Here is a 55,444-nt window from a genome sequence, read left to right as displayed (position 1 = left end):
CGCGCGATCCCGCCTTCTACGAAGAGGCCATCGCGCAGCGCGCGCTCGGCGCCCACCAGAATGGTATCGAGACCTTTCCGTTCTTCGCCTTCGCGGTGCTGCTGGCCGAATTCCGGGACTCGCCGCAGCGGATGATCGACGAGCTCGCGGTGCTGTTCCTGATCGTACGGATCGCCTATGTGCTGACCTATCTCGGGAACCGCCCGACGCTGCGCTCCATCCTCTGGAGCATCGGCTTTGCGATCAATCTCGGGATCTTCTTCATGCCGGCGTTGAAGCAGTTCTTGCCGGTGTGACTCTCCCTTTGTGGGAGAAGGTGGCGCGAAGCGCCGGATGAGGGGTTCTATCGGCGAACGCAGCTGCAAGAGGATCGCTCGCGGAGACAACCCCTCACCCGTCTCGCCGCTACGCGGCGAGCCACCCTCGCCCACAAGGGGAGAGGGAAAAACTCAGAAACACGTCGTCCGTTCGGCCGCGATGTAACCCAACAACAGGCCTGCACCGAACAGCAGCACGAGGCCGGCGGCGGCGAATTCGATGCCGCGCATGAACAGCGCGCCGTTGCCGTCGCGTCCGGCGCTCAGGCGGGCGGCGATGTCCTTGGCGGAGACGGCGACCACGGCAATGACCGCGACGGTGATCGCGGTGCCGAGCCCCATCAGCAGAGTTGCGGCGATGCCGGCCCAGAACAGGCCTTGGGCCAACGCGAACACCAGCACCAGGATCGCGCCCGAACAGGGACGGATGCCGACGGTCAGGATCGCGGTAAAGCCGCGTCCCCAGCCTCCGAGGCCGGCGAGCTCGCTCGGCATGGGGCCGTGGGAATGGCCGCAATGCTCGTCATGGACGTGGTGATGCGCGTGGTGATGATGGGCGTGCGCATGATCGTGACGATGATGATCATGCGCATCATGATGGTGGTGACCGTGATCATGATGGTCATGCGGCACGCCCGCGATCGCCGACACCGGCTGAACCGCCTGCAGCGCACGGATGAAGGTGCGGCCCTTGACCCAGACCAGGCGCAGGCCGAAAAGCGCGATCAGGGCGTAGCTTGCGATCTCGATCGCGCCTTCCGCCTTGCACATGGTCCTGGCGGTCGCATTCAGCACCCAGGCCGAGATACCGACGATCAGGATCGCCACCAGCGACTGCATCAACGCGGATGCAAACGACAGCACGATGCCGCGCCTGACAGTCTCGCGATTGGCGACGAGATAGGAGGCGATCACCGCCTTGCCGTGGCCGGGCCCTGCGGCGTGGAAGATGCCGTAGGCAAAGGAGATGACGAGCAGCGTCCACACCGCCGAGCCGTCGGACTTGGCGGCGCGAATGGTCGCCGACATCTGGCGATAAAATTCCGATTGTTTTGCCAAGAGCCAGCCGATGAGGCCACTGGCCTCAGGCTCAGCCGCCCGCGCGGGTCTTGGTGCGCCAAACGGGTTCTGCGCGACGAGTTCGTGGAGGGCCGCGTCGGCCACGCCCGCAACCAGCAGAACGGCGGCACAGGTGAGCAGCCCACGTGCGAGCGGGGAGAGTTTCGACTTCAAGGGCAATCCACCGTGATCTTGTTGGCGAACATCATGCCGAAATTGGAGTTCTCGCCGTTCATGAAGGTCTGCTCGTTGAGCTTCTGCGCACTCGCGGTGCCGTCGCTCGGCCGCTCAAGTTTCATCTGGCAGCCGGCGGGCGCGCCGACCAGCTTGATCGGGTTGTCCTTGGCCATCTGGAAGTCAATGAAGAAGGAGCGGTCGAACACTTCGAGCATCAATTGCTTGGACCTGACCGGATTCTTCAGCGGCAGCGTGAAGTGCAGGGTCAGGACCGTATCCTTGTAGTCGAGGAAGTAGTCGACCGGCTCCTGGAATCGCTCCTTCTTGCCGTCGGCTCGCGCGAAGGTGAAGTAGGCATATTCCTTCAGCGACTCGACATTGGTCTGCGCCAGCGGTCCGAGCTCCTCGCGGGTATAGACGCCCTTGGTCTTGCTCTCGAGCCCCTGCACGGCATAGGCCGAGAACATGTCGTCAAACGTCCAGGCGTGGCGCACGCCGGTGATGGTGCCGTCCGCGGCATAGAGCAACTCGCTGGTCGCGGTGATCCAGACATGCGGGTGCGCCTGCGCCGCCCCGGCCACAAAGGTGAGGCCAGCGGCGAGCAGCAGCCCGAGCAGGGCGCGCACGCCCATCAGGCCGCCTTCGGGGCGTCAAGCAGACCTCGGCGACGCAGCAGCGCATCGGGCTCCGGCGGGCGGCCGCGGAAGGCCTCATAGGCGGCTTCCGGATCGACCGATCCGCCGCTCGAGTAGATGTCGTCGTGCAGGCGTTTTGCGACGGCGGGATCGAAGATGTCGCCGGCTTCCTCGAATGCGCCGAAGGCGTCGGCGTCCATCACCTCCGACCACATGTAGCTGTAATAGCCGGCGGCATAATGATCGCCGGTGAAGATGTGACCGAATTGCGTCGGACGGTGACGCAGCGAGATCTCCTCGGGCATGCCGATCTTCTCCAGCTCGCGTCTCTCGAAGGCGCGGACGTCCTGCGCGGCGGAGGCCGGCTGGGTGTGGAATTCGAGATCGATCAGCGCCGAGGAGACGAACTCGACCGTGGCGAAACCCTGGTTGAATTTTCGCGCGGCCAGGAACCGTTGCAGCAGATCGTCCGGCAGCGGCTCGCCGGTCTGGTAGTGGCGGGCAAACTTTTGCAGCACCTCGGGCCGCTCCTGCCAATGCTCGTACAGCTGGGAGGGCAATTCGACGAAGTCGGTGAACACGGAGGTGCCCGACAGCGACGGATAGGTCACGTTGGAGAGCATGCCGTGCAGGCCATGGCCGAACTCGTGGAACAGGGTGCGGGCATCGTCGGGCGACAGCAGCGAGGGTTCCCCGTCCGCGCCCTTGGAGAAGTTGCAGATGTTGAGGATCAGCGGCGCGACCTCGCCGTCGAGCTTCTGCTGGTCGCGCAGCGAGGTCATCCAGGCGCCGGAGCGCTTCGACGGCCGGGCGAAGTAATCGCCATAGAACAGCGCCTTGTGCTTGCCGTCCCGCCCCTTCATCTCCCAGACCCGGACGTCCGGATGCCAGACCGGCACGTTCTTGCGCTCCTCGAAAGTGACGCCGAACAGGCGCGTGGCACAGTCGAAGGCGGCGGCGATCATGTGATCGAGCGCGAGATACGGCTTGATCGCGGCGTCGTCGAAATTGGCGCGCTGAAGGCGCAGCTTTTCGGCATAGAAGCGCCAGTCCCAGGGGGCGAGCTTGAAATTGCCGCCCTCCTCCGTGATCAGCGCCTGCATGTCGTCGCGGTCGGCGAGCGCCCGCGCCCGGGCCGGCTTCCAGACCCGCTCCAGAAGGCCGCGCACCGCTTCCGGCGTCTTGGCCATGGAATCCTCGAGCCGGTAGGCCGCGAAGGTCGGATAACCCAGGAGATTGGCGCTCTCCTCGCGCAGCTTCAGGACCTCGACGATGGTCGCGTTGTTGTCGTTGGCATTGCCGTTGTCGCCCCGCGCGGTGAAGGCCTTGTAGACCTTCTCGCGCAGGTCACGCCGGGCCGAGCTCTTCAGGAACTGTTCGACCGAGGAGCGCGACAGGGTGACGATGGCCTTGCCGGCCATGCCGCGTTCTTCCGCCGCAGCCTTGGCGCTGGCGACAAAACTCTCCGGCAGGCCCTGGCGGTCGGCTTCGCCGAGCTCCATGAACCATTCCTGCTCGTCGCCGAGCAGATGATGACTGAAGCTGGTGCCGAGCTGGGCGAGTCTCTCGTTGATCTCCGCCATCCGCGTCTTGGCCTCTTCGGAGAGGCCGGCGCCGGAGCGGTGGAAGCGGGTGTAGGTGCGCTCGAGCAGGCGGAGCTGTTCCGGTGTCAGACCGAGATTGGCGCGGTTCTCGTGTAGCTGGGCAATGCGGCCAAACAGCACGGCGTTCATCATGATCGGATTCCAGTGCCGCGCCATCCGCAAGGAAACCTCCTTGTCGATCTCCAGAATGGCCGGGTTGGAATGCGCCGAGACGAGGTCGTAGAAGACCGACGCGACCTTGCTGAGCAGCTTGCCCGAGCGCTCCAGCGCCGTGATGGTGTTGGCGAAGTCGGGCGCGGTCGGGTCGTTGGTGATCGCTGCGATCTCGGCGGAGTGGTCGGCGAAGGCCTGCTCGAAGGCCGGGAGGAAGTGCTCCGGCTTGATTTCGTCGAAGGGCGGGGTCGCAAACGGCGTCACCCACGCCTTCAGCAGCGGGTTGGTCTCGGAGTCCGTAGTTTGGCGGGGTTCTGACATTACAAGTCCCGATTTGTGGCTCGATTGTTGCGGCCAGCTATAGCACGCGATAGGGCTTTTTTGGGCCGTTTGCCCTTGCTCCCGGCTGCCTTTTCGGTGAGATTGCGGCCCTCCAAGCCTAGGACCCCTGAGCTCATGAACGCGACCTCCTCGTCTTCCCGTCGGATCGTCTGGCCGAGCGTCATCACCGTCGTCAGCGCCGCCATCCTGATCGGCGCCGAGGTGTTCGGCGCGGCGTTTGCCGGCGGCTGGGCGCTCGCGATCCTGTTCGGGCTGGGCGAGCAAGGCACGCACATCCTTCAGGCCACGCTGTTTGCGCTCGGCGTGCTCGTGATGACGGCCTTCATCCGCGCCGCTCAACGCGTCGAGCCGTTCACGAAGCGCGGCTGAAGCGCGGACGCTCGCGAGTGACGCGCGCCGCGCAGAAAACTTAACGCGCGTTCATCTTTCGCGTCGCGCGCGCAACACTGCGCAAGCAGATGTTAGGCAATTCTGTTCGCAGCCTAAAAAATCTCTTGCGAAGCAGAGTCAAAACACTTATGTGCGGATTGCCCAATTTCGCACGTGCCTGTGGTCGTGTGTCAGTCGGTAGGTATCCGGACAAGAGGCCGGACAGCCGCCAAGGGGTGAAGAAGCCGAGGGGCTCTTCGGAAGTGTGGAAGTCGGAAGGCTCATCGCCGGAAGACGAAAGCAAACCCGGAGCGTCCAGCATCTCTCTCAAAGAGATGCCTTGTCGAAGGTGACTTTGCTCTTTGCAACCGTGACTGGCAGCCGGAGGCGAACCGGCGCACCCCGCTCTCAACGGGGGACGCGACTTAAAGCAACGACGGATCGGGCTTTTTTGGTCTCTACCGGCAGTCCAACGCCGGCGCGGGCTACTGAAAAGGCTTGTCCTTCATTGCCAGGTGTGCGGGCGGGAACATTCCCAACCAATCCACGGCAGCACAGTCTGATGTGAGTCTTTGGCTCGTCGCGCCTCCATCGCGCGATCTGGCCGGAGCGCTCTTATCCGACGTCATTTTTTGAACGGATCCCCGTCGCTGGGCCGTTTGGGAGAGTGCTATGACCGACCGTATCCAGGAATTCCTGCGCAACCGCCGCAGCGAGGGCCTCGACACCGAGCCGTGCCTCGTCGTCGACCTCGAAGTCGTGCGCGACAATTACCAGACCTTTGCCAAGGCGCTGCCCGACAGCCGCGTGTTCTATGCCGTCAAGGCGAACCCGGCGCCGGAAGTGCTGGCTTTGCTCGCCTCCATGGGCTCCTGCTTCGACACCGCGACGGTCGCCGAGATCGAGATGGCGCTGGCCGCCGGTGCGACGCCCGACCGCATCTCCTTCGGCAACACGATCAAGAAGGAGCGCGACATCGCGCGCGCCTTCGCGCTCGGCATTCGGCTGTTCGCGGTCGATTGCGCCGCCGAAGTCGAGAAGGTCGCCCGTGCCGCGCCCGGCGCAAAGGTGTTCTGCCGCATCCTCTATGACTGCGCCGGCGCCGAATGGCCGCTGTCGCGCAAGTTCGGCTGCGACCCGGAGATGGCCGTCGACGTGCTCGACGTTGCCAAGCGTCTGGGCCTGGAGCCGTGCGGCATCTCCTTCCATGTCGGCTCGCAGCAGCGCAAGGTGAAGGCGTGGGACCGTGCGCTGGCAATGGCCTCGCAGGTGTTCCGCGACTGCGCCGAGCGCGGCATCAACCTGACCATGGTCAACATGGGCGGCGGTTTCCCGACCAAGTACCTGAAGGACGTACCGCCGGTGGTGACCTACGGGCGCTCGATCTTCCGCGCGCTGCGCAAGCACTTCGGCAACCAGATTCCGGAGACCATCATCGAGCCGGGCCGCGGCATGGTGGGCAACGCCGGCATCATCGAGTCCGAAGTCGTGCTCATCTCGAAGAAGAGCGACGAGGACGAGGTGCGCTGGGTCTATCTGGACATCGGCAAGTTCGGCGGTCTCGCCGAGACCATGGACGAGTCGATCCGTTACGCCATCCGCACCCCGCATGACGGCGCGGACATGACGCCGTGCGTGCTCGCGGGCCCGACCTGTGACAGCGCCGACGTGCTGTACGAGAAGAACCCGTATCCGCTTCCGGTGACGCTCGAGATCGGCGACAAGCTGCTGATCGAAGGCACCGGGGCCTATACGTCGACCTACTCGGCGGTGGCTTTCAACGGCATCCCGCCGCTGAAAACCTACCACATCTGATCCGCCTCGCGTCTGAGGCCTGACGAACCCGGGAACCGGCTTGCCGGCTCCCTCCCTGACATTTCGATTTCTGACGACGCCTTGAACCGGCGTGCTTTGCGCACGTCAGTTTCAAGCGGGGACTGACGCGCCATGACTGCTCTTCGGAAGACACAAATTGACCCCACTTCGAAAGCCGCTCCGTTCGCGATCCGTGCGGAGCGTGCTGTCGACGTTGCGATGCGTGAAGCGCTGCTCGATGCGTCCTTTGGCGAGAACCGCCATGGCCGTACCTGTCAGCGCCTGCGTGACGGACGCGCCCCCGCTGCCGGCCTTGCGCTGGCCGCGATGCGCGAGGGGAAGCTCGTGGGAACCGTGCGGCTGTGGCACGTCAGCGCCGGAGGCAGGCCCGCTCTGGTCCTCGGACCGCTGGCGGTGGACCCTGCCTGCCGCGAGCTCGGGATCGGCGCCGCGCTGATGCAACAAGCGCTGGCTGCCGCCCGGGCGCGCGGGCATGCCGCCGTGATCCTGCTCGGCGATGCCCCCTATTACGCCCGCTTCGGCTTCTCGGCCGCCAACACCGGCGAGCTGTCGCTGCCCGGTCCGTTCGAGCGCGACCGCCTGCTGGCGATCGAATTCACGACAGGCGCGCTGGACGGCGCCGCCGGGATGATCGTCCCGACTGGTGCGGCCCTGCCCAAACGGAGGGTAGTTCGCGCCCTCCAGGCGCGCGCGGCTTAAGGGATCGCCATGATGGCGACGACCTAGCCGCGTTAAGCGGCAACGCCCGGCTGTGCCTGCGTTAAGCTCCATTCCTTTGGGGTTGCGCAGGCCGGCAAATTGCGTAAACCCCACGAAATTCCTCTTCAGTCGAGGCCTACGACCATGTCCCGCCGCCTGATTTCCACCGGCTCCCCGTTCGAGAAGACCGCCGGCTACAGCCGCGCCGTGATCGACGGCGAGTTCGCCTTCGTCGCGGGTACCACCGGCTACGACTACACCACCATGACGATGCCGGCCGATGTCACGAGCCAGTCACGCAACTGCTTCAAGACCATCGAAGCTGCCCTGAAGGAGGGCGGCTTCGAGATGGCCGACATTGTCCGCGTCACCTATTACCTCACCGACGCCAAGAACGCAGACGCGCATTTCGCGGTCTGCGGCGAAGTCCTCGGCGAGATCCGCCCGGCCGCCACGCTTCTCGTCGTCTCGGCGCTCTACAAGCCCGAGATGAAAGTCGAGATCGAAGCCACTGCCAAGCGCCGCAGCACCTGAGCCATCCCTCACCATTTGCTCGCCAGCACGTTCCGGAGAAACCATCCTATGAGCCCCGCCTCGCAGATCTACGCGAAGATCACTGGCCCCATCGTCATGGTCGGCTTCGGCTCCATCGGCAAAGGCACGCTGCCGCTGATCGAGCGGCATCTCGATTACGACAAATCGCGCATCACCGTGATCGATCCCAAGGACGAGGGTCGCAAGGCGCATTGCGAGAAGCACAATGTGCGCTTCATCCAGAAGGGTGTGACCAAGGACAATTACCGCGAGTTGCTGACCCCGCTGCTCACCGAAGGCGGCGGCCAGGGCTTTTGCGTCAATCTCTCGGTCGACACCGGCTCCACCGACATCATGGAGCTCTGCAACGAGCTCGGCGCTCTCTATATCGACACCGTCAACGAGCCCTGGCTCGGCTTCTATTTCGATTCGTCGAAGGGCCCGGAGGCGCGCTCCAACTACGCCCTTCGCGAAGCGACGCTGGCCGCCAAGAAGGCGCGCCCCGCGGGGTCGACGACGGCCGTCTCCTGCTGTGGCGCCAATCCCGGCATGGTCTCGTTTTTCGTCAAGCAGGCGTTGCTCAACGTCGCCGCCGATCTGAAGCTCAATGCCCCCAAGCCGAAGACCAAAGCCGAATGGGCGGACTTGATGCGACAGGCCGGTATCAAGGGCATCCATATCGCCGAACGCGACACCCAGCGCTCCAAGAAGCCGAAAGAGCCCGATGTCTTCGTCAACACCTGGTCGGTGGAAGGTTTCCTGTCGGAAGGCGTGCAGCCCTCCGAGCTCGGCTGGGGCACCCACGAAAAATGGATGCCCGAGAATGCGCGGACTCACGAAGCCGGCTGCGGCGCTGCCATCTATCTGATGCAGCCCGGCGCCAACACGCGCGTGCGCACCTGGTGCCCGACCCGCGGCGCGCAATATGGCTTCCTCGTCACCCACAACGAGTCGATCTCGATTGCCGACTATTTCACCGTGCGCGACGCATCGGGCACGGCGGTCTATCGGCCGACCTGCCACTACGCCTATCATCCGGCTGACGATGCCGTGCTGTCGCTGCATGAAATGTTCGGCCGCGCCGCGAAGATGCAGGAAAAGCACCACATCCTCGACGAGAACGAAATCGTCGACGGCATCGACGAACTCGGCGTGCTGCTGTTCGGCCATGACAACAATGCCTACTGGTACGGCTCGCAGCTCTCGATCGAAGAGACCCGCAAGCTCGCGCCCTATCAGAACGCCACCGGTCTGCAAGTGACCTCCGCCGTGCTCGGCGGCATGGTGTGGGCGCTAGAAAACCCGAACGAGGGCATCGTCGAAGCCGACGAGATGGATTTCGATCGTCTGCTGGAAATTCAGCTGCCGTATCTCGGCCCGGTGAAGGGTTTTTATACCGACTGGACGCCGCTGACGGATCGTCCGGGACTGTTCCCGGAGGACATCGACACGAGCGATCCCTGGCAGTTCCGGAATGTTCTGGTGCGGTGAGGCGGCGTCGCGCCACGGCCACTGCTGTCATGCCCCGCGACCCGGCTACGCCAAGGCTTAGCCGAGGTTGAGGTCCAGGCGCGCCGAAGCTTTAGCGTAAGCGGCAGGCGGGGCATCCAGTACGCCGCAGCATCTCCGTATCCACGCACAGCCTCTGGAATACTGGATCGTCCGCCTTCGCGGACGATGACAGCACCCGCGTAGATGCAGAACCTACTTCCTCTCGATCGGCGGCGCGATCTTCTCGGCTGGGGCTGGCGGCAATGCTGGTTTCGCCGCGCCGGCAGCGCCCTGCGTCTGCGGTTCGGGCCGCGCGGGCTCTGGGGCGGGCGTGGTCGGCCGGTCGCCGCCGGGCTTGGCTTCCGCGGGCTTATTCTGATCGTCGGACGGCGTGCCCTGAAGGGGTTGCGTCGCTTGGGCTGTCTGCATCCGGGTCTCGGCGCGGATTTGCGCCAGCGACATGCCTGACACCACGACGCCTGCCGCGAACAGCGAGCAGGCGACCATCAAGTCGAGCTTCAGTCTGCGCTTGTCATATTGGCCGGGCATGTCGATCACCGCCTTTGTCTGCGGGATCAACGAAATTGCCGCTCTGCGGTTCCCGCCCGTGGCGGCCGGAACTCGACGGCTGCGCGCCACATGGCCCCATCCACGGTCGGAACGATGACAGATTAAAGCTCGAGCAGGCCGCCATCACCATTTTCGTCGGCGAACGCCAACAGCGTCCCCTTCGCGTTCCAGGCGAGCGCGGCGACTGCGGGCGTGCCGTTGCGGCGGACGAGGATCTCGGCGCCGTCCTCCAGACGGACCATCAGCACGGTGCCGTCGCTGTAGCCGGCGGCGAAGATGTCGTTCCTGGGGTGGCAGGCGACGACCGACACGCGCGCCTGCAGCGGCGCGAGCATCGCTGGCTCCTTGCCCATCGGGCCATCCTTGCTAGCGAACGGCCACAGGATCACCGTGTCGGCGCCCGAGGTCGCCAGCGCCTTGCCGCCCGCGCTCCACGACATCGAGCGGACGCGGCTGGGATAGCCGGTCATGCGCATGTGCCTGTTGTCGGCAAGCCGCCAGCCGTGCAGCGCCGATTCGTGCATCGTGGTGACCAGGAATTTGTTGTCCGGGCTGAAGGTGACGCCGAGATGCGAGCCGGCCCAAGGCAGGAATTCGGCCGACCCCGCCATGTTGGGAAACCACAGCGTCGCGCCGTTGTAATGGGCGATCGCGAGACGCTGGCCCTTCGGCGCAAACGCGAGGCCGCCGACGGTCGAGGGCACCTCGAGCGACTTCTCCTCGCTCTTGCCGCTCTTGAAGAAAGCAGTCTTGCCAGCCGACCAGGCGTAGGCACCGTCCGGATGCAGCGCCACCGCATCGATCCAGCGCCGTTTCGGGTCGGTCGCAAGCAGCGTCACTTCGCCTTTGGCCTCGAGCGACACGACTTTTCCATCGTCGCCGCCCATCACGAGGCGCTTGCCGTCGGAGGCGGCCGAGAGAATGCCGCCGCTGTGCACGGCGATCTTGCTGATCTCACCCTGGCTATCCACGAGCGCGACATTCTCCTCGCCGCCGACGAAGGCGGCGCGGTTGCCAAGGAAATGCACGGAGGTCACGACCATGCCGAGCGCGAGCGGTTTGACGCGCTCGGTGACGGAGACGATCGAGGCGGAATCGGCGGGTGGCGTAAACTCTTTCATCACGAGACGATGCAGCTCTCAAAACCCTGGCGAATGAGGTCTTGCGGCAATTCGCGACCGATGAAGACGAGGCGGCTCTCGCGCGGCTCGCCGTCCTTCCATTTGCGCTGGTGGTTGCCCTCCAGCATCATGTGGACACCCTGAAAGACGTAGCGGTCATCATCGTCGTGGAAAGCAAGGATGCCCTTGGAGCGCAGGATCTTGCCGCCCTCCACCTGCACCAGGTTCTGAAGCCAGGGCATGAACACGTTCGGATCGAGCGGCTTGTCGGTCTTGAGTGACAGCGACTGCATGTCCTCGTCGTGATAGTGCTTCAGGCCGTGGCTGTGATCATGATTGTGATGATGGTCGTGATGGTGATGATCATGGTCGTGGTCATGATCCTCGGCATTCAGGAAGTCCGGCTCGATGTCGAGGATGCGGTCGAGGTCGAAAGCGCCGCGGTCGAGCACGTCCGCCAAAGCCACCGAGCAGCGCTCGGTGCGATGCAGTTTCGCATAGGGATTGATGGCGCGGATGCGGGCCTCGACCTCGGCAAGTTCTCCCTTGGAAACGAGATCGATCTTGTTCAGCACGATGACGTCGGCAAAGGCGATCTGGTTCTTGGCCTCAGGTGCATCCTTGAGGCGGTCGGATAGCCATTTGGCGTCCGCAACCGTGACCACCGCATCGAGGCGCGCGCTCTTCTGCACGTCCTCGTCGACGAAGAAGGTCTGGGCGACGGGGGCCGGATCGGCAAGACCGGTGGTCTCGACGATGATGGCGTCGAACTTGCCCTTGCGCTTCATCAGGCCTTCCATGATGCGCACGAGATCGCCGCGCACGGTGCAGCAGATGCAGCCGTTGTTCATTTCGAACACTTCCTCATCGGCACCGATGATGAGGTCGTTGTCGATGCCGATCTCGCCGAATTCGTTGACGATGACGGCGTATTTCTTGCCGTGGTTTTCCGACAGGATGCGGTTCAACAGCGTGGTCTTGCCCGCACCGAGATAGCCGGTCAGGACGGTCACGGGAATTTTTGGGGCGGTCGCTTCAGACATAACAACTCCGGACTTCGGGCTTTTCGCGCGACGCGAGGCGGGGTGGCCCCTGCCCTAGTGGTCAAGCGCACTGGTCAGGGCCTTTATATTGTGCCTGACCATATCAATGTAAGTGGGTGCAGGCCCCTTTTCGCCGGTCAAACCGTCCGAAATCAGGGTCCCGCCGACTTTTGAGCCGGTCTCCGCCGCGATCCGCCGGATCAGCCGGTCGTCGCTGATATTTTCCAGGAACACGGCTGGGATTTTTTGGGCCTTGATCTGGCCGATGATGGTGGCGATGTCCCGCGCGCTGGGCTCGGTTTCCGTGGAGACGCCGAGCGGCGCGATGAACTGGACGCCGTATTCGGCGGCGAAATAGCCGAAAGCGTCATGGGTCGAAATCACCTTGCGACGCTCCTGCGGGATCTTGGCCACGGCTGCGCGGACCTCGCGGTCGAGCGTTTCGAGCTTTTCCAAATAGGCCTTGGCCCGGGCGCGGAAGAACTCCGCATCGTCAGGGTCGACCGCGGCCAGCGCATTGGCGATGTCGGTGACGTAGATTTTGGCGTTGGGGACCGACTGCCAGCCATGCGGATCTGCGGCCGAGCCGAGCTTGAGCGGCGCGATGCCGGCGCTCACGATAACCACCTGCGCCTTGCTGCCCGAGGACTGCACGAGCCGTGGCAGCCAGCCCTCGAGACCAAGCCCGTTGACGATGACCAGCTTTGCGTCCGCGATCCGCTTCGCATCGCTTGGCGCGGGCGCGTAGACATGGACGTCGCTGTCGGCCCCGACCAACGTCGTCAGATTGATCCGGTCGCCGCCGACATTACGGACGAAGTCGGCCAGGATCGAGAAGCTCGCGACGACTTTCAGTTGCTCAGCGGCGTGCAGCGGCGAGGCGATCAGCATAAGCACACAAAGCAGGATGCGCCGCATCGCTATCACGCTTCCAAATGCCGGCCGGGAAACAGCTGCCTAACGACGCCGCCGACCCGGCCGAACAGGACGGAGACGGTGTAGAGCGCGCTTGCCACCAGAATGATCGCAGGACCCGACGGCACACGGGTCTGGAACGACAGCACGAGACCTGCATAGCCGGACACGGCGGCAGCGACGACCGCGATGCAGATCATGACGGTGAGATCGCGCGACCAGAACCGCGCGATGCCGGCCGGCAGGATCATCAGGCCGACCGCGAGCAGCGTGCCGAGCGCCTGAAAGCCGTTGACGAGGTTGATCACGACCAGCGCGAGGAAAGCGAGATGCGCAGGCCCGCCGGCCCGGCTGACGGTGCGCAAAAACAGCGGATCGACGCTTTCGATCACCAGCGGACGGTAGATCACGGCGAGCACCAGCAGCGTGACCGTGGCGTTGAATGCGACGACCAGCAGCGTCTGGTCGTCCATCGCGAGAATATTGCCGAACAGCACGTGCAGCAGGTCGATATTGGTGCCCTTGATCGAGACGATGGTGACGCCGAGCGCCAGCGAGGCCAGATAGAAGGTCGCGAGCGAGGCATCCTCCTTCAACCCGGTCGAGCGCGCGACGAGGCCTGCGAGGATTGCGACGGCAAAACCTGCGATCAGGCCTCCGGCCGTCATCGCGAACAGATTGAGGCCGGAGAGCAGGAAACCGACAGCGGCGCCGGGGAGGATTGCATGTGCCATGGCGTCGCCGACCAGGCTCATCCGCCGCAACATCAGGAACACGCCGATCGGCGCACCCGCGAGCGACAGCGCGATAACGGCCGCGAGCGCACGTCGCATGAACTCGAATTCGGTGAACGGGCCGATCAACGCGTCATAGAGCATCGGATATCAAGCCGCCCGTGAGCGGGCATCATCGGCCGAGCAGGTGGCGGCGCTGTCGTCGAAGGCTTCGCACATCCGCATTGCGACCAGCAGGTTTTCCGGCGTCAGCACCTCCGCCGTCGGCCCCCACACCACGGGACCGCGCGCCAGCACCAGCGTCTCGCTGAAATGGGTGCGCACCATCTCCATGTCGTGCAGTGCGGCGAGCACTGTGCGGCCCTCGCCATGCCAGTGCTTCACCAGCGTCAGCAGATCAGCCGTGGTCTTGCTGTCGATGGCGTTGAAGGGCTCGTCCAGCACGATCAGCCGCGCGTCCTGGAGCAGTACGCGCGCGAACAGCACGCGCTGCATCTGGCCGCCCGAGAGCGTGCCGATTGGGCGGTTTTCGAAACCGTTGAGGCCAACGGAAGCGATCGCGCGGAGGATCTTTTCGCGCGCCGCCTTGCCGATGCCGCCGAACAGGCCGGTCCCACGCCACAGCCCGGTGGCGACGAAGTCCAGCACCGAGATCGGGAAGCTGCGGTCGATCTCCGCACTCTGCGGCAGATAGGCGATATCGCGGCTGTCGAGCCCGCCGAGATGGATGCTGCCGTCGAGCGGCCTGAGGATGCCGACGATGCCCCGCAGCAGCGTCGACTTGCCGGCGCCGTTCGGGCCGATCACGGCCAGCAGCGCGCCCGGCGCGACCTCCCCATTGAGGTGGTGCACGGCCGGATGGCGGTCATAGCCGAGCGTAACGTTGTGGAAATGCAGCGCCGCCATGGTCACCTCATCGCCAGGAAGACCACGCCCCAAAGCACGGCGCAGACCGCGAGCGCGGCCGCGAGACGGGCGGCCATCGTCATGCGCAGGATCGACCAGTGCGCCGCCTGAGCCGGATGCGGAGAGGCCGCACCGTGGACATGTGCGTGGGTGTGATCGTGTCCATGCGAATGCCCGTCGTCATGGGAATGGCTATGAGCATGATCGCTATGATGGGCTTGGGACGCGGCGGGAACCATTCCTGGATGTTATATTATAACATTACAGCTGTCCATGCCGGGCTCAGGGTTTGCCGATCAGCATGGCGATGGCGGCGGCGACGAACGGGAACGGCACCGAAACCGCGCAGCGGAACCAGACGAAACGGGCCGGCATGAACGGAATTTCCCACAAAATCACCCGTTGGAAGGCAAATAGCGCCCAAGCGACGACATAGGCGACCACCTGCGGCACCCCACCACCCGATTTCAGGGCCACCGTCCCGATCGAGAACCCGATCACCGGGCCACCGGGCGTCGCGGCCCCGGCGACCACGGCAGTCGCGACCCCGAGCCAGCCGCTGTCCGGGCCGAGCCAGCCGCTGATCACCTCCTGTGGGATGATAGCGGCGATGTAGCCGGAGCCGATCACCCCCAGCGCGATCCGCGGCACGATGTTGATGAAGTCCATCGAGCCTTCGCGCAGCGAGGCCTTGAACACTGGTGGGCCGCGGCGAAAGGCGATCAGGCCGACGCCGAACACCGAACCCCACAACAGGATGTCGATCAGGAGCGCGGCGCTCATGTCTCGTCGTCCTTCATGGCCGGCTTCGGATAAAGCCGGACATAGACGAAGCGGCCGAGCGCGCCTGCGAGCACCGGCAACGGCAGCGAGATGACGATGCGCCACAGCGTGAAGTCGGTGCCCATAATCGGGATTTCCCAGGCGACCGCCCGGCCATAGCCGATCAAGGTCCAACTCACGACCATGGCGATGGTGGCACCGAAATCGGCGCCGACCGCCAGCAGCGCACTCGCCACGGGATAGGCGGTGAAGGGACCGCCGGGCAGGATCGCGCCGAAGGCGGTGCCGATCAGAAGGCCTTTCAGGCCCGATTTCGGCCCGAGCGCGCGCGAGACTTTTTCGTGCGGCAGGATCTCGGAGATGAACGCACCGAGCAGGCAGCCGGCCAGCACGCGGGGCAGGATGCCGCCGAACAGCGAGAGATCGTGGGTCAGTATCTCGAGAACACCGTCGGTGCCATCACGCCGCCAGACCAGACCTGCGCTCACCGCCACAAGGGCTGCGATGATGATGGTCGACCAGCCGATCGGCTTGCGCACGCGACCCGGCCGCGGCTCGGATTCCGCGTCCTCGGCGGATGCCGGGTCTTTCGAGGAAGGATCTGACAACGGGCGCGTTCGGCTCGAGGGCGATGCCCGTCCTGCTTAAGGGCGCCGCAGATGCGATGCAAACAGTACGATGACGGGAGCGATGCGCACCTCGCGCAGGGCCATGCGAGGCGAAGTGCGAATTCCGCACAACAAAAAGGCGGCCGCGCCTCGACCGCCTTTCAATTCCGTCATTCCGGAGCGGCAAAGCCGGCCCCGGAATGCGTGAAGCCCAGGCCTCGTCGAACTCAGGCCTTGTCGAACAGCGACTCGACGTATTCCCAGTTCACGAGGTTCTCGACAAACGCCTTCAGATAGTCGGGACGGCGGTTGCGGTAGTCGATGTAGTAGGAGTGCTCCCAGACGTCGCAGCCGAGGATCGGGGTGGCGCCGTGCACCAGCGGATTCTCGCCGTTCGGGGTCTTGGAAATCTCGAGCTTGCCGTTCTTGACCTGGAGCCAGCACCAGCCGGAGCCGAACTGGCCGACGCCGGCCGCCTGGAAGTCCGTCTTGAACTTCTCGAAGCCGCCGAGGTCCTCGTTGATCTTCTTCTCGATCTTGCCCGGCAGCTTGGTGCCGCCGCCATTGGGCTTCATCCAGCTCCAGAAATGGATGTGGTTGTAGTGCTGGCCGGCATTGTTGAACACCGCGGGGTTCTTGCCGAACGAGCCCTTGACGATCTCCTCAAGGGACTTGCCTTCCCATTCGGTGCCCTTGAGCGCGTTGTTGCCGTTGGTGACATAGGCCTGATGATGCTTGTCGTGGTGGAATTCGAGCGTTTCCTTCGACATGAATTGTCCGAGGGCGTCATAGGCGTAGGGGAGTGGGGGCAGCGTAAAGGTCATGGGTGTTGTCCGCGACTGATGGGGGAACGAGACTTAACGGTCACCCCTTATAGAAGGTTCCGCGGCTGTTAAATACCGTGAATTTTCCAAAAGGCATGGTGCGGCGGCTTGGCCGGATTGCATAAAATCGTCGCAAGGATGTAGGGCGTTTCAACCAGGCCATAAAATATCATTGCCTTTGAGGTGCTTATGGCAGAACGAAACGCACCGACGGCGCGGAGATGCGAAGGTGAGAGCGATGAGCATCGAGATCGACATTTTGAACGGCGACGCCTCCTGGCGGATGGCGGAGCCACTGCACCAGGCGGTCTTCGGACCTGATATCGTCGCGAAGCAGCCCTGGGCTCACGTCAAATGGGCCAATGCCGACCTGCGCGTCCTCATCGAGACGCCCGAGGATGGTCTCGTCTGCCACGTCGGCATCTACTTCCGCACCGTCACTTGGAATGGGCAGAAGGTTCACATCGGCGGCATCGGCGGCGTCTGCACGCGGGAGGATCGGCGCGGCCGCGGCTATGCGACCATGGCGATCGATGCCGCGGTGCATACCATGCGCGCCAACGAGGCGGTCCGCTTCGCGCTGCTGTTCTGCGAGCCGCACAATGTCGCGTTCTACGAAGCCCGCAGCTGGCTCCCCTTCAAGGGCGAGGTCTATTGCGAGCAGCCGGAGGGGCGGATCCGCTTCACTCACATGGCGCCCTATGTCTGCAACATCGTCAGCGCGCCGACACTCGGCACTATCGACCTCTGCGGCCTGCCCTGGTGAGCCCTGCGTGAGGCGCGGCTGGTGCCGGGGCTGCCCGCCATATAATATGTCGATCATCATCCAATATTCCGCGCGGTGACACATGACGATCGACGCCTCGATAGACGCCGTGCCGCTGCCTGCCCCGGTCGCCTCCCCCATCGCCGGCTTGCTGACGGCCCCGATCCTGCCGACGCTGCTGCGGCTCGCGATCCCCAACATGATCGCGATGGTGGGCAGCACGCTGGTCGCGGTCGCCGAGACCTCCTATATCGGCCGGCTCGGCACCATTCCGCTCGCCGCGATCGCGCTGGTGTTCCCATTCGCCATGCTGACGCAGATGATGAGCGCAGGCGCGATGGGCGGCGGCGTCTCGTCTGCGATCAGCCGCGCGCTCGGCGCAGGCGACCGGAACCGTGCGGCGACGCTGGCGCTGCATGCCGCCATCATCGGCCTCTGCGGCGGGCTTTTCTTCACGGTGACGATGCTCGTCTTCGGCCGCTCGTTCTTCGCGCTGCTGGGCGGGCGCGAGCGTGTGCTCGAGGAAGCCAGCGGCTATTCGCAAATGCTGTTCTCCGGCGCGGTCGCGATCTGGCTCGTCAACACGTTGGCGTCGGTGATCCGCGGCACCGGCGACATGCGTCTGCCCTCGATGGCGCTGATCGGGACGAGCGTGCTCCAGATCGCGCTCGGCGGCACGCTGGGGCTCGGCCTGTTCGGCGTGCCGCAATTCGGCATGCCCGGAGTGGCCGCCGGTCAGTTGATCGCATTCACCTGCGCTGCGATCTTCTTCCTCTGGTACCTCTGGTCCGGCCGCAGCCGGCTGCCGCTGGATTTCGGCGCCTTCCATTTCGATCGCGCGTTGTTCTTCGACATCCTCAAGGTCGGCGCGGTCGCCTGCCTGTCGCCGCTCCAGACCGTGCTCACCATTTTGATCTTCACCAAGATCCTGGCGACCTTCGGCACCGAGATGCTCGCCGGTTACGGCATCGGCTCGCGACTGGAATTCTTGCTGATCCCGATCACCTTCGCCTTCGGCATCGCATCGGTGCCGATGGTCGGCATGGCGATGGGCGCCGGACAGGTGAAGCGCGCGCGGCGCGTGGCCTGGACCGCGGCCGGGGCCTCGGGACTTACCGTCGGCCTGATCGGCCTCATCATCGCGCTCGATCCATCCCTGTGGGTTTCGCTCTTCACCAGGGATCCCGGCGTTGCCGCCGCCGCGCACAGCTACTTCCACTGGGCAGGCCCAACCTTCGTGTTCTTCGGCGTGGGCGTGTCGCTGTATTTCTCCTCGCAAGGCGCGGCGCGGGTCGGCGGTGCCGTGCTCGCCTCCACCGCACGGCTTCTGATCGTCGCGATCGGCGGCGGCGGCCTCATGATGGTGCAGGCTCCGGCCTGGACCCTGTTCGCGCTGGTCGGCGGCGCCATGGCGGTATTCGGGCTGTCGACCGCGGCCTCGGTCGCCTTCGTGCGCTGGGTCAAATAAGCGCAGGTCATTGCACGCAGGCAAATAAACGCGGGAATGTGATTCCATCCGGATTCGCTGCGGGTCGAAGGCTGCGTCGGCGCGCTCTGCGGCGGCGAAACCTGGACGCGGGCGGGGCGCTAGCGCTTCACGCCGTCATCGCCTTCAGCGCCGTCGCCGCCGAGGCGTAGCCGCCCCGCGCGCCGTCGATAAAATGGACGTGATCGCTGCGCAACGCCGACGGGGTGAAGCAGGTCATCATCGCAGCGTCCTGCTGATAGAGGCCGTAACGCACGATGCCGTCGCGCGCGGCAATCGCGAGGCGATCGCTGAGGGCGCGTTCGAGCTCCGGCGTACAGTCGAGGATCATGCGCAGGCCGTCGTCATATTTTCGGAAGTCGGAGTTCTCCACGACCTGCCGTGTATAGAGCTTCGGCACGAAGCCGCCGACCTTGAGATCGAAGCGCATGATCAGATAGACGAAAAGGGTGTAGGCCAGCACGCTGGCGCGGCGTGCGAGCAACGGACCTCCGCGCTTGGTGCGCGCCTCATATTCCAGCCCTTGCGGCGGCCATGTCAGCGGCGGCCCTTGTGGCGGCACGGGACGACCGGCATCCGGGCTGCGCTCGACGAGATGGATGATGTCCTCGATCACGTTGCGGAATGCCGAGGGATCGGCGCCTTGGGCCGGCATGACCAGCACGGACAGGATCAGGCCGCGCGCAGCCGGAATCACCTCGAAGCGGCAGGACAGGCCGGAGAGATCGGGCTGCGTCCCCGCGGGCGCTTCGGTGATCGCAAACTCGCCGCGCTTCATCGCTGCGTCCGCCCAGGCGAGCCCGCCGCCAGAAAACATCGCATAGGACAAATTGGCCGACGGTCCGAAGCGCGCGACGCGCACGTCTAGGCCATGCGCGCGAATGGCGCTCACCGGCACCAGCGCGACGCGCATCCGCAAGTCGAGATCTTCCCGCACCCAGGTCGCGGTCGCAGCCAAAGCCTCGCGGGCCAGTTCGAGATCATTAGGCGCGACCGCAAAACTCGCGCCGTCGCCGCCGAACACGAAGGGAAATTCGCGTCCCTCCAATGCATTCGTCACGGCTGCGATCACGGCGGCACCGGCCATGTTCACCGCCTTGTAGCGCTGCGCCGCGATGGCCTTGGTCGAATCCACGATGTCGGCAACGCCGACGCTCCAGTCGTCGGGCAGCGGCGAATACAAAGCGGGGTCCATCAGACTGGTGAAGCCGCGAAAGACCGGAATGCCGCTATAGAACGCTGATGTCATCGGATGATGCCGGATGGTTGGGACGCACGTCCAAAGGGACATACGTAGAAGAATCGATTCGGTTCGCCAGGCGCGCGCCCTTGCAACCATTGGCCGAAATGGACCCGGACAACAAGATGAGGGCGCACTGCAATGCCACAGAAGGTCATTAAACGGTTGACCGTAAATGGCGTCTAGTCTCGATGATCTGACATGGTTGCGCGGGAACATCGACGTGTCCGACTTCGACAGGAAGGACTCCATCGCTCCGGCAAGCCGGCGCACTGGGCGTGATCCGATCAGCGCGGTGAAGACGCCGGAAAGCCTGACCGCGGCCGTGGATAGCTGGGCCGAAACCCATCACCTGTAGCGCTCGGAAGCCATCGGTAAGCTGGTCGAGCTCGGCCTGAAGGTCGCGCCCCCGGCACTCCCGCCAGGGCACCCGCTCGCTTCGGATGCCACCAGGATCGAAGAGCTTGCGGTGCGTGAACTCGAGGGACTGCTCGATCCTGCGCTGTCTGAAGACGAACGCGAGCGCCGGATCCGCCGCCTGACCGAGGGCCCGCCGGAGTTCTCACACGAACGGATTGACCTGCCGAAGCATCGGACCTGAATGTCTAGTGCAGCTTCTCGCCCACGCGCTTGCGTAGCGCGGAGGCGGGAACGTCATGGCAGCCGACAAGACGCACGAATTTCTGCGGATACATTTCGTAACCGTGGTCACCGGAATTTTGGTGAGACATCGGCTCGCAGTGAACGGGCTCGCAGTGAACGTCGCTTTGCTCTGCGCAAGATGGCTTTACCGACGCCTTGTCCGGGCTCGAAGCGGTCATGGACTGCTCCCTATCGATTAGGGCAGATCGATTGACGTAACCCAATCGATTGCGCGGGATCTTACGACCAAATCCGGACGATGTCATTGCGCCGGATCAATGCAATTGTGGCGATGAGTTCCACCTACGCCGTGTTGCCCGCGTCGACCGTAAACACGGTACCCGTCACATTGCGACCGCCCTCTCCCAGCAAATACTCCACCATCCGCGCGACGTCGTCGGTCTCCGGCAGGCGGCGCAGCGCGCTGCGGCCGGCGATGCGCTTGCGGCTGTCGTCAGACAGGTTGTGCGTCAGCTCGGTGTCGATGAAACCGGGCGCGATCGCGTTCACGGTGATGCCGAGCTTGCCGACCTCGCGCGCGAGCGAACGGGTGAAGCCGGTGGCGGCGGCCTTGGTCGCACCGTAAACCGAGAGGCCATTATAGCCGGTCGTCGCGATAATCGAGGAGATGTTGATGATGCGGCCGGCGCCGTCGGCCATCATCTGGCGCGCGACATATTTGGTGAGAATGATCGGCGACAGCACGTTGAGCTGCACCAGCGCCTCGATCTCGGAATTGTGCATGGTCGCGAGCAAGCCTTCGGTGCCGAGGCCGGCATTGTTGACGAGGCCGTAGATCGGGCCGAATTCATCGCGCACGAGTTTTGCGTAGGCGGGGATCGCGTCGATCACGGCGAGGTCGCAAGCGCGAAAATGCAGGCGCCCCTCCGACCCGGCAATCGCCGCCTTGAGCTCGTCGCTCTCGCGCCGCGCCGCCGCGATCACGTTGTAGCCGCCATTAACAAGCCGCTGGCCGATCGCAAGGCCGATACCGCGGCTACCGCCGGTGACGAGAACATTATGCATCGGTGCGCGCCAGTTTGCCGGCCGGGGTGACGTCGATCGCCTCGACGAAGCGGATCACCGCCGGCACCTTGTGGGAGGCGAGCTGAGCGCGGCACTGATCCAGAATCTGGTCGCGGATCTCTTTCGCGCGCGCCGGATCGGTGCCGTCGGCGAGGATCACGTCGGCGACGACGATGCCGCCGGTGATCGGGCTCTTGCGTGACTTCGCCCGCGACATCCGCACATCGAGATGACGGTTGATCACCGCCTCGATCTCTTCGGGGTGAACCTTCAGCCCACCGATATTGATGATGCCGCCGCGGCGGCCAACGAAATAGTAGCGGTCGCCGCGCAATTCGACGATATCGCCGCTATCGACATACCCGTCTGCATCGGTGAGCGCAGCCGCGTCGCGGCCGATATAGGCGTGCGCCGTGCGCGTCGAACGGATACGTAGCGAGCCGTCGACGACCTTCATTTCGACGCCGTTGCGGTTGCCGAGGTAGTCCGCCGGAAAGCCTTCCAGCCCGTCATTGACGGCAAAGCCGACGCCGGCCTCGGTTGACGCATAGGCATGGCCGACGGAGGAATTCGGGAACGCCGCTTTCAGGCCGTCCAGCACCGCCTGGTCGGCGATCTCGCCGGAGAGGCGGACATAGCGCGGCGCGAACTGCGCGGCCGAGCCGCTCATCAACAGCTTGCGCCAGTGCGAGGGCGTGCCGGAGATGTGGGAGACGCCCCGCGCGTTCAGCCGCGTGACGTGATCGGCGAGCGCCTCATGCGGATCGGACAGCACCATCGAGCCGCCCGAGAGGACGGCGCGGAGGAATATCTGCAGGCCGCCATAGCGGCGGATGTCGTAGAACGTCGCCCATACCGGCGCGGGTCCGCGCGCCGGGCCTTCGGCGACGATGGCGCCGGTGAGTGCTTCCAGCGTATGGCCGACGATTTTCGGCACGCCCGACGTGCCCGAGGTGAGCATCAGCCATTCCGTGGCGCGTTCGGTCCTGGCCGGCGCTGTGGCTTGAAGCGGCAGTTGTGCGGTGACGACCAGCGGCACGCCAGTCTCGGCCCAGCGATCGGGCTCGTCGGTGACAACGGCATCGATCCCGGCATTCGCCATCAGCGCGTCGAGATGCGCCGGGTTGAGATCCGGCGGGCACAGCAGCATGCGGCGGGCAATACCGTCGAGCTCGATCATGGCAAGACCCGATCGGAGCTGGTCGGACAATTTCAGCAGCACCGCGCGGCCGGACAGCTCGCCCAGGCGGCCACCCAGGACCGTCTGCGACAGGATATCCGTCAACGACACGACATCGTGCGCGTCCGACAGCGTGCGGCCGGTCAGCTCCGCGCCGAGATGGTCGCGGAGCGCAAAGATCTCACGCGGGGACATTTTCGTAGGCCCGCACGAAATCGCCCACGGTGGCGGGGAACGCTGCGTCCTCGGAAATGGTGAAAGGGTCGACGCCGGTCTCGTCCTCGAGGCGCGCCACCAGGATGGCGAAGGCGAGCGAGTCGAAGCCCGTCTCGTGCAGGGACAGCTCGTCCGAGAGTGCGGGAAGCGCGACGTGCTGCTCTTTGGCGATCTGCTGGATCGCTTCAATGACCTTAGACCGTACCGACATGGCTGGCTCGCTTCTGTTGTCGTTCGTGTTGCGGCGGTTCTTGATGACCGCCTCCCTTGCCCGTTTGTTTACCCGACAGAAGTAAATGGCTTCTTGGACAATTCGGATAAAATTGGACCTATCTGGCAGATTTTCGCGCGGCTAGAGCCGGATCGTACCCTGGTTGATTTGCGCATACGTCTCCGCGTCCAGCGCGACATAGGCGCCGGTCTTCGGGTCCAGCATGAACAGCGGATCGGAGACCGCGCCGGGATCAAATCCCTCGCGCGCGAGCTCGCCCTTCTTCTGCTTGAACGTCTCGGTCGCATCGAGCTCGCGCGAGATGCGTATGAAGACGGGATGAGCATAGGCGGGCAGGCGCTGTGCGAGATGGGCGGGCAGTGCCTCGACGGCGAAGCCTTCGTTCACCACGATCGCACTCATGCCGGCGCGGCCGTCGGTGCCGGGAATGCCGACGCCGTAGGTGGTGGCGTCGATCACGCCAGTGAAACCCCGCATGGCGTCGTTGACCTCCGAAGTCGCGACGTTCTCGCCCTTCCAGCGAAAGGTGTCGCCGATGCGGTCGACGAAGTGGAAGAAGCCCTTCTCGTCGAGCCGCATCAGGTCGCCGGTGCGGAACCAGGAATCGCCCTTGGCAAAGACATCGCGCAGGATCTTCTTCTCGGTCTCGCTCGCCTCGGTGTAGCCCTCGAAGCGGCCGCCGCCCTCATCCGCCGTGCCGATGCGGCCTATGGCTTCGCCGGCCTCGCCGCGCGCGCAGGGGATACAAAACCCCTCCGCATTGCGCAGCGGGGCGCCGTTATCGGGCTCGAGCTTGACGAGACCGGCAGGGAAACGATGCGCAAGCAACGGCGGAACGCGGCCGATCGCGCCGGGCTGGCCCTCGACGTTGAACAGCGAGAAATTGCCTTCCGTCGCCGCGTAGAATTCGAGGATGCGCGGAATGGCGAAACGCGCCTGAAAATCGTCCCAGATGTCACCGCGTAGGCCGTTGCCGCAGACGAGCCGCAGGCGATGCCGGTTCTCGTATTCCGACGGCGGCGCCTTGAGCAGATAGCGGCAGAGCTCGCCGATATACTGGAACAGCGTACAGTCGTGGCGCACGATGTCGGGCCAGAAATTCGAGGCTGAGAATTTATCTGCGATCACAACCGAGCCCCCGGCAGCGAGCATGCTGCATGGTGCCACGATGCCGCCAACCGAGTGGAACAGCGGCAGGCAATCGTAGAGCCGGTCCTGCGGCGTCGCGCCGGTGAGGCCGGCGAACCAAAAGCCCCAATTGAGGATGCGGCGGTGGCTGATGCTTGCGGCTTTCGGCAGGCCGGTCGTCCCGGACGTGTAGATCAGCAGGGCCCGGTCGTCGATGGTGACGTCACCACGCTCGTCCGGCGAAAGCGGCCGGTCATCGAGGGCGTCGAGCGCGACATCGATCGGACGCTCGCTGCGGGCATCGCCGTGGGTCCAGACCTTTGCTTCCGTCTTCAAGTGCGGCAACGCGCCGGACAGCTCCGCTGCAAGCTCATGCGCAACAATGATGTGAGCGGGCTTTGCGACTCCGACGCAATGCGCGAGCGAGTGCCCGACGAGCTTGGTGTTGATCAGCGCGACCACGCCGCCGACGCGGCTGATGCCGAGCCAGGCCGCGACATAATCGATGCCGTTCGGCATGATCAGCGCGACAGTGCCGCCCTTGGCCACACCGGCCGAGCGCGCCCAGCGCGCATAACGATTGATGCGTTTCGAAAGTCCCTCATAGTCGAGGCTCGCGTCATCGGTGGTCAGCGCAACGCGATCTGGCTGGCGCTGCGCCCAATCGTCGACGACATCGGCGAACAGCCGGCCCGGCAACGTCTCGATCCGTGCGGTGAGCTCGATCGCCTTCAGCCAGATTTTCGAAGCCGAAGGTGCGCGCGCGGCTTTCGGTTGCTCGATGACGCCGGTTGTCATGCCGTTCATTCTTTACGTGTCTGCGGGTTTCCGGCAGCTTAGCTCGCACGCCCTGCCCAGATGTTAAGAGACAAGGTAAAACCGGGTTAGTGCACGATTAACTCTAGTGATCCTTTACCAAACCGGAGGCGATCGAGGTGCGCCGCCTGGCAGTTCTTGCAATAGCAAAGCCAGTTGTCGGGGCGTGAGGCTAGGCGGCTCCGGGCAAACGGGTTAGTCTTTTTGACCCTGCATTGTCCCGGTTGCGAAAGGGAGACGACCTGTGGCTCTCGGCTCGTCTGAATTTCCCGTCCAGGCCGCGCCGTTCGAGCAGCCGCTGACCAATTTTGCCAATGGCCTGAGGCGCGGACAGGTCAAGGTGGTCGCGATCGGCTCGTCGACCACGGCGGGCGAAGGAGGCATCGCGCCCTATCCGCAACGATTGCTGGCGGACCTTCGGAGCATATTTCCGAAGCCCGGGATCGATGTCATCAACCGGGGCGTCGGCGGCGAAGAGGCTCCCAAGGAGCTTTTGCGGTTCAAGCACGACGTCTTCGACCAGAAGCCGGATCTCGTGATCTGGCAGGTCGGCACCAATGCGGTGTGGCAATCGGCCGATCAGAATCCACCGACCTTCGACGAAACCAGGAGGGCCATCGCTGACGGCGTCGATCAGCTGCTTGTGGACGGAGGGATCGACGTCATCCTAATGGATCTGCAATATGTGCCGGCGGTGCTGACGCCGGCCAAGGCCGACAAGGCGAACGCGATGGTCGCAGCGATCAGCGAGATCGCGCATGCAAAGCGGGTCAACGTCTTTCGCCGCTTCGCGCTGATGAAGGGCTGGCACGACGTTGCAAGAATTTCGTTCGACCGCATGGTCGACCCGGGCGACGACAGCAGGCTGCACGCAAGCGACTGGACCACGGACAAGATGACCTGGCAGTTGACCGACGCGATCGTCACCGCGGCCAACGAGGCGCCCCACGGCAGCTAGCCCTGCATACTCCGTCTGATTGACGGCCGAACGGGCGGTGAGCCCTAGCCGCCTCGCTGATGGCGCAAGCGCTGCGGCGGTGCGTTGAACGGATAATACGGATTGAGATCGCAGCTGGCGGAGCGGCCGGAAGCCGTAGCTCGGCACTGCGGCACTGAGGTGAAGGAGCAATCGTACCACTCCCCGCCACCGCCGTTTGCACCGGAATAGACGTGCATGCAGACGGGATAGCGCGGATCGAAGGTCTGTGCATGCGACGGCGCGGCCGTGAGCAGGGCACCGACGGTCATGATCAGGCCGAACAAGCGATGCATGAAAATTCCCCCTGAAGGCCGTTGCGGATCGCTAGTGCACGTTCTTGTGGCGCCGGCGCGGCGGCGGCGGGGGTTGGTCGAACGCATAGTAGGGATTGACGTCGCAGCTTGCCGAGCGGCCCGAGGCCGTGGCGCGGCACTGCGGCAGCGAGGTGAAGGAGCAATCGAAATAATCGCCACCGCCCCCGCCAAAACTACCGGGCGTATAGACGTGCATGCACACCGGGTAACGCGGATCGTAGGTCTGGGCGCTGGCATCTGCCGCCACGAACAGCGTGGCAATTGCGGTCAGGGTCAGGATCGGCAAACGCATGGAGAAATCCTCGAATCTGTCATGTCGGCCATGTCGGCGGCCCGGATGCCGGCCACCTCGTATGGCATAACACCATGGCAGAGGCGACCGTTCCTGCGCGCAGATGACGGCAAGGTGAGTGCGGTGCACTGCGCCCGCTACGCGCCGAGCCCTTGCAACACCAGCCGGTTCAACCTTGCCGCAAACGCCGCAGGGTCCTCCGGCAGCTCGCCGTCTAGGATCTGCGCCTGTTCGAGCAGGAGCAGGCTGAGATCGTCAACCATCTTGGAGCCGGCCTGAGCCTTCGTGATCGCCGTCACCAGCGGATGGCGCAGGTTGATCTCAAGGATCGGCTTGGTGCGCATGCCACGGTTCTGCTGAGACAGGATGCGCTCGAGCTCGCGGCTCGGGCCCTGGCTGTCGGCGACGAGGCAGGACGCGGAGCTGGTAAGACGCGTCGAGGCCTTGACGTCGCTGACGCGCTCGCCGAGCGCGGCCTTGATCACCGCGATGGTGGCGGCCTCGTCGGCGGGCGGCTCGTCCTTTTTCGCCTCGTCGGCTTCGTCGACGCGCGGGATCAGGTCGAGATTGAGATCGCCTTGGCTCAGCGACTTCAGCGGCTTGCCGTCAAACTCCGAGGGCATCGAGGTCCAGAAGGCGTCGACGGGATCGGACAGCAGCAGAACTTCGATGCCGCGCGCAGTCGCCGCCTCGAGCCGGGGGTTCGACTTCAGCCGGTCGATGCTGTCGCCGACGAGATAATAGATCTCGGTCTGGTTCGGCTTGAAACCGGCGACGACGTCCTTGAGCGAGCGCTTCTCGCCCGAGGTCGTGGTGAAACGCGACAGCGCGAGCAGCTTTTCTCGGCGTTCGAAATCCTCGTAGATGCCTTCCTTCAGCACCGCGCCGAAGGCCTCCCAGATCTTCGCGAAGTTCTCCGGATCCTTCTCCGCCAGGCTTTCGAGCTCGGACAGCACGCGGGTCGCCACGGCCTTGCGGATCTGCGCGAGCTGCGGATTGTTCTGAAGCATCTCGCGGGAAATGTTGAGCGGGAGATCCTCGCTGTCGACGACGCCGCGGATGAAGCGGAGATAGCCCGGCAGCAGATCGGCATCGTCAGTGATGAACACGCGGCGGACATAGAGCTTGACGCGCCCCTTGCGGTTCGGTTCGAACAGGTCGAACGGCTTCGTCGAGGGCGCGAACAGCAGCACGGCGTAGGAGTAACGTCCCTCCGCGCGATAATGCAGCGTCATCGCGGGATCGTCGAAGGCGGAGGCGATCTGCTGATAGGCCTTCTTGTAGTCTTCCGGCGTGAGCTCGGATTTCGAGCGCTGCCACAGCGCGCTCGCAGAATTGATCTGACGCGGTTCGCCCCCTTCAGGCACGAGCTCGATGGGGAAGAGGATGTTGTCGGAATAAGCGCCGACGATACGTTCGATCTCGTAAGCTTCGAGATATTTCTTCGCATCGTCCTTGAGATGCAGGACGATCTCGGTGCCGCGCTGCACGCGGCCCGCATCCTCCTCGCTGGCACGCGCGATCTCGAAGCCCGAGCCGCCCGAGGACGTCCAGGTCCAGACGTCGCTCTCGCCGGCGCGGCGGCTCACCACGACGATCTTGTCGGCTACCATGAAGGCGGAATAGAAGCCGACGCCGAACTGGCCGATCAGGCCGAGACCATCCTTGGCCTCCTTGAGCTTCGATACGAAGGCCTTGGTGCCCGAGCGGGCGATGGTGCCGAGGTGGTCGATCAGCTCCTGCCGCTCCATGCCAATGCCATTGTCGGCGATCGCAAGCGTTCCGGCCGTCTTGTTCGGAATGATCCGGATCTTGAGCGCGTCGCCTTCGCCCAGCAGCGCCGGATTCGCGATGGCCTCATAGCGCAGCTTGTCGCAGGCGTCAGAGGCATTGGAGACGAGCTCGCGCAGGAAGATATCGGTCTCGGAATAGACGGAATGCACCATCAGGTGCAGAAGCTCGGAAACCTCGGCCTGGAAGGGCTGCGTATGCACAGCCGTGTCTGACGTCGTCATGCGTTTACCCGGTCAATCCAAAGAGGAAGAAACCCGGGATATAACGCGAGGGGGCAGGGGATCAAGTAGACGTCAGCAATCGCCCTCCGGGCGGAGGGCGACTTGTCCGTGGCCAAAGCCGATCAAGTCACACAGCGGCCGGGTTGGAGCAGCTTTGCGACCTCGGTCAGGGAGCTGACCATCGGCTCGCAGGCGATCGTCGGCTTTTTGCGGCTCTGCTTCTGGTCCGGGAGCAACACCGGCGGCTTGGCGTTGCCGGTCTCGATCACCGCGGGGACCCGCAGCAGCACCGACGTGTCGGCCAGATCGTTCAGCCGCATCGACACGGTGCGGGTCGGAACCTCAGCCTGCTTGATGTCGGCCAGCCGGTCCGCTTTGCTGGAGCGATTGACGTTATGGCCCGGCTTGTCAGCGACCGCCTGCCAGCGGTCGGCCGGATCATGGCCGGAGGCCAGCTGCACGGCGCCGACCTGGACGGCGCCAAGCGTCGCGGCGATCGCGACGGCGCCTAAAAATACCTTTTGAATCTGTGACATGGCTGTCGGTCCCTCGCCCCATGGCGATCGCGGGAACAACGCGAGGAGAGGACCCAGAGTTCTCAGGCGTTAAGATCACTTAACCGTGTGCGAAAAGGCAGGGTGCGAAAAGGATGGCCCCACGAAAAATTTTGCAACCCCCTGGAACGACTTTCAGGGACGGGAGTCGTATCAACAGCCGGCTATTCCCCCCTGCCCCATAAGCCGGCGACGTAGGGCGCGACTGTGGTGATGCCAGTCGCGCCTTACTTTTGTCTGGCGTTCAGTTCGCCTTCCCCGCAAGCCACTCCCGCCCCTCCGCATAGAGCTTCTCAACCTCGGGCCCGGTGAGGCCTGGCATGTCGCGCTTGACCTTGTAGCCGATCAGCTCCTGCATGTAGGCGAGGTGGCGGTAGCCTTCGGGCAGCGCGGCAAGGGCTTTCTGGTCGAGCTGAAGCGTCGCGGAGGGATCAAGCGGGTCGATCCGGTCCTTCTCGTAGATCGGCTGGCGGCGGACGATGCCCCATTTTCCCTGCCGCTTCTCCAGGAAATCGTAGAAGCGCCCGGTGCAGACGACGTCGCAGGGCACGTCGTGCACCGGTGCGCGCTGCGAGATGGTCATCTTGGTCTGCGCGATGGCGCGCGCCCCCTCGAGATCGATGCTGCAGCCACCGAGGAAATGCAGGATGCGCACGCCCTTGGCGAACCCCTCCTGGCTGACCCGCATGAAATCCCGCGCCGGCCCCTGAAACCAGGTGGCGGACATCCAGCCTTCCTCGTGCCAGACGGTGGCAAAACGCTCCCAATCGCCGGCATCGCGCCACACCGCCCAGTTCTCGACGAGGTCGCGGATGGCGAGGCGATCGAGGAGTTGCTGGTCCATGAACACGTCTCCGATGGCACCGCGGCTGCAACGGCCGCTGCGCGAGGTATGAGCGGCGAATTCGATGGCCGTCAAGCGTGACAACCGGATCAACAAAAATCCGGCGCACCTTGCGGCACGCCGGATCGGATTTCGTCAAAATGCCGGGCGCTGGCGCCTTCGTTACGCCGCCGGTACCTTCGGCGCGCGGTTGCGGGAGTTGCGCTGGAAGAACAGCGCCTGGCTCGCCACCGCCGACACCATCGCCGGCTGGAACGGTTTCGAGATCAGGAAGGCCGGCTCCGGTCGCTCGCCGGTGAGGAAGCGCTCGGGGTATGCGGTGATGAACACCACCGGCACTTCGAAGGTGCGGAGCAGCTCGTTGACGGCGTCGAGGCCCGACGAGCCGTCGGCGAGCTGGATGTCGGCGAGGATCAGGCCCGGTCGCTTGTTCTTTGCCAGCGCGACCGCATCGGCGTGGGTGCGGGCGACGCCGACGACATTGTGGCCGAGGTTCTTCACCAGGCTCTCGAGATCCATGGCGATGAAGGTCTCATCCTCGATGATCAGCACGTCAGTGGCGATCTCGGCTGCCATCTCACGCCCTGCGGCATCCGCAAGCCGGCGCGTCTCACCGACGTCGGTGCCGAGAATGTAGCCGACCTCTTCTTCCGAAAATCCCTCGAGCGAGAGCAGCAGGAAGGCTTGCCGCGGCAAGGGCGTGATGTTGGACAGCCGCCGCTCCGGCGGCATCGGCAGGTTCGTCACCTCGGAATCGTCGTTGACGGAAACGGAATTCCAGATTTGGGTGAACAGCCGGAACAGGCCGGCGCGCGGCCCGTGGCTCTCGTCGAGCACCGACGGATCTCCCAGCATGGCTTCCAACATGGCTGCGACATAGGCGTCACCGGAGGACTGGCTGCCCGTCAGGGCGCGTGCGTACCGGCGCAACAACGGCAAGTGTTCAGCAACGAGCTGTGAACGGGACATCCCCACTCCATATCATCTTCGGGCCGACCTTGACGTGCAGGCGTTAGGCGGGGGGCCCGGGTTCCCCTGCTGGGCTGATTACGCCTCAGACCAAGAAAAGTTCCGCATGGGGGCGGAACTTTTTCTCGCAGCTCGCATTGAGCCTATCCAGGGAACGGCTCCCGGTTGAGAGAACTTCTCGATTTTACAGCTACTTAACTCGGGGAAACGTGGAACAGGTCATGAAAGATCTCAAGTCTCAAGCCAGCAAAAGCACGACCCCCGGCAAGGGAGGGCTCACTCCGGAGATCCAGTCCCGGATCGGGCACCAGCTGCGCGCCATGTACGACGACGTGGTGCGGCAGGGGGTTCCGGACCGGTTCGCGGAACTGATCAAGAAACTTGATGCGCCGGGAGCGACCCCCCAAGTGGAAAATGGTGGCGGCTCTAACGACAACAATGGGAGGGATTGATGCCTCTCACGGATTCCCTGCGTAACGACATCCTGGCGGCCGTGCCCAGTCTGCGCGCGTTTGCCATCTCGCTCAGCGGCAATGCGGACCGCGCCGACGATTTGGTCCAGGAGACGCTGTTGCGGGCGCTCGCCAACATCGACTCGTTCCAGCCCGGCTCCAATCTGCCGGCATGGCTGTTCACGATCCTGCGCAACCTGTTCCGCTCCGACTATCGCAAGCGGCGGCGGGAAGTCGAGGATGCCGAAGGCAATTATGCTAAGACGCTGAAGACGCAGCCCTCGCAGAACGCCCATCTTGAGTTCGAGGAATTCCGCACGGCGCTCGACAAGCTTCCGCAGGACCAGCGTGAAGCGCTGATCCTCGTCGGCGCCTCCGGCTTCTCCTATGAGGACGCGGCTTCGATCTGCGGCTGCGCAGTCGGCACGATCAAGAGCCGCGTCAACCGTGCGCGCTCCAAGCTCGCGGCGCTGCTCTATGTCGACGGCGCCGAGGATTTCGGGCCCGACGAGACCATTCGCGCCGTGATCGGCGGCAGCGGCGGCTGACGGCCGGCGTCAATCGAACTGAGACCGCGATGAAGGCGGCCGCATCCGCGGCCGTCTTTTCGCGCGAACGGGATCACGTCCAATACGAAGCGTGCATCGCCTCGATCACTCGTCCACGAAGGTCACGGTCTCGGCCAGGCTCGCACGCGACGTCCGGTAGCTGTTGACCTTGTGGGCATTGTCGGCATAGCCGAACGAGATACCGCAAACGATGCGGCGATCATCAGGCAAATTGAAATGGCGGCGGATCAGGCCGGAGTGGCGCGCGAGCGCCGCCTGCGGAATTGTGCCGAGCCCGAGCGCCTGCGCGACCAGCATGAAGTTCGAGACATAGGCGCCGCAATCGATCGCACCGTAGATGCCGAGCGGCTCGTCGGTATGGATGATGGCCACATGCGGCGCGCCGAAGAAATTGTAGTTCTCCAGCGCCTGCTTGGCATAGGCCATCTTGTCTCCGCGCGCGATGCCGAGCGTGTTGTAGAGCTGAAAACCGCTCTCGCGGCGGCGTTCGAGATAAGCGCCGAGATATTCGCGCGGCGGCGTGAAATCATAGTCGTCCCCGAGCCCGCCCGAAGCCTCCTTGTAGATCAGCTTGCGGAAACGCTCCTTGGCCTCGCCGCTGGCGATGACGACCTGCCAGGGCTGGCTGTTGCACCAGGACGCCGTGCGCTGGGCGGTGGTCAGCACGTGCTCGATCGTCGCGCGATCGACTTCCTTGGCCAGGAAGGCGCGCACCGAGTAGCGCTCGTTGAGCAGCTCTTCGAGCACGCCGATGCGGTTGTTATGATTGACTGCAGCGTCCATTGCTTAAGCTCGCTTTCGTGCCCCGGACGCGACGCAGCACGAAGTGATGCGGCGCTGAGGCGGGGCCCATTGTGGCCTGTCTATTATGGCTCTTGGGTCCCGGCTCGCGCTTCGCGCGTCCGGGACACGAGATGTCAACGCCCCTTGGTCGGAATCTTGTTGTACGGCACGTCCTTGTCCACGCGGATGTCGCCCGGCAATCCCAGCACGCGCTCGGCGATGATGTTGCGCAAGATCTCGTCGGTGCCGCCCGCGATGCGCATCGAAGGCGAGGACAGCAGCATCTGCTGGAACTGGCCCTGCACGGTCTCCTCGTCCGTGCCGGTGAGAACGCCGGCCGCGCCCTGGAGGTCCATGGCATAGGTTGCGATGTCCTGTAGCATCATGCCGGAGACGAGCTTGCCGATCGAATTTTCCGGTCCCGGCCGCTCGCCCTTGGACAGCGCCGAGATCGCGCGGTAGCTGGTGTATTTCAGCCCGCTCGACTTCACCGCCCAGCTCGCGAGTTTTGAGCGCACGGCGGGATCGTCGATGGCGGGGCTATCCTCCAGCATCAGGTTGGAGCAGAACTCGAACATCTCCGGGACGCCGGTCGCAAGCCGCGAGCCGATCGACATGCGCTCGTTCATCAGCGTGGTCAGCGACACGCTCCAGCCCTCGCCGATGGCGCCAAGACGCTGGCTGTCGGGAATGACGACGTCGGTGAAATAGACCTCGTTGAACTCCTGCATGCCGTTGGCCTGCTTGATCGGGCGCACCTCGACGCCGGGGCTCTTCATGTCCAGGAAGAACATGGTGAGACCTTTGTGCTTGGGCACATTGGGATCGGTGCGCGCGATCAAAAGTCCGTAGTCGGAATAGTGCGCACCCGAGGTCCAGATCTTCTGGCCGTTGACGATCCAATTGTCGCCCTTCTTCTCCGCGCGCGTGCGCAAGCCCGCGACGTCAGAGCCCGCTGATGGCTCGGAGAACAGCTGGCACCAGATCTCCTCGCCCGCGGCCAGCTTCGGCAAATGGCGCCGCTTGGCCTCCTCGCTGCCAAAAGCCATCACGGTTGGCCCGCACATGCCCTCGCCGATCTGGAACGGCTGCGTCAGCTTGCCATAGACGCCTTCCTCCTGCTGCCAGATCACGCGCTCGATCGGCGTCGCACCGCGGCCGCCATATTCCTTGGGCCAATGCAGGCAGGCCCAATTGCCTTCGGCCTTCTTCTTCTGCCAGGCCTTGCCGACATCGACGATGTCGTGGTTGGCCAGCCGGATGCGGCCGAGCGAGGATTTTGACAGCTCAGCCAAAAACTCCTTCGGCGCGTTGGCCTCAACCCATTTGCGCGCGGTCTCGCGGAAGGCGGCTTCCTGCGGGGTGTCGTCGAAATTCATGGCGGACCTCTTCGTTCTTGCTCTGTCTTAGTCCCTCATGGTGAGTGGCGCGCAGCGCCGTCTCGACCCACGAGGCCCCCGTTGGGCCTGCATCCTTCGAGACGCCGCGCTCCGCGGCTCCTCAGGATGAGGATCATCAGCCTCTTCCCTTCGTCAGGATCCTGTTGAACGGCACGTCCTTGTCGACACGGATGTCGCCGGGCAGGCCCAGCACCCGCTCGGCGATGATGTTGCGCATGATCTCGTCAGTGCCGCCTTCGACACGGGTTCCCGGCGCGCGCAGCAGCATCGCCTGGAAGCGGCCGGCGAGTTCGGAATCTTCGGCACCGCTGATCACACCGGCAGCGCCTTGCAGATCCAGCGCATAGGTCGCGACATCCTGGATCATGGAGCCCGCGACCAGCTTGCCAATGGAGTTCTCCGGTCCCGGACGCTCGCCCTTCGACAGCGCCGAGATCGCGCGCATGCTGGTGTATTTCAGTCCGCTCGCTTTCGCCGCCCAGCTCGCCAGCTTCGCGCGCACCGCGCGGTCCTCGATTGCCGGGCCATCGTCCAGCATCAGGCTGGAGCAATATTCGAACAGCTCGGGGAAGCCGGTCGAGACGGCCGCGCCGATCGCGCTGCGCTCGTTCATCAGCGTGGTCAGCGAGACGTTCCAGCCGTCACCGACCTCGCCGAGGCGCTGGTGATCGGGAATGCGGACGTTGGTGAAATAGACTTCGTTGAAGTCGGAAGCGCCGCTCGCCTGCTTGATCGGCCGCACCTCGACGCCAGGGCTCTTCATGTCCAGGAAGAACATGGTAAGGCCCTTGTGCTTGGGCACGGTCGGATCGGTGCGGGTGAGCAGAATGCCGTAATCGGAATAGTGCGCGCCCGACGTCCAGATCTTCTGGCCGTTGATCACCCAGTCATCGCCATCCTTCTCGGCGCGCGTGCGTAGGCCCGCAACGTCGGAGCCGCCGGCGGGCTCGGAGAACAGCTGGCACCAGACCTTTTCGCCGGAGGCGAGTGGCGGCAAATAGGCGCGCTTATGCTCCTCGCGCGCGAACGCCATCATGGTCGGCCCGCACATGCCGTGGCCGATGATGAACATGCGGGATAGCTGGCCGAACGGCCCTTCTTCCTGCTGCCAGATCACACGTTCGATCGGCGACGAACCGCGGCCACCATACTCCTTCGGCCAATGCAGGCAGGCCCAGCCGGCATCTGCCTTCTTCTTCTGCCAGGCCTTTGCCACTTCCAGAATGTTGGCGTTCTTCAATTGCGTGCGGCCGAGCGAGGACTTGCGAAGCTCCTCCTCGTACTGCTTGGGCGCATTTGCCGCGATCCAGGCGCGAGCCGTGGCGCGAAATTCGGCTTCTTGCAGAGTGTCGTCGAAGTTCATGACGTTGCCTTTCGCCTACGCCGCGTTCTTCTTGCGCATGCGGTCGATCAACTGGTCTTCCCAATAGGACAGGCTGCCGAGCCCGAGCGCCATCGCGTTGGCGCGGCGGTAGTACATGTGGCAGTCGAACTCCCAGGTGAAACCCATGCCGCCGTGAACCTGGATGTTGTTCTTGGCGCAGTGCTGGAACGCCTGCGTCGCGCTGATGCGGGCCGCGGCGGCGGCTTCCGGCAGCTCCGCGGCGTTGGTCGAGAGCGCCCAGGCGCCGTAATAGCTGTTGGAACGCGCCAGCGTTGCCGACACGTACATGTCCGCCAGCATGTGCTTGACGGCCTGGAACGAGCCGATCTGTCGCCCGAAGGCGATGCGGTCGAGCGCGTAGTCGCGGCCCATCTCCAGCGCGCGGTCGGAGCCGCCCACCTGCTCGAATGCGCAGAGCACCGCAGCGCGATCGAGCACTTGAGTCAAGATGCTCCAGCCTTCGCCGGCCGCGCCCAGGGGCTCGGCCTTGCAATCCCTGAAAGTGATCTCCGCCTGCCCGCGGGTCGGATCGAGATTGGTCAGGCTTTTCACCTCGACTCCGCCGGCCCTGAGATCGACAATGAACAAGGAGATGTCGCCGTCGCGTCCGCTCGATCCCGTGCGTGCCGCCACCACCGCGAAGTCGGCGATCGTACCATCGGCGACCGGCTTCTTGACCCCGTTGAGCACGCCATTCGCAGCCGTGAGCTTGACGTTCTTCGGTGACGGATTGCCCTTGCCCTCGAACAGCGCCAGCGTGCCGATCGCCTCGCCCGAGGCAATGGCCGGCAACCATTTTTTCTTCTGCGCGTCACTGCCCGCGATCAGCAGCGCTTCGGCAGCCAGGTAAACAGTCGAGGAGAACGGCACCGGTGCGTTCGCCCGGCCCATCTCTTCGGCGATCACGCAAAGTTCGAGATGACCGGCGCCGGCGCCACCAAAATCCTCGGGAATGGCGACGCCGAGAAAACCCATCTCGGCGAGGCCTTTCCACAGCTCCTTGTCGTACGGCACCTTGCCGTCGAGGACTGCGCGCACTGCCTTGGGTGGGCACTTCTCGGTGAGGAATTTGCGCGCCTGATCGCGGAGCTGCTTCTGGTCGTCGGAGAAATCGAAATTCATGGCGCGTATCCGTGTTGCTGATGTCGATTACTTGAGAATGATGACGTCCTGGTCAGGCTTGTCAGCATAGAGCCGCCCCACCAGCGCGGCACGACGTTCCAGGCCGGCGCGCTGGTTGATGTAGCCCTTGTCGGTGAGCTCGTTGCCGTCGATCGAAGGCGGTTCCGCCATCAGCATGGCGCGCGCGATGATGCGGCTGCTGGCGCCTTCGCACTCCCGGTTGTGAGCTTCCAGCCCGCGCCTGAAGCAAGCGATCACCTCGGGATGCGTCACTGCATCCTCGAAGCTGAGATCAGGCTTGCCGACGAGTTGACGGCAGGCATGCAGGTTCGGCCAGGCCAGCAAGCCGATGAAGGCGCGATCCTGCCCCGCGACCAGGGCATCATGCACGACGGGCGTCGCGGCGGCGATCGCATCGGTGCGCAGCGAGCCGACATGGACGAAGGTGCCGGTGGTCAGCTTGAAATCTTCGACCACCCGGCCGGCAAAGATGATGCCCTTCACCGGATCGGTGTCGTCGACGAAGATTCCGGCGTCGCCGATGCAATAAAAACCTTCCTCGTCGAACATCTTCTTCGTCAGGTCAGGCTGGCCGAAATAGCCCGGCGTGACGTTGACGCCGCGCAGACGCAGCTCGTATTTCGAGCCGAACGGCACCATCTTCAACTCGACGCCGGGGAACGGCAGGCCGATCAGGCCGACGCGCTCGGTGTCCCAATAGGTACCGGTCGATGTCGGCGCGGTCTCGGTCGAGCCCCAGCCGGTGTAGAACACGATGCGCTCGCCGGTGGTCTTCACGGCGAGAGCCTGCATGCGGTCGTAGAGGTCATCAGGCAGCCGCGCGCCGCCATAGGCCATGATCGAGAGATTCTTGAAGAAGGAGCGGCACAGCGCCTCGTCCTTCTCCATGGCGGCGGCGAGCGCGGCATAGCCGGCGGGGACGTTGGCGTAATAGGTCGGCGAGATCTCGCGCAGATTCCGGAGAGTCTCCTCGAACTGCCCCGGCATCGGACGGCCGTCATCGATATAGAGCGTGCCGCCATCGACCAGGATCGGGTGGAACGCCGCATTGCCGCCCATGGTGTGGTTCCAGGGCATCCAGTCCAGCATGGTCGAGATCGGACCGCCGGGATCGCGTGGCCGCACCTGCATCATCATGGCCGCATTGGCGCACATCATCGCTTGCGTGTTGATGACGGCCTTGGGCATGCCGGTCGAGCCTGACGTGAACAGCAGTTTGCCGACGGTCTCAGGCGTGATCTTCGCGATCGACGCTTCGACATCGGCAGTCACAGCTGTCGCCGCGAGCTCGGCAAAACTGACGCTCTCGATGCCATCGCAGGGCCGCAAGACGTGAACGATGGTGACGCCGGTGAGATCGAGCGCTTTCAGCGCCTTCTCGAAGGTCGGGCCGTCCTGCACCATCACCACGCCGGGCTTGATCAGGTCGAACAGGTATTTCAGCTTGACGTGATCATGGCTCATCAAGGAGTAGGCCGGCGAGACCGGCGCGGCCGGCACGCGCGCCTGCATCGCGGCCTGCGTCATCAGCGCGTGCTCGATCGAATTGCCGGAGAGGATTGTGACCGGGCGGCCGTCGAGCGCAAGGTTAAGCAGGCCTTGCGTCAGCGCATCCACGATGCGCTTGGCTTCGCCATAGGACAATTTGCGCCATTCGCGGTTCGGGCCACCGCGCTGGGCAAGCCAGATCCGCTCTGGCGCTTCCTTCGCCCATTTTGCCAGCGAAGCCGGAATATGCTTCTCGTAGGTCTGCAGCGGGATGCGCGACTTCAGCACCACCGTGCCGTCGTCGCGGCGCTCGACGTCGATGTCGCGCCCAAGCCACTTGACCTTGCGAAAGGCGGGTTTCGTCATCACCGCCGCCGCGCTTCCACTCATAGTGCGTCTCCCGGAATTTCTCGTCCTTTACGGATCTTCATTGTCAGCGCCTGATATAGACAGGCTTTCGCTTCTCAAGGAAGGCCCTGATGCCTTCCGAAAATTCCTCGGAGCGGCTGCACAGGACCTGGTTGCGATCCTCCATCGCGATTACGGCTTCCAGCGATCCGGCATCGACGCTCATGTTGAGACATTCTTTGGACAGGCGTAGGCCCACGGGCGAGGCCGTGATCATCGCGTCGACATAGGGTTCGGCGGCCTCATCGAGCTTGTCCTCGTCGACGACCTCGGAGACCAGCCCGACCGCGAGCGCCCGCTCGGCGCCGATGAAGCGTCCCGTGAGGATCAGCTCCGATGCCACGGTGACACCGACAAGGCGTGGAAGAAAATAACTGGTGCCAATGTCGCAGCCGCCAAGGCCGAGCTTGATGAAGGCGCAGTTCATCCGCGCCGATCTCGTCGCAATGCGGATGTCGGAGGCGAGCGCCAGCGCAAAGCCGCCGCCGGCCGCCGCGCCCTGTACCAGCGCGAGGATCGGCTGCGGACAGCGCCGCATCAGCATCACGATGTCGGCGATGCGCCGCTGCGAATCCAGCGACTCGGTGACATCAGGCGGCTCCTGCTGGCCGGCACGGCGCGCCATCGCCGCCTTGAGGTCGAGGCCCGCACAGAAATTCTTGCCGGCGCCCTTCAACACCACGACGCGCGTGTCGCGGTTGCGCTGAAGGCCTTGGAAGTAGACGTTGAGCGCGTCGATCAACGCAGGATCGAGCGCGTTGAGGTGTTCAGGACGATTGAGCGTCACGGTGTCGACGCCGTCATTGTGCTCGATCAGCAGCGGTTGGGACATGCGCGCGACTTCCTTCATCCGCAACGATGGTGCCGATTACTGCGCCCTCTCCCTTGTGGGAGAGGGCATGTACGTCACGCGCCGCGCATTCGCTCGGGTGAGGGGTCTGCCTCCACAGGTGAGATCGTGGAGAGAACCCCTCATCCGGCGCGCTCAGGAGCGCGCCACCTTCTCCCACAAGGGGAGAAGGAAAAAGAGCTCTACCGCGGCGCCATGCGGATCGCGCCGTCGAGGCGAATGGTTTCGCCATTGAGCATTGGGTTCTCGACGATGTGCACGGCCAGCGACCCGTATTCATTGGCGTCGCCGAGACGCGCAGGATGCGGCACCTGGGCACCGAGGCTCTTGCGGGCCTCTTCGTTCAAGCCCATCAGCAGCGGCGTCAGGAATAGCCCGGGGGCGATGGTGTTGACGCGGATCTTCTGGCTCGCGAGGTCGCGCGCGGCCGGCAGCGTGAGACCGACGACGCCGCCCTTCGACGCTGCATAGGCGATCTGGCCGATCTGGCCTTCGTAAGCCGCGACCGAAGCAGTGTTGACGATGACGCCGCGCTCTTCACCGACCGGCTCGATCGTGACCAAGCGCTCGGCGAACAGACGCAGGCAGTTGAACGTGCCGATCAAATTGACGTTGATGATGCGCGCGAACTTTTCCAGCGGGTAGACTCCATCGCGGCCGACGATGCGCTGCGAGCCGCCGATGCCGGCGCAGTTCATCAGCACGCGCGCGACGCCGTGCGCGGCTTCCGCATTGGCGATCGCCGCCTTGATCTGCTCCTCGCTGGTGACGTCGGCATGAAGCGCGATGCCCTTCACTTCGGCGGCGACCTTCTCGGCGTTTTCCTTGCTCTGGTCGATCACGCCGATCTTGGCGCCCTTGGCGGCCATGGCGCGGGCGGTCGCGGCACCAAGGCCCGACCCGCCGCCGGTGATGAGAACGGCTACGTCTTTCAACTGCATCGCTTGTACCTTTCCTCGAACCTTTTCCTTGGGCGTTTCTTCTCTAGACTTCTGCGTTCTGGCCGGATCATCCGGCCGCGGCGGCTTCCTCGATATTCGTGAGAATGCCGCCGCAGATCAGCGTTTCCATGTGCTTGATATATTGCCGGCAGACGTCGTCGGTGACCGGGCCGACGCCGGTCGCGCGTGACATCGCGTGCCGGCCGAAGAACAAATGATCGCAGGCGCCGATCAGGCTGGTGTAGAACAGCACGGGATCGGTGGCGCGGAATTCGCCCTGACTGACACCTTCGGCGAGCAGGCGGCGATGGAAATCCAGCAGCGGTGCGACGAAGAATTTCGAGACTTCGTCCGCGGAGCCCGCGACGCTCTCGTGCAGCAGATAGTGAATCAACCGGTTCATGTAGGGAAACCGGTGATAGGCGCGGATGATGCCGCCGATGTGCAGCTTCAGCTTCGCGGTCGGCGTGATCGGCTGCGCCAGCAGATATTCCAGGTTGGACAGTTCCGTTCCTGCGTCGCGCTCGAGCAGCGCCAGCAGCAGGCCGTCCTTGTTGCCGAAGTGATATTTGACCAGCGCGGCGTTGGCGCCGGACTTCTGGGCGATGTCGCTCAGGGAAATCTCGATCGAGGAGCGTTCGATCATCAGCTCGCTCGCGGCCACGAGCAATTTCTCTGCCGTGGAATTCTTTCCGCTGGGGAGCCTGTTCGGTACGCTGGTAGTCACGGAGATCCCTGATTTTGGCGGAAGAGCGGCCGCAGATAAGCCCAAGCAGCGCCTCCCCACAAGAGTTAATTGATCGATTGACTAAACAACCGGTCGCCCCTTAAATCCCGCCCCGACAACCAACCGTTCAAAATAATCCAGGGAGAAACCGACATGGCCGAGGCTTATATCGTCGCCGCTGCGCGTACCGCCGGTGGGCGCAAGGGGGGCCGCCTCGCCGGATGGCATCCGGCCGATCTCGCCGCGAAGGTGCTGGACGAGTTGGTCGACCGCACCAAGGTCGATCCCGCGCTGGTCGAGGATGTGATCATGGGCTGCGTCATGCAGGTCGGCGAGCAGTCCAACAACGTGGCGCGCAACGCCATCATGGCCTCGAAACTGCCGGAGAGCGTGCCGGGCACCTCGATCGACCGCCAATGCGGCTCGTCGCAGCAGGCGCTGCATTTTGCTGCGCAGGCCGTTATGTCGGGCGCGATGGACGTGGTGATCGCCGCCGGCGTGGAATCGATGACGCGCGTGCCGATGGGCCTGTCGTCGCAGCTTCCCGCCAAGAACGGCTTTGGCAATTACAAGAGCCCGGGTATCGAGCAGCGTTATCCCAACATCGTGTTCAGCCAGTTCACCGGCGCCGAGATGATGGCCGAGAAGTACGGCCTCTCCAAGGATGAGCTCGACGAGTACTCCTACAACAGTCATCAGCGCGCGATCGCGGCGACGCAGGCCGGCCGTTTCAAGACGGAGATCGTGCCGCTTGAGATCACCCGCGCCGACGGCTCCAAGGACACCCACCACATCGACGAGGGCATCCGCTTCGACGCCACACTCGACGGCATCAAGGGCGTCAAGCTGATCGCCGAGAATGGCAAGCTCTCCGCGGCCAGCGCCAGCCAGATCTGCGACGGCGCTTCCGGCGTGATGGTGGTGAACGAGCGTGGCCTGAAGCAGCTCGGCGTGAAGCCGCTGGCGCGCGTCCACCACATGACCATGATGGGTGGCGATCCCGTGATCATGCTCGACGCACCGCTGCACGCCACCAAGCGCGCGCTGGAGAAGGCCGGCATGGCGATCGACGACATCGACCTGTTCGAGGTCAACGAGGCCTTTGCCTCGGTGCCGACCGCGTGGCTGAAGACCACCGGCGCCGATTCGGAACGTCTCAATGTCAATGGCGGCGCCATCGCGCTCGGCCATCCGCTCGGCGGCTCCGGCACCAAGCTGATGACGACGCTGGTGCATGCCTTGCATCAGCGCGGCAAACGCTATGGCCTGCAGACCATGTGCGAAGGCGGCGGCATGGCGAATGTGACGATCGTGGAGCGGCTGTAAGCCCTCTCGTGTCCCGGACGCGCTGCAGCGTGAAACGCTGCGGCGCAGAGCCGGGACCCATGCCTCACAATGGACCCCGGATATCCGGGGAACGTTACTCCCAGCCGCGTAAACAGAGACATGACACACCCCTCCATCCACGCCCGCGCCACACCCGACAAGATCGCCTATCAAATGGCCGGGACCGGCAAGGCGATTACCTATCGCGAGCTCGACGAGCTCTCGAACCAGGGCGCGCACCTGTTCCGCTCGCTCGGGCTGAAGGCCGGCGACCACATCGCGCTGCTGATGGAGAACCGCCTCGCCTTTATGGAGATCTGCTGGGCTGCGCAACGCAGCGGGCTCTATTACACCGCGATCAGCCGCTATTTAAAGCAGGACGAGATCGACTACATCATCGCCGATTGCGGCGCCAAGGTCGTGATCACGACACCGAAATGTGCCGACCAGATCAAGACGCTGATCAAGGGTGCGCCCGGCGAGCCGGTCTTCTACATGATGGACGAGCCGCAAGCCGGCTTCCGCTCCTACGACAAGGAAGCCGCCGCACAGCCGACAACCCCGATTGCCGACGAGGTTGCCGGCTATGACATGCTGTATTCGTCGGGCACCACGGGCCGGCCCAAGGGTATCAAGAAGGCTTTCGAGGGCAAGCCGATCGACGAGCCGAACGCGTTTCTGCGCGTGCTCTGCGCCAGCATGTGCGGCATGAACGCCGAGACTATTTATCTCTCACCGGCACCGCTCTATCACGCCGCTCCCTTGCGCTTCAACATGATGGCTGTCCTGCTCGGCGGCACCTCCATCATCATGGAGCACTTTGACGCCGAAGATTTCCTGAAACTGGTCGAAAAGTACAAGGTGACCCAGGCGCAGCTGGTGCCGACCATGTTCGTGCGCATGCTGAAGCTGCCGAACGAGGTCCGTAACCGCTACGAAGTCTCGACACTGAAGGGCGCGATCCACGCCGCCGCCCCCTGCCCGGTCGAGGTCAAGGCCAAGATGATCGAATGGTGGGGGCCGATCCTGATCGAATATTACGCGGGCTCCGAAGGCAACGGCGTCACCGTCTGCAACTCGAAAGAATGGCTGGAGCACCGCGGCAGCGTCGGCCGCGCCGTGGTCGGCAAGATCAAGATTCTGGACGAGAACGATGAGGAGCTGCCGACGGGCGAGATCGGCACGGTCTATTTCGCCGATGCGCCGGTTTTCGCCTATCACAACGATCCCGAGAAGACGAAGAAGGCCTATAACGCAAAAGGCTGGTCGACGCTCGGCGACGTCGGCTATCTCGACAGGGATGGCTTTCTCTTTCTCACCGACCGCAAGTCCTACATGATCATCTCGGGCGGCGTGAACATTTACCCGCAGGAGACCGAGGACGTGCTCATCACCCACCCCGAGGTCGCCGACGTCGCCGTGTTCGGTGTGCCGAACGAGGAGATGGGCGAAGAGGTCAAGGCGGTGGTGCAGCCGCACGATCCCAAGCGCGCCGGCAAGGAGCTCGAGGCCGACCTGATCGCCTATTGCAGGAGCCGCCTCTCGACGATCAAATGCCCGCGCTCGATCGATTTCGAAGCCGAGCTGCCGCGCACGCCCACTGGGAAGCTGGTGAAGCGGCATTTGCGCGACAAATATTGGCCGATGGCGGCGGCGAAGATCTAGCCAGCGGCGTCATCGCCTCAATCAAACAAGCTCGGCGTGTGGTTCACCAGCGCGCCTTCGATCTCCAGCATCTTCAGCTTCGTCACCACGCCGCCATTCGCGGAGAAGCCGCCGGGCTTGTTGCCGGCCGCCAGCACGCGATGGCAGGGCACGACGATCGGGCACGGGTTGCGGCCGAGCGCCTGGCCCACGTCGCGCGACAGCTCGACACCGCCGAGTTGCTTGGCGATGTCGCCATAGGTGACGGTCTTGCCCGGCGGAATGGTGCGGGCGATCGCGTAGACCCCGCGGTTGAAGTCGGGCACGCCATCGAGATCGAGCGGGATGTCGGTGAGGTCATCCGGCTCGCCCGCGAGCAGTTTTGTGATGCGGTCGATCGCCTGCTGTACTTCGGCGGTCGGCGCGGCTTCGCTGGCATCGGCATGGCGCTGGCTGATGCGGGTGCGGATCTTCTGCTCACCGCCCATCGGCAGTTGCGTGCCGTTGATGCCGCGCGGACCCCAGGCAATGGCGCAAAGGCCGATCTTGCTGTCGAAGAGGGCAAAATGCTGGTCGGTCATAACTTCGTCCTTGGCTTGCGTTCCCCTCGCATGCCCCAATGTGAACTGAGCTCAAATCTAGACTTGGAAATAGTTGCGATCCACCCGGTTTCCGGGAATCTTGCACAGGAGTTCCGCCTTCCCTGTTTGCGAGCCCAGAATGCAAAGCCTCCACGTCAACGGATACGACATGCCCTATCTCGACGTGGGCGAAGACCGAGGGCGGCCGCCGCTGGTCTGCGTGCATGGTTCGCTCAACGACTTTCGTGTCTGGGGCTGCGTGCTCGGTCCGCTGTCCCAGCGGCACCGGCTGATGGCCGTCAGCCTGCGGCACTTCTTCCCCGATCGCTGGGATGGCGTTGGCGACACCTATTCGATCGCCCAGCATGTCGACGACGTCATCGCCTTCATCGAGGAGCTCGACCTCGGCCCGGTTGATTTGATGGGCCATTCCCGCGGCGGGCACATCTGCTTCCGCGTGGCGCAGCGGCGGCCGGACCTGCTCCGGCGGCTGGTGCTGGCCGAGCCCGGCGGGGAGCTCGACGCGAGCCTCGATCCAGACTATGCCGGCGGCCCCTCGCCGTTGCTGGCGCGGTTCACGGCCTCGGCCGAGAAGATCGCGGCCGGCGACATCGACGGCGGCCTTGCAGTCTTCGTCGACACGCTGGAAGGGCCCGGCACCTGGCCGCGGCTGCCGGCCCTGGTGAAGCAGAATCTGCGTGACAACGCCTTCACGCTGATCGGCCAGGTCCGCGACAACCGCCCGCCGTTCTCGAGGGCCGACGCGGAGTCCATCAGGATGCCGACGCTGTTCATCCTGGGCGCGCGGACCAAGGGCCTGCTGCCGAAAGTGCTGCATGCGCTCGCGGCGCATGTGTCGTATTCCAGGACGGCGGTCATCCCAAACGCAACGCACCCGATGTTCGAGCAGGCGCCGCAGAAATTCTCCGAACTGGTGCTGGATTTTCTGGCGGGCTGATCATGCAGACACTTCGCGTCAATGGTTACGACATGGCCTATCTCGAAGTGGGCGAGGGGCCGCCGCTGGTCTGCGTGCACGGCACGCTCGGCGATTTCCGCACCTGGTACTCCGTGCTCGGTCCGCTGTCGAAATCGCATCGCGTGATCTCGGTCAGCCTGCGGCATTTCTTTCCCGAACATTGGGATGCCGTCGGCGACGATTACAAGATGGCCCAGCACGTCGCTGACGTGATCGCTTTCATCGAGCAGGTCGAACCCGCGCCGGTCGATCTGATGGGCCATTCGCGCGGCGGTCACATCGCCTTTCGCGTGGCGCAGGCGCGGCCCGATCTGTTGCGAAAGCTGGTGCTTGCAGAACCCGGCGGCGATCTCGATGCGAGCCTGCCGGTGCCCGCAGGCACGCCCGCGCACCCGCCGCTGGCGGCGCGCACGGCGCGCTCGGTCGAGATGATCCGCGCCGGCGACATCGAGGGCGCGCTGCAGAACTTCTACGAAGGCATCGAAGGCGACGGCTCGTGGCGGCGCGTGCCGGCGGCGGCGAAGCAGCAATTGCGCGACAACGCGATCACCTTCCTCGGCCAGATCAACGAGCAGCGCAGGCCCTACACGCTCGCGGACGCGCAGGCGATCACGACCCCGACACTCCTGATCGGCGGCGGGGCGACGACAGGGAGCCTGTCGGTGATGTGGCGTGTGCTGGCCGAGCACATCACCGGGGCGAAGACAGCCGTGATCCCCAATGCCGGCCACTGGATGTTCGAGCAGGCGCCCCTGGAGTTCGGCGAGGCGGTGGACGCGTTTTTGGCGGAGTAAGTGGCCTCACACTCTTTTTTCCTCAAAAACAACCCCATGCACAGTAGCTGAGCCCAGCAATATCAATGACTTAGGTGGCGCGAAATGAGGCTGGACGCCCCCTTGGCCGCGCTTGACGCCCTTATCCCCTCGCCGTATCCTTGAATTCGGAATTCCGTATTCCCTCTCATGGTCTCGGAGCTGCCGGCGTGATCCCTCTCGACCCGCTTCCGAACTTGATCGACCAGGTCTATGCGCGGATCCTGGAGGCGATCTCCGACCGCACGCTGCAGCCCGGCCAGCGCATCCGGCAGAACGAGCTCGCCGACAGGCTCGGCGTATCGCGCCAGCCGGTGTCGCATGCGCTGCACCTGTTGCACCGGCAGGGACTTGTCGCCGAGAGCGGCCGGCGCGGCTTTGAAGTCACCCAGCTCGATCCCGCACGCATCCGCCAGCTCTACGAGGTGCGCGGCGCAATCGATGCCTTGGCGGCGCGGCTGGCAGCGGAGCGCGCAGGCGATGCGGCGGGACGCGCGCGGCTGGAGGCGGCGCTCGCCGCCGGACGCGGGATCGATGGCAAGACCACGCTCGCCGAGCTGATCGCGCTCGACGTCGCGTTTCATCGCGCGATCTATCGGCTCGCCGGCAATCCCGTGATCGAGGAGACGATTACGCCGCAATGGCCCCATATGCGCCGCTCGATGGCGACGGTGCTGTCGGAGCTCGATTATCGCGGCAGCGCCTGGGCCGAGCATGCCGACATTGCCGGACATATTCTCGCAGGAGATGCGAAGGCGGCCGAACGTGCGGCGCTTGCGCACGCGCAGACGGCGGGACGGATGACTGAGGAGAGATTGAGGGCGACGGAAGAGGCGGCGGCGTAGCGACCGCCACTGCCAAGACGTGGATGGCCGGCCAAGACGAGCGACAACAAATCAAAACAGGAGGACGCGCCGTGAAACTGTCCCAGGAGCAATTGGAGTTCTTCCACCACGAGGGCTGGCTGTTCCTGCCCGAACTGTTCAGTCCGGAGGAGGTCGATCTCCTCGCGCGCGAGGCGGTCGGCATCTATGACACGAACCGGCCGGAAGTCTGGCGCGAGAAGAGCGGCGCGCCACGCACCGCCTTTGCCGCGCATCTCTACAACGAGGCGTTCGGCATTCTGGGTGCTCATCCGCGCATGATCGGCCCGGTCGAGCAGCTGTTCGGCGAGCAGGTCTACATGCACCAGTTCAAGATCAACGCGAAATCCGCCTTCACCGGCGATGTCTGGCAATGGCACCAGGATTACGGCACCTGGAAGCGCGACGACGGCATGCCCGAGCCGCGCGCGATGAACATCGCGATCTTCCTGGACGAGGTGATGCCGATCAACGGCCCGCTGATGCTGGTACCGCAGAGCCAGAACGCCGGCGACCTCAAGGCCTCGCATGACCTCGCGACGACCTCCTATCCGCTGTGGACGCTGGACGAGGAGACCGTGACGCGGCTGGTCAAGCAGGGCGGCATCGTTGCGCCGACGGGAAAGCCCGGCGGCATGCTGATGTTCCACGGCAATCTCGTGCACGGCTCGGCCGGCAACATCACGCCCTATCCGCGCAAGATCGTGTACCTGACGCTGAACGCGGTTTCGAATTACATCCGTACCCCGACGCGGCCGGAGTACATCGCGCATCGCGATTTTGCGCCGATCAAGACGGTGGAGGACGACGCACTGGTGCGGCTCGCCCGTGCGCCGCGGCAGGCGGCGGAGTAGGACACTCTCGTGCCCCGGACGCAGCGCAGCGCGAAGCGGTGCGCTGCAGAGCCGGGCCCATACCACACGGATAGTTTTCTTTCTGGGTGCCGGCTCTGCGGAGTAGCGCCATAGTGCGTCGAAGACGCGCGTGAACGCGCTTATGGCGCTGCACCGCGTCCGGACCACCATACTTGATCGGGTAACAACATGAACCTCTTCCGCCTCCTCCAGGCCCGCGCTGCCGCCGGCAAGCCCGTCCGTGTGGCGCTGATCGGCGCCGGCAAATTCGGCTCGATGTTCCTGGCGCAGGTGCCGCACACGACGGGGCTGGAGGTACCCATCATCGTCGACATCGATCGCGACCGCGCGCGCGAGGCCTGCCGCACGGTGGGCTGGAGCGCCGAGCGGATCGCCGCCACCGTCTTCACCGATGATGGCGCGCGCGCCATCGCCGGCGGCGCGATGGACGTGGTGGTGGAGGCGACCGGCAATCCCGCCGTCGGCATCAAACACGCCCGCGCGGCGATCGCGGCCGGCAAGCATATCGTGATGGTCAATGTCGAGGCCGACGTGCTTGCCGGTCCGCTGCTCGCCCAGGAAGCCCGCAAGGCCGGCGTGGTCTACTCGCTCGCCTATGGCGACCAACCGGCGCTGACCGCGGAAATGGTGGATTGGGCGCGCGCCACCGGTTTTCATGTGGTTGCCGCCGGCAAAGGCACAAAATATCTGCCGGCCTATCACGACGTGACGCCCGACAGCGTCTGGCAGCATTACGGGTTGACCGCGGGCGAGGCGCAATCGGCCGGGATGAATCCGCAGATGTTCAACTCGTTCCTCGACGGTACCAAATCGGCGATCGAGATGGCCGCGATTGCGAACGCCTGCGGACTGGACGTGCCTGCGGAGGGCCTGCTGTTTCCACCCTGCGGCGTCGACGACCTGCCGCATATCATGCGGCCGGGCAGCAAGGGCGGCGTGCTGGAGCGATCGGGCGTCGTGGAGGTGGTCTCCTCGCTCGAGCGCGATGGAAGGCCGGTGTTTCGCGATCTGCGCTGGGGCGTCTACGTCGTGCTGGAGGCGCCGAACGACTACGCCGCCGACTGCTTCAGGCAATACGGCCTCAAGACCGACGGCAGCGGACGGTACGCGGCGATGTACAAGCCCTACCATTTGATCGGCCTCGAGCTGAACATCTCGGTGCTGTCGGCCGCGCTGCGGGGCGAGCCGACCGGGCAGCCCCATGGTTTCCGCGGCGACGTCGCCGCCGTGGCAAAACGCAATCTGCGCGCCGGCGAGATGTTGGACGGCGAAGGCGGCTACACGGTGTGGGGCAAGCTGTTGCCGGCGGCCGCGAGCCTCAAGGCCGGCGCGCTGCCTATCGGGCTGGCGCATCGCGTGAGGCTGAAGCACGACGTCGCCCATGGCGAGATCGTGCGCTGGAGCGATGTCGAGTTCGACGCGGGCAACGAGACGATCAGGACGCGGAAGGCCATGGAAGCGGCGTTCATTAGCGCAGAGTAGGCCCTGTACTCATAAAATCGAGATTTATTGGTGCGGACTGAGCGATGTCCGCTGGCCGCCACATGTGCGCGACAGAGGGGCGAACATGCTCTGCTGAGTTCCGCCGCCTTCACCAGTCCATTGATTTCAGTGGCAACCATGGCAAGGTAGCTCGCGCGGCACAACCAGTTGGACGCATGATGATGGTGGGCTCGGTCGTCAATGAAGATCGGCTCGCGAAAGAAAGTTTTTCTTTTGGGCCCTTTGAATTAATCCCGGAGCGGAGACGTCTAGAAAAATCGGGTGTACCACTTCAGTTGGGCGCCCGTAGCTTGGACATCCTTACAGTTCTTGTCGAGCATGCTGGCGAAGTTGTCAGCAAGAAGACTCTGCTAGCTCGGGTTTGGGCCGGCGTCACCGTCGACGAGGGTAGCCTTAGATTTCATATGGCGGGCTTGCGCAAGGTGCTCGGCGATGGAGAGGCCGGAGCGACGTATGTCACGACCGTGCCAGGACAAGGGTATAGCTTCGTGGCGCCTGTCTCACGAACGCTCAAGCCTGTTGCTGAAATCGCAAAATCGGGTCGACGCTCAACATTTCCGAATCGCCTTGGCAGGATGATTGGCAGGGACGACGCCGTGCAAGCGATCTCCTCGCATCTTATGGCCGAACGATTCGTGTCCATTGTCGGTCCGGGCGGGATCGGAAAAACAACTCTGGCAATATCTGTCGGCCACCAACTCACTACAGAGTTTGCCGATCTGGTTCACCTTATTGACCTGGGCTCACTTTCTGATCCGCATCTCGTGGCGGGTACGATCGGCTCGGCGCTCGGACTTGCCGTTGACGATCGCGATCCTATCCCCGGCCTTCTGGCCGCACTGCGAGACATCCGAGTTTTGCTGGTGCTCGATAGCTGCGAGCGTGTGATTGAGGCGGCTTCTGCGCTGGCAGAAACCATCTTCGAGGAAACGCCGCAAGTTTACATCTTGGCAACAAGCCGTGAAACCTTGCGGGTCAGAGGCGAGCACGTTCATTGGATAGCTCCCCTCGAGTTTCCGCCTGAGGGTCCCAATGCACGAGAGGCGATGGCATACGCTGCAGTACAGCTTTTTGTCGAACGCGTTACAGCAAGTCAGCCTCAGTTCATACTCAACGACGTCGATGCACCGGTCGTGGCCGAGATCTGCCGAAAGCTCGACGGAATCCCCCTCGCAATCGAACTCGCAGCTGGTCGTGTGGGCGCTTACGGAGTCCATGACGTTTTGCGGCTCCTCGACCACAAGTTCGAGCTCTGGCGAGGCCGGCGAACGGCGTTGCCGCGACACCAGACTCTGGCTGCAACGCTCGACTGGAGCTACGATCTTTTGCCGGAGCTTGAGCAGATTATCCTGCGCCGACTATCTGTTTTCGTTGGGCCGTTTACGATCGAGGCTGCCTTCGCGATCGCGGCCGGAGATGATTTGGACGATTCGCAGGTGATCGAGTCCGTTGCCAGTCTTGCCGCCAAGTCACTTCTGACAGCGAACGCTCGTCTCGCCATCCCGCTATACCGATTGCTGGATACCACCCGCGGGTATGTGCAGGAAAAGTTGGCCAGAAGCGATGATGCAAACCTCGTTGCTCGCCGTCATGCTGTCTATCATTTAACTTTATTCGAGCGGATTGGGGTCGAGCTGTCCGGTTTCCGGAAGAGCGAAAATGCGTCTGCCTCCAAGCTCGTTCGGTCCCTGAAAGGGGCAGGAAGCAACAATCTGACCGAAGCATCGGTTGCCACTAATGGTCGGCCGATCGATGAGATCCGCGTTGCCCTCGACTGGGCGCATGGCAAGTCTGGTGATTCGCTGCTAGCGCTCGACCTCACGGCCGCTGCCGCACCGGTCTGGATTCATCATATGCTCATAGACGAATGTCGGGAGCGGACAGAGCAAGCGGTTTTCCAAATCGACGAAAAGCTGGGTCGTGACGCGCGCCGGGAGCTCCGCCTCTTCTTCACTTTGGCGGTTGCGCATATGGAATCGACCGGGGACGCTGCGATCATCGACGATGCGTGGTTGCGTGTATCCCGATTGGCTGAAGAACTGGACGACAACGAATATCAGCTGAGGAGCTTATGGGGTCTCTGGATAGGGCGATACCTAAGAGGCGATTTCCCCGGTGCACTGCAGATCGCCGAAAAATTCGTCAACCTGCCTGATGGCGCTATCGATGTCGCTGATCGTTTCGTCGGAGAGCGGATTTTGGGAGTGACGCGGCACATTCTAGGGGACCAAGCCGGCGCCCGGCGACATCTGGAAAAAATGCTGGCAGGCTACGTCGCGCCGCCAGGGCAAATGCACGCCCTGCGATATCAGTTTGATCAACATGTGGCTGCCCGAACGTACTACAGCCAAACGCTTTGGTTGTTGGGTTTTCCGGACCAGGCAGCCGCGGTCGGCAAACACGCCTTCGATCATGCGACGGCACTTGGACACGATTTTTCTCTTCTCTATGCGATTGCCTTCGGCGCTTGCCCTCTAGCGCTTGAGATCGGCAATTTTGATGCTGCGGAAGCGCTCATCTCAACTATGCTTCATCGAGAAGCGACGTTCAGAGCAATGGGAGTATGGGGCCGCTGTTATGCGGGTATTCTGGAGATGAAGGGTGGCCACACCGCTGCGGGCCTTGCCCTGCTTCGCGAAGGCTTGAATGGCTTCCCCCCGACCGGCTTTCAAAGCCGCTATTTATTCCTTCTGGGCAATCTCGCACTCGGTGAGTCTGATATCGGCGATCACCGCGGAGCCAATACAACGATCGAAAGGGCGCTGGCTCAATCGGAAAGGAACGAGGACCGCTGGTTCGTCGCTGAACTGCTGCGCATCAAGGGTATCCTGGCGCTCAATCAAGGTGGCGCGGAGGCGCTCGTGTCGGCCGAAGCGCACCTCAATCACTCTCTCGAGTGGTCACGCCGCCAAGGCGCAATATCCTGGGAGCTCAGGACGGCGACAACTCTGGCATCCCTGATGCAGAAGCAGTCGCGTATCGGTGAGGCACGGGAGCTGCTAGCGCCCCTTTACGTTCGTTTCTCCGAGGGACTTGCCACTGCAGATTTAGTCAAAGCTCGTTCTCTGCTGACATTGTTGAACGAGCCAACCTAGCTTGGATCAATAAGGATTCGCAGCGTGATAGAGCCAATGCACGCCAGCCGCTACGAGAAAGAAGATGCCACGCCCACTCACCCCCGCAGAGCGTGATCTGGTTGCCTTTATTCTAGGTCAGCATTCGCCCTTGCAGGACCATTTTGGGCTCGTCGAGGAAATGAACGACGGTGGGATGGGTAGCCTTCTCTTTGTCGGCGCGGCAGATCGGCGTTTCGGCCGATGTATTGGCGAATGCGAATTCGACGATGCCGATGGAGTGCTGGTGTCGGTCGCGCTGAACCTCGGCCAGCGCGACGAGTTGTTTGAACTTGATCTGTGGAAAGTCGACTTTTCGCCGCTACAGAGGATCGCCGTCCTAGGTGATGTCCGTCCCTCACGGTGGTTGCGACACACGCTCAGATAAGCCAGATCTGAAGCCGTTCGAACCGGCTCGGCCAGCGGACCGCTCCGGGTCACAGTCTGACCTGGGCAACGATCCCGGACGTATCCGCTTTGGCTCTCGGTCAGGGAAGCAGTCGCTCTTGCTTTGCCTGCCTGAACCACTTCCGGAACATGTCTTCCGTATCCATCATCTCGGTGAAGCCGGCGCGGTTGATCTTCACGGTCGAGACGATCGAGGGCGGACCGGATTCGGTGTGGCCATAGCGCAGGCTGTAATCGGCGTATTGGAACGAGAGGCCGACGAATTCGGCCAGCGCAGGCGATGCTAGGTCGTGCTTGCGCCGCAGCGCATCCCAGGGAGCGACCCAGCTCGGGAATTCCCTCGCGAGCGACAGCGGGACCGGCCTGCCCGGCTTCATCTCCAGTGCATCGGCGACCGCAGGCCAGATGTTCTCCCAGGTAAAGACGTCGCCATTGGTCACATTGAAGGCCTCGTTGCGCGCGGCCTCGGCCTCGCCCGACCAGGCGATGGCGCGGGCGAGAAGATCGACGTCGACGGCCTGCCCCACCCGCGGAGCGCCGCCGGGGTAGTCGAGCGGCCTGCCCTGCTCGCGCAGCATCGCGGCATAGACGCCGAGCGGCGGGATCAGGTCCATGGCGCCGCCCATGGCGAGACCGACGATCAGCACCGGCCGCAGGATGCTCCAATGCCAAGCCTTGCCGGTTTGGAGGTCGCGCAAGAAGTTTTCCTGCGCCCAGTAGAAGTTGGGCTGCTCGTACATTTCGGAGCGGCCTTCGCGGGCCGGCACGGTCAAGGGGCGAACGTGGACACCATAGGCCTTGGTGCCCTGCAGCAGGGCGACGTGCCTGAGGCCGGGCGCCACAGGCTCGAGCGCACCCATCAAATTGCGCAGCATCAAATCGTTGGTCTTGATTTGCTGCGGGTCGCGCCAGCCGTCGACGAGCTGCGGCGCCTCGTAGAGCGCGGCGTAGATCAGATGCGTTGCGCCGCTCAGTTCCGAGGCGGCACGCCCGCAATCCGCTGCGCTGGTCAGGTCGATCGGTACATGACGGGCACCGTAGAGGTCGCGCGGCTTCCGCCGGGACAGGGCAATGACATCGCACCCGCCCGAGACGCCGAAGTGTCGCAACGCGGCATTGCCGACGAGACCGCTCGCTCCGGCGACCACGAATTTCTTGCCCGTCATGCGCGAGCCTCCCTAGTTTTTGAATGACCGAATAGCAGATCGCTTGCAGGCCCGACTTGCGTCAGGCCGGCGTTCGCACCTGCGAGGCGCCCATGAGACTTGATTCCGGCGAAGCGCCCGGTCATCCTCGCCGCGGAACCGCAACGATCGGAATTCCATCTTCGAGTGCCCGCAAGGGCCGTTCGGAAACGCCACAACGTCTCAACAGACAACGTCGAGCGTCGACGAAGACAAGACGACACCAAGATCGGTCCCTGGTCGAAGCATCGACTTAACGGAGGGAAGCGCATGGAACGTCGTAAATTCCTGACGGCAGGCGGATTGGGCCTCGCCGCCAGTGCCGTCGCTGCGCCGGCGATCGCGCAGTCGATGCCCGAGATCAAATGGCGATACGCCGCGAGCTGGCCGAAGGCGCTGGATACGCTCTACGGCGGCTGCGAGTATTTCGCCAAGCGCGTTGCCGAGATCACCGACAATCGTTTCCAGATCCAGCCATTCGCCGCCGGCGAGATCGTGCCGGGCCTGCAGGTGCTCGACGCCGTCGCCAACGGAACGGTGGAGATGGGCAACACCGCGCTGTATTATTACTGGGGCAAGAACCCCGCCTTCA

General features: G+C 63.9%; 56 protein-coding genes and 2 pseudogenes (2 of these 58 cut by a window edge). 23 read left to right on the top strand and 35 right to left on the bottom strand.

The genetic code is table 11. From position 1 onward, the window contains the following. On the top strand, window positions 1–296 hold the 3' portion of the coding sequence (locus IVB42_RS22790; protein ID WP_018453326.1) for an MAPEG family protein. It extends 103 nt beyond the left edge of the window; only the last 296 of its 399 coding nucleotides appear in the window; the start codon falls outside the window, past its left edge; it ends in the stop codon at window positions 294–296. A 153-nt stretch (window positions 297–449) separates the two neighbouring features. On the opposite strand, the gene IVB42_RS22785 is transcribed toward IVB42_RS22790, so the two are convergent. The 3 genes from IVB42_RS22785 to IVB42_RS22775 are packed head-to-tail and all read right to left on the bottom strand — an operon-like array spanning window position 450 to window position 4,266. Continuing rightward, complete coding sequence (locus tag IVB42_RS22785; protein ID WP_018453325.1) at window positions 450–1,550, bottom strand: nickel/cobalt transporter; 1,101 nt, start codon at window positions 1,548–1,550, stop codon at window positions 450–452. Then, window positions 1,547–2,185: a DUF1007 family protein gene (locus tag IVB42_RS22780; RefSeq protein ID WP_247299312.1), complete on the bottom strand. Its 639-nt coding sequence runs from the start codon at window positions 2,183–2,185 to the stop codon at window positions 1,547–1,549. The genes IVB42_RS22785 and IVB42_RS22780 overlap by 4 nt, the downstream gene beginning before the upstream one ends. Beyond that, a complete protein-coding gene (locus tag IVB42_RS22775) occupies window positions 2,185–4,266 on the bottom strand; it encodes a M3 family metallopeptidase (RefSeq protein ID WP_018453323.1) in 2,082 nt (693 codons plus the stop codon). The genes IVB42_RS22780 and IVB42_RS22775 overlap by 1 nt, the downstream gene beginning before the upstream one ends. A gap of 135 nt (window positions 4,267–4,401) precedes the next feature. Between IVB42_RS22775 and IVB42_RS22770 the strand changes: the two genes are divergently transcribed. From IVB42_RS22770 to IVB42_RS22750, 5 genes are all read left to right on the top strand, one after another. Then, window positions 4,402–4,656, top strand: a complete 255-nt coding sequence (locus IVB42_RS22770) for a hypothetical protein (RefSeq protein ID WP_018453322.1) — start codon at window positions 4,402–4,404, stop codon at window positions 4,654–4,656. Window positions 4,657–5,328: 672 nt separating this feature from the next. After that, on the top strand, window positions 5,329–6,471 hold the full coding sequence (locus tag IVB42_RS22765) for a type III PLP-dependent enzyme (RefSeq protein ID WP_018453321.1): 1,143 nt from the start codon (window positions 5,329–5,331) through the stop codon (window positions 6,469–6,471). Window positions 6,472–6,603: 132 nt separating this feature from the next. Then, entirely contained in the window at window positions 6,604–7,191 is a 588-nt protein-coding gene (locus IVB42_RS22760; protein WP_026232510.1) for an N-acetyltransferase, read from the top strand. 144 nt (window positions 7,192–7,335) lie between these two features. Beyond that, window positions 7,336–7,725 (top strand): RidA family protein, encoded by a 390-nt coding sequence (locus IVB42_RS22755; RefSeq protein ID WP_018453319.1) that lies wholly within the window; start codon window positions 7,336–7,338, stop codon window positions 7,723–7,725. A 48-nt stretch (window positions 7,726–7,773) separates the two neighbouring features. Beyond that, window positions 7,774–9,216, top strand: coding sequence for a homospermidine synthase (locus IVB42_RS22750; RefSeq protein ID WP_018453318.1), 1,443 nt, complete (start codon window positions 7,774–7,776; stop codon window positions 9,214–9,216). A 213-nt stretch (window positions 9,217–9,429) separates the two neighbouring features. Here the strand turns inward: IVB42_RS22750 and IVB42_RS22745 are convergent, their stop codons facing one another. From IVB42_RS22745 to IVB42_RS22700, 10 genes are all read right to left on the bottom strand, one after another. Next, window positions 9,430–9,765, bottom strand: coding sequence for a hypothetical protein (locus IVB42_RS22745; RefSeq protein ID WP_026232509.1), 336 nt, complete (start codon window positions 9,763–9,765; stop codon window positions 9,430–9,432). A 122-nt stretch (window positions 9,766–9,887) separates the two neighbouring features. Continuing rightward, window positions 9,888–10,907, bottom strand: coding sequence for a WD40 repeat domain-containing protein (locus IVB42_RS22740; RefSeq protein WP_018453316.1), 1,020 nt, complete (start codon window positions 10,905–10,907; stop codon window positions 9,888–9,890). Beyond that, the gene (locus IVB42_RS22735; RefSeq protein ID WP_026232508.1) at window positions 10,907–11,950 is read right to left on the bottom strand and encodes a GTP-binding protein; all 1,044 of its coding nucleotides are present in this window, start codon (window positions 11,948–11,950) and stop codon (window positions 10,907–10,909) included. Before IVB42_RS22735 ends, IVB42_RS22740 begins: the two co-directional genes overlap by 1 nt. 54 nt (window positions 11,951–12,004) lie before the next feature. Further along, window positions 12,005–12,868: a metal ABC transporter substrate-binding protein gene (locus IVB42_RS22730; RefSeq protein WP_018453314.1), complete on the bottom strand. Its 864-nt coding sequence runs from the start codon at window positions 12,866–12,868 to the stop codon at window positions 12,005–12,007. Between the two features lie 5 nt (window positions 12,869–12,873). After that, on the bottom strand, window positions 12,874–13,743 hold the full coding sequence (locus tag IVB42_RS22725) for a metal ABC transporter permease (protein ID WP_007597190.1): 870 nt from the start codon (window positions 13,741–13,743) through the stop codon (window positions 12,874–12,876). Window positions 13,744–13,749: 6 nt separating this feature from the next. Further along, window positions 13,750–14,505: an ABC transporter ATP-binding protein gene (locus IVB42_RS22720; protein ID WP_018453313.1), complete on the bottom strand. Its 756-nt coding sequence runs from the start codon at window positions 14,503–14,505 to the stop codon at window positions 13,750–13,752. Between the two features lie 2 nt (window positions 14,506–14,507). Then, window positions 14,508–14,744, bottom strand: coding sequence for a hypothetical protein (locus tag IVB42_RS22715; RefSeq protein WP_039798633.1), 237 nt, complete (start codon window positions 14,742–14,744; stop codon window positions 14,508–14,510). A gap of 43 nt (window positions 14,745–14,787) precedes the next feature. Further along, on the bottom strand, window positions 14,788–15,288 hold the full coding sequence (locus IVB42_RS22710; protein ID WP_018453311.1) for a hypothetical protein: 501 nt from the start codon (window positions 15,286–15,288) through the stop codon (window positions 14,788–14,790). Then, a complete protein-coding gene (locus IVB42_RS22705) occupies window positions 15,285–15,896 on the bottom strand; it encodes a permease (RefSeq protein WP_018453310.1) in 612 nt (203 codons plus the stop codon). The genes IVB42_RS22710 and IVB42_RS22705 overlap by 4 nt, the downstream gene beginning before the upstream one ends. Before the next feature lie 227 nt (window positions 15,897–16,123). Further along, the gene (locus IVB42_RS22700) at window positions 16,124–16,720 is read right to left on the bottom strand and encodes a superoxide dismutase (protein ID WP_007597204.1); all 597 of its coding nucleotides are present in this window, start codon (window positions 16,718–16,720) and stop codon (window positions 16,124–16,126) included. A 238-nt stretch (window positions 16,721–16,958) separates the two neighbouring features. Here IVB42_RS22700 and IVB42_RS22695 point away from each other — a divergent pair, with 238 nt between their 5' ends. The 3 genes and pseudogenes from IVB42_RS22695 to IVB42_RS22685 all read left to right on the top strand — a co-directional run. Further along, the gene (locus IVB42_RS22695) at window positions 16,959–17,486 is read left to right on the top strand and encodes a GNAT family N-acetyltransferase (protein ID WP_018453309.1); all 528 of its coding nucleotides are present in this window, start codon (window positions 16,959–16,961) and stop codon (window positions 17,484–17,486) included. An 82-nt stretch (window positions 17,487–17,568) separates the two neighbouring features. Next, window positions 17,569–18,954, top strand: coding sequence for an MATE family efflux transporter (locus IVB42_RS22690; protein ID WP_018453308.1), 1,386 nt, complete (start codon window positions 17,569–17,571; stop codon window positions 18,952–18,954). Window positions 18,955–19,005: 51 nt separating this feature from the next. After that, window positions 19,006–19,077: pseudogene (locus IVB42_RS22685) on the top strand (DUF2147 domain-containing protein); the annotation flags it as partial. A gap of 4 nt (window positions 19,078–19,081) precedes the next feature. On the opposite strand, the gene IVB42_RS22680 reads toward IVB42_RS22685, so the two are convergent. After that, entirely contained in the window at window positions 19,082–20,221 is a 1,140-nt protein-coding gene (locus tag IVB42_RS22680; RefSeq protein ID WP_018453307.1) for a DUF3095 domain-containing protein, read from the bottom strand. A 166-nt stretch (window positions 20,222–20,387) separates the two neighbouring features. Between IVB42_RS22680 and IVB42_RS22675 the strand changes: the two are divergent. Then, window positions 20,388–20,813 (top strand): annotated as a pseudogene (locus tag IVB42_RS22675) (hypothetical protein). 4 nt (window positions 20,814–20,817) lie between these two features. On the opposite strand, the gene IVB42_RS22670 reads toward IVB42_RS22675, so the two are convergent. The 5 genes from IVB42_RS22670 to IVB42_RS22650 form a co-directional block, all read right to left on the bottom strand. Then, a complete protein-coding gene (locus tag IVB42_RS22670; RefSeq protein WP_026232507.1) occupies window positions 20,818–21,033 on the bottom strand; it encodes a hypothetical protein in 216 nt (71 codons plus the stop codon). 124 nt (window positions 21,034–21,157) lie between these two features. Then, complete coding sequence (locus tag IVB42_RS22665; protein ID WP_247299310.1) at window positions 21,158–21,880, bottom strand: SDR family NAD(P)-dependent oxidoreductase; 723 nt, start codon at window positions 21,878–21,880, stop codon at window positions 21,158–21,160. Then, a complete protein-coding gene (locus IVB42_RS22660) occupies window positions 21,873–23,255 on the bottom strand; it encodes a fatty acid--CoA ligase family protein (protein ID WP_247471260.1) in 1,383 nt (460 codons plus the stop codon). Before IVB42_RS22660 ends, IVB42_RS22665 begins: the two co-directional genes overlap by 8 nt. Next, window positions 23,242–23,487 (bottom strand): acyl carrier protein, encoded by a 246-nt coding sequence (locus tag IVB42_RS22655; RefSeq protein ID WP_018453301.1) that lies wholly within the window; start codon window positions 23,485–23,487, stop codon window positions 23,242–23,244. The genes IVB42_RS22660 and IVB42_RS22655 overlap by 14 nt, the downstream gene beginning before the upstream one ends. Before the next feature lie 141 nt (window positions 23,488–23,628). Continuing rightward, window positions 23,629–25,443, bottom strand: a complete 1,815-nt coding sequence (locus tag IVB42_RS22650; protein WP_018453300.1) for a long-chain-acyl-CoA synthetase — start codon at window positions 25,441–25,443, stop codon at window positions 23,629–23,631. A 253-nt stretch (window positions 25,444–25,696) separates the two neighbouring features. Here IVB42_RS22650 and IVB42_RS22645 point away from each other — a divergent pair, with 253 nt between their 5' ends. Then, the gene (locus IVB42_RS22645; RefSeq protein ID WP_018453299.1) at window positions 25,697–26,410 is read left to right on the top strand and encodes an SGNH/GDSL hydrolase family protein; all 714 of its coding nucleotides are present in this window, start codon (window positions 25,697–25,699) and stop codon (window positions 26,408–26,410) included. Window positions 26,411–26,454: 44 nt separating this feature from the next. On the opposite strand, the gene IVB42_RS22640 is transcribed toward IVB42_RS22645, so the two are convergent. The 6 genes from IVB42_RS22640 to IVB42_RS22615 form a co-directional block, all read right to left on the bottom strand. Next, window positions 26,455–26,724: a DUF3551 domain-containing protein gene (locus IVB42_RS22640; RefSeq protein WP_007597230.1), complete on the bottom strand. Its 270-nt coding sequence runs from the start codon at window positions 26,722–26,724 to the stop codon at window positions 26,455–26,457. A 31-nt stretch (window positions 26,725–26,755) separates the two neighbouring features. Continuing rightward, window positions 26,756–27,037: a DUF3551 domain-containing protein gene (locus IVB42_RS22635; RefSeq protein WP_018453298.1), complete on the bottom strand. Its 282-nt coding sequence runs from the start codon at window positions 27,035–27,037 to the stop codon at window positions 26,756–26,758. 137 nt (window positions 27,038–27,174) lie between these two features. Next, entirely contained in the window at window positions 27,175–29,052 is a 1,878-nt protein-coding gene (htpG, locus tag IVB42_RS22630; protein ID WP_247299309.1) for a molecular chaperone HtpG, read from the bottom strand. A gap of 122 nt (window positions 29,053–29,174) precedes the next feature. Then, complete coding sequence (locus tag IVB42_RS22625; protein WP_018453296.1) at window positions 29,175–29,588, bottom strand: hypothetical protein; 414 nt, start codon at window positions 29,586–29,588, stop codon at window positions 29,175–29,177. Window positions 29,589–29,850: 262 nt separating this feature from the next. After that, window positions 29,851–30,450 (bottom strand): nuclear transport factor 2 family protein, encoded by a 600-nt coding sequence (locus IVB42_RS22620; protein ID WP_247395378.1) that lies wholly within the window; start codon window positions 30,448–30,450, stop codon window positions 29,851–29,853. 162 nt (window positions 30,451–30,612) lie between these two features. Continuing rightward, window positions 30,613–31,419 carry a response regulator gene (locus IVB42_RS22615; protein WP_007597237.1) on the bottom strand — a complete coding sequence of 269 codons (807 nt, stop codon included), beginning with the start codon at window positions 31,417–31,419 and terminating at the stop codon, window positions 30,613–30,615. 221 nt (window positions 31,420–31,640) lie between these two features. Here IVB42_RS22615 and IVB42_RS22610 point away from each other — a divergent pair, with 221 nt between their 5' ends. Both IVB42_RS22610 and IVB42_RS22605 read left to right on the top strand, forming a co-directional pair. Beyond that, window positions 31,641–31,871 (top strand): NepR family anti-sigma factor, encoded by a 231-nt coding sequence (locus IVB42_RS22610; RefSeq protein ID WP_026232505.1) that lies wholly within the window; start codon window positions 31,641–31,643, stop codon window positions 31,869–31,871. Next, a complete protein-coding gene (locus IVB42_RS22605) occupies window positions 31,871–32,419 on the top strand; it encodes a sigma-70 family RNA polymerase sigma factor (RefSeq protein WP_007597240.1) in 549 nt (182 codons plus the stop codon). Before IVB42_RS22610 ends, IVB42_RS22605 begins: the two co-directional genes overlap by 1 nt. A gap of 105 nt (window positions 32,420–32,524) precedes the next feature. On the opposite strand, the gene IVB42_RS22600 is transcribed toward IVB42_RS22605, so the two are convergent. The 8 genes from IVB42_RS22600 to IVB42_RS22565 all read right to left on the bottom strand — a co-directional run bounded on the left by IVB42_RS22600 (window position 32,525) and on the right by IVB42_RS22565 (window position 41,507). Next, complete coding sequence (locus IVB42_RS22600; RefSeq protein WP_018453292.1) at window positions 32,525–33,223, bottom strand: nitroreductase; 699 nt, start codon at window positions 33,221–33,223, stop codon at window positions 32,525–32,527. A gap of 134 nt (window positions 33,224–33,357) precedes the next feature. Next, window positions 33,358–34,602, bottom strand: coding sequence for an acyl-CoA dehydrogenase (locus tag IVB42_RS22595; RefSeq protein WP_247395379.1), 1,245 nt, complete (start codon window positions 34,600–34,602; stop codon window positions 33,358–33,360). Between the two features lie 136 nt (window positions 34,603–34,738). Then, a complete protein-coding gene (locus IVB42_RS22590; RefSeq protein ID WP_018453290.1) occupies window positions 34,739–35,986 on the bottom strand; it encodes an acyl-CoA dehydrogenase in 1,248 nt (415 codons plus the stop codon). 15 nt (window positions 35,987–36,001) lie between these two features. Beyond that, window positions 36,002–37,129 (bottom strand): acyl-CoA dehydrogenase family protein, encoded by a 1,128-nt coding sequence (locus tag IVB42_RS22585; RefSeq protein ID WP_018453289.1) that lies wholly within the window; start codon window positions 37,127–37,129, stop codon window positions 36,002–36,004. Between the two features lie 27 nt (window positions 37,130–37,156). Next, window positions 37,157–39,028 carry an AMP-binding protein gene (locus tag IVB42_RS22580; protein WP_018453288.1) on the bottom strand — a complete coding sequence of 624 codons (1,872 nt, stop codon included), beginning with the start codon at window positions 39,026–39,028 and terminating at the stop codon, window positions 37,157–37,159. 43 nt (window positions 39,029–39,071) lie between these two features. Continuing rightward, window positions 39,072–39,878: an enoyl-CoA hydratase/isomerase family protein gene (locus tag IVB42_RS22575; RefSeq protein WP_026232504.1), complete on the bottom strand. Its 807-nt coding sequence runs from the start codon at window positions 39,876–39,878 to the stop codon at window positions 39,072–39,074. A gap of 200 nt (window positions 39,879–40,078) precedes the next feature. Beyond that, a complete protein-coding gene (locus tag IVB42_RS22570; RefSeq protein ID WP_018453286.1) occupies window positions 40,079–40,837 on the bottom strand; it encodes an SDR family NAD(P)-dependent oxidoreductase in 759 nt (252 codons plus the stop codon). Window positions 40,838–40,904: 67 nt separating this feature from the next. After that, entirely contained in the window at window positions 40,905–41,507 is a 603-nt protein-coding gene (locus IVB42_RS22565; protein WP_018453285.1) for a TetR family transcriptional regulator, read from the bottom strand. Window positions 41,508–41,717: 210 nt separating this feature from the next. On the opposite strand from IVB42_RS22565, the gene IVB42_RS22560 reads away from it, so the two are divergent. Next, window positions 41,718–42,890 (top strand): acetyl-CoA C-acetyltransferase, encoded by a 1,173-nt coding sequence (locus IVB42_RS22560; RefSeq protein WP_018453284.1) that lies wholly within the window; start codon window positions 41,718–41,720, stop codon window positions 42,888–42,890. Between the two features lie 120 nt (window positions 42,891–43,010). After that, complete coding sequence (locus tag IVB42_RS22555; protein WP_026232503.1) at window positions 43,011–44,555, top strand: acyl-CoA synthetase; 1,545 nt, start codon at window positions 43,011–43,013, stop codon at window positions 44,553–44,555. A 17-nt stretch (window positions 44,556–44,572) separates the two neighbouring features. On the opposite strand, the gene IVB42_RS22550 is transcribed toward IVB42_RS22555, so the two are convergent. Further along, the gene (locus IVB42_RS22550) at window positions 44,573–45,115 is read right to left on the bottom strand and encodes a methylated-DNA--[protein]-cysteine S-methyltransferase (RefSeq protein WP_018453282.1); all 543 of its coding nucleotides are present in this window, start codon (window positions 45,113–45,115) and stop codon (window positions 44,573–44,575) included. 139 nt (window positions 45,116–45,254) lie between these two features. Here IVB42_RS22550 and IVB42_RS22545 point away from each other — a divergent pair, with 139 nt between their 5' ends. From IVB42_RS22545 to IVB42_RS22515, 7 genes are all read left to right on the top strand, one after another. Further along, window positions 45,255–46,073 carry an alpha/beta hydrolase gene (locus IVB42_RS22545; protein WP_247299308.1) on the top strand — a complete coding sequence of 273 codons (819 nt, stop codon included), beginning with the start codon at window positions 45,255–45,257 and terminating at the stop codon, window positions 46,071–46,073. Between the two features lie 2 nt (window positions 46,074–46,075). After that, entirely contained in the window at window positions 46,076–46,888 is an 813-nt protein-coding gene (locus tag IVB42_RS22540) for an alpha/beta hydrolase (protein ID WP_247299307.1), read from the top strand. A gap of 188 nt (window positions 46,889–47,076) precedes the next feature. Beyond that, on the top strand, window positions 47,077–47,751 hold the full coding sequence (locus IVB42_RS22535; protein ID WP_018453281.1) for a GntR family transcriptional regulator: 675 nt from the start codon (window positions 47,077–47,079) through the stop codon (window positions 47,749–47,751). 71 nt (window positions 47,752–47,822) lie between these two features. Beyond that, window positions 47,823–48,623 carry a phytanoyl-CoA dioxygenase family protein gene (locus tag IVB42_RS22530; RefSeq protein ID WP_018453280.1) on the top strand — a complete coding sequence of 267 codons (801 nt, stop codon included), beginning with the start codon at window positions 47,823–47,825 and terminating at the stop codon, window positions 48,621–48,623. A 189-nt stretch (window positions 48,624–48,812) separates the two neighbouring features. Further along, window positions 48,813–50,126 carry a Gfo/Idh/MocA family oxidoreductase gene (locus IVB42_RS22525; RefSeq protein ID WP_018453279.1) on the top strand — a complete coding sequence of 438 codons (1,314 nt, stop codon included), beginning with the start codon at window positions 48,813–48,815 and terminating at the stop codon, window positions 50,124–50,126. Window positions 50,127–50,170: 44 nt separating this feature from the next. Continuing rightward, a complete protein-coding gene (locus IVB42_RS22520) occupies window positions 50,171–53,242 on the top strand; it encodes a winged helix-turn-helix domain-containing protein (RefSeq protein ID WP_083926317.1) in 3,072 nt (1,023 codons plus the stop codon). A 64-nt stretch (window positions 53,243–53,306) separates the two neighbouring features. Further along, a complete protein-coding gene (locus IVB42_RS22515) occupies window positions 53,307–53,648 on the top strand; it encodes a hypothetical protein (RefSeq protein ID WP_026232500.1) in 342 nt (113 codons plus the stop codon). A 100-nt stretch (window positions 53,649–53,748) separates the two neighbouring features. Here IVB42_RS22515 and IVB42_RS22510 read toward each other — a convergent pair whose 3' ends face one another. Beyond that, window positions 53,749–54,834 carry an NAD-dependent epimerase/dehydratase family protein gene (locus IVB42_RS22510; RefSeq protein ID WP_247395381.1) on the bottom strand — a complete coding sequence of 362 codons (1,086 nt, stop codon included), beginning with the start codon at window positions 54,832–54,834 and terminating at the stop codon, window positions 53,749–53,751. 288 nt (window positions 54,835–55,122) lie between these two features. On the opposite strand from IVB42_RS22510, the gene IVB42_RS22505 reads away from it, so the two are divergent. After that, a protein-coding gene (locus IVB42_RS22505; protein WP_018453275.1) for an ABC transporter substrate-binding protein crosses the window boundary here: on the top strand, window positions 55,123–55,444 show its beginning. The gene runs 767 nt beyond the window's last position; 322 of the gene's 1,089 nt are visible here — the first part of the coding sequence; its start codon is at window positions 55,123–55,125; its stop codon lies beyond the right edge, outside the window.

This window comes from Bradyrhizobium sp. 45 (assembly GCF_023073155.1).
GTDB lineage: Bacteria > Pseudomonadota > Alphaproteobacteria > Rhizobiales > Xanthobacteraceae > Bradyrhizobium > Bradyrhizobium canariense_D.
Note: the sequence above shows the minus strand (reverse complement) of the source record. Positions and strands in the feature narration are given on the sequence as shown.

What these genes read in the sequence shown, in the direction of transcription:
- IVB42_RS22780 (WP_247299312.1), bottom strand. Translation starts at nt 2,185, where the DNA reads ATGGGCGTGCGCGCCCTGCTCGGGCTGCTGCTCGCCGCTGGCCTCACC.
- IVB42_RS22775 (WP_018453323.1), bottom strand. Translation starts at nt 4,266, where the DNA reads ATGTCAGAACCCCGCCAAACTACGGACTCCGAGACCAACCCGCTGCTG.
- IVB42_RS22770 (WP_018453322.1), top strand. Translation starts at nt 4,402, where the DNA reads ATGAACGCGACCTCCTCGTCTTCCCGTCGGATCGTCTGGCCGAGCGTC.
- IVB42_RS22765 (WP_018453321.1), top strand. Translation starts at nt 5,329, where the DNA reads ATGACCGACCGTATCCAGGAATTCCTGCGCAACCGCCGCAGCGAGGGC.
- IVB42_RS22760 (WP_026232510.1), top strand. Translation starts at nt 6,604, where the DNA reads ATGACTGCTCTTCGGAAGACACAAATTGACCCCACTTCGAAAGCCGCT.
- IVB42_RS22755 (WP_018453319.1), top strand. Translation starts at nt 7,336, where the DNA reads ATGTCCCGCCGCCTGATTTCCACCGGCTCCCCGTTCGAGAAGACCGCC.
- IVB42_RS22750 (WP_018453318.1), top strand. Translation starts at nt 7,774, where the DNA reads ATGAGCCCCGCCTCGCAGATCTACGCGAAGATCACTGGCCCCATCGTC.
- IVB42_RS22745 (WP_026232509.1), bottom strand. Translation starts at nt 9,765, where the DNA reads ATGCCCGGCCAATATGACAAGCGCAGACTGAAGCTCGACTTGATGGTC.
- IVB42_RS22740 (WP_018453316.1), bottom strand. Translation starts at nt 10,907, where the DNA reads ATGAAAGAGTTTACGCCACCCGCCGATTCCGCCTCGATCGTCTCCGTC.
- IVB42_RS22735 (WP_026232508.1), bottom strand. Translation starts at nt 11,950, where the DNA reads ATGTCTGAAGCGACCGCCCCAAAAATTCCCGTGACCGTCCTGACCGGC.
- IVB42_RS22730 (WP_018453314.1), bottom strand. Translation starts at nt 12,868, where the DNA reads ATGCGGCGCATCCTGCTTTGTGTGCTTATGCTGATCGCCTCGCCGCTG.
- IVB42_RS22725 (WP_007597190.1), bottom strand. Translation starts at nt 13,743, where the DNA reads ATGCTCTATGACGCGTTGATCGGCCCGTTCACCGAATTCGAGTTCATG.
- IVB42_RS22720 (WP_018453313.1), bottom strand. Translation starts at nt 14,505, where the DNA reads ATGGCGGCGCTGCATTTCCACAACGTTACGCTCGGCTATGACCGCCAT.
- IVB42_RS22715 (WP_039798633.1), bottom strand. Translation starts at nt 14,744, where the DNA reads ATGGTTCCCGCCGCGTCCCAAGCCCATCATAGCGATCATGCTCATAGC.
- IVB42_RS22710 (WP_018453311.1), bottom strand. Translation starts at nt 15,288, where the DNA reads ATGAGCGCCGCGCTCCTGATCGACATCCTGTTGTGGGGTTCGGTGTTC.
- IVB42_RS22700 (WP_007597204.1), bottom strand. Translation starts at nt 16,720, where the DNA reads ATGACCTTTACGCTGCCCCCACTCCCCTACGCCTATGACGCCCTCGGA.
- IVB42_RS22695 (WP_018453309.1), top strand. Translation starts at nt 16,959, where the DNA reads ATGAGCATCGAGATCGACATTTTGAACGGCGACGCCTCCTGGCGGATG.
- IVB42_RS22690 (WP_018453308.1), top strand. Translation starts at nt 17,569, where the DNA reads ATGACGATCGACGCCTCGATAGACGCCGTGCCGCTGCCTGCCCCGGTC.
- IVB42_RS22680 (WP_018453307.1), bottom strand. Translation starts at nt 20,221, where the DNA reads ATGACATCAGCGTTCTATAGCGGCATTCCGGTCTTTCGCGGCTTCACC.
- IVB42_RS22670 (WP_026232507.1), bottom strand. Translation starts at nt 21,033, where the DNA reads ATGACCGCTTCGAGCCCGGACAAGGCGTCGGTAAAGCCATCTTGCGCA.
- IVB42_RS22665 (WP_247299310.1), bottom strand. Translation starts at nt 21,880, where the DNA reads ATGCATAATGTTCTCGTCACCGGCGGTAGCCGCGGTATCGGCCTTGCG.
- IVB42_RS22660 (WP_247471260.1), bottom strand. Translation starts at nt 23,255, where the DNA reads ATGTCCCCGCGTGAGATCTTTGCGCTCCGCGACCATCTCGGCGCGGAG.
- IVB42_RS22655 (WP_018453301.1), bottom strand. Translation starts at nt 23,487, where the DNA reads ATGTCGGTACGGTCTAAGGTCATTGAAGCGATCCAGCAGATCGCCAAA.
- IVB42_RS22650 (WP_018453300.1), bottom strand. Translation starts at nt 25,443, where the DNA reads ATGAACGGCATGACAACCGGCGTCATCGAGCAACCGAAAGCCGCGCGC.
- IVB42_RS22640 (WP_007597230.1), bottom strand. Translation starts at nt 26,724, where the DNA reads ATGCATCGCTTGTTCGGCCTGATCATGACCGTCGGTGCCCTGCTCACG.
- IVB42_RS22635 (WP_018453298.1), bottom strand. Translation starts at nt 27,037, where the DNA reads ATGCGTTTGCCGATCCTGACCCTGACCGCAATTGCCACGCTGTTCGTG.
- htpG (WP_247299309.1), bottom strand. Translation starts at nt 29,052, where the DNA reads ATGACGACGTCAGACACGGCTGTGCATACGCAGCCCTTCCAGGCCGAG.
- IVB42_RS22625 (WP_018453296.1), bottom strand. Translation starts at nt 29,588, where the DNA reads ATGTCACAGATTCAAAAGGTATTTTTAGGCGCCGTCGCGATCGCCGCG.
- IVB42_RS22620 (WP_247395378.1), bottom strand. Translation starts at nt 30,450, where the DNA reads ATGGACCAGCAACTCCTCGATCGCCTCGCCATCCGCGACCTCGTCGAG.
- IVB42_RS22615 (WP_007597237.1), bottom strand. Translation starts at nt 31,419, where the DNA reads ATGTCCCGTTCACAGCTCGTTGCTGAACACTTGCCGTTGTTGCGCCGG.
- IVB42_RS22610 (WP_026232505.1), top strand. Translation starts at nt 31,641, where the DNA reads ATGAAAGATCTCAAGTCTCAAGCCAGCAAAAGCACGACCCCCGGCAAG.
- IVB42_RS22605 (WP_007597240.1), top strand. Translation starts at nt 31,871, where the DNA reads ATGCCTCTCACGGATTCCCTGCGTAACGACATCCTGGCGGCCGTGCCC.
- IVB42_RS22600 (WP_018453292.1), bottom strand. Translation starts at nt 33,223, where the DNA reads ATGGACGCTGCAGTCAATCATAACAACCGCATCGGCGTGCTCGAAGAG.
- IVB42_RS22595 (WP_247395379.1), bottom strand. Translation starts at nt 34,602, where the DNA reads ATGAATTTCGACGACACCCCGCAGGAAGCCGCCTTCCGCGAGACCGCG.
- IVB42_RS22590 (WP_018453290.1), bottom strand. Translation starts at nt 35,986, where the DNA reads ATGAACTTCGACGACACTCTGCAAGAAGCCGAATTTCGCGCCACGGCT.
- IVB42_RS22585 (WP_018453289.1), bottom strand. Translation starts at nt 37,129, where the DNA reads ATGAATTTCGATTTCTCCGACGACCAGAAGCAGCTCCGCGATCAGGCG.
- IVB42_RS22580 (WP_018453288.1), bottom strand. Translation starts at nt 39,028, where the DNA reads ATGAGTGGAAGCGCGGCGGCGGTGATGACGAAACCCGCCTTTCGCAAG.
- IVB42_RS22575 (WP_026232504.1), bottom strand. Translation starts at nt 39,878, where the DNA reads ATGTCCCAACCGCTGCTGATCGAGCACAATGACGGCGTCGACACCGTG.
- IVB42_RS22570 (WP_018453286.1), bottom strand. Translation starts at nt 40,837, where the DNA reads ATGCAGTTGAAAGACGTAGCCGTTCTCATCACCGGCGGCGGGTCGGGC.
- IVB42_RS22560 (WP_018453284.1), top strand. Translation starts at nt 41,718, where the DNA reads ATGGCCGAGGCTTATATCGTCGCCGCTGCGCGTACCGCCGGTGGGCGC.
- IVB42_RS22555 (WP_026232503.1), top strand. Translation starts at nt 43,011, where the DNA reads ATGACACACCCCTCCATCCACGCCCGCGCCACACCCGACAAGATCGCC.
- IVB42_RS22550 (WP_018453282.1), bottom strand. Translation starts at nt 45,115, where the DNA reads ATGACCGACCAGCATTTTGCCCTCTTCGACAGCAAGATCGGCCTTTGC.
- IVB42_RS22545 (WP_247299308.1), top strand. Translation starts at nt 45,255, where the DNA reads ATGCAAAGCCTCCACGTCAACGGATACGACATGCCCTATCTCGACGTG.
- IVB42_RS22540 (WP_247299307.1), top strand. Translation starts at nt 46,076, where the DNA reads ATGCAGACACTTCGCGTCAATGGTTACGACATGGCCTATCTCGAAGTG.
- IVB42_RS22525 (WP_018453279.1), top strand. Translation starts at nt 48,813, where the DNA reads ATGAACCTCTTCCGCCTCCTCCAGGCCCGCGCTGCCGCCGGCAAGCCC.
- IVB42_RS22520 (WP_083926317.1), top strand. Translation starts at nt 50,171, where the DNA reads ATGTCCGCTGGCCGCCACATGTGCGCGACAGAGGGGCGAACATGCTCT.
- IVB42_RS22515 (WP_026232500.1), top strand. Translation starts at nt 53,307, where the DNA reads ATGCCACGCCCACTCACCCCCGCAGAGCGTGATCTGGTTGCCTTTATT.
- IVB42_RS22510 (WP_247395381.1), bottom strand. Translation starts at nt 54,834, where the DNA reads ATGACGGGCAAGAAATTCGTGGTCGCCGGAGCGAGCGGTCTCGTCGGC.